Below are 57,671 nucleotides of genomic sequence, written 5' to 3'. Positions count from 1 at the left end.
CGCGTCCAACTGGTCGAACTGGGTCCAGATGTTCGCCGATCAGGGGCTGCTCACGGACATCTCCGTAACCCCCACCTACTACCAGGAGTTCGCGTTCTTCGGTGTCTTCGGCGACGCGGCCTACCAGAACACCGAGGTGGCGTGGGGCGGTTACAACGGCGGCGGGTGGCATCCCCTCACGTACGGCAGCGGCATGCGCAACGTCGCCGCGCAGCGGTGCGGCGGTGACGTGCTCCTCATCGGCGTCACTGACGACGGGAAGACCGAGATCGACGAGATCGGGGGCGGGTTCATCGGTGGTGATTACGGGTGGGAACCGATCAACGGTGCCACGGCGCGTGCCACCTGATCCGTGCCGAGACCGCGGCGAGCTGACGCACAGCCGAGCGGGCGGACGAAAACCCGAACTGACGTGAGAGGAAAGGGGGTTAACGTAGCCTCCAGCGCCCCGTCGAAACGGCCGGGGACCCTCGCGACGGGGCGGCTGCGCCCCCGCCGGGCGAGAGCGCCTGCCGCCGCTCGCCGATCACATGCCTTGGGGGCACGCATGGGCACATTCCGACGCACCAACCTGTTCTACGGCGTCGACCACGAGCAGGTGTACGCCGCGCTGGAGGAGTTCTGGCGCAGCGAGGACCACACACTCAAGCGGGATGACGTCAACGACGTCAACCGCGACGCCTACGCCCTGCACGAGCGGCGCGGCGACTGGACCGTGCTGGAATGGACCCGGGGTTGGGAGTGGGACCTGCGCCGACGCGCCCAACTCCACGTCTCGCGCGCCTACGACTGCCCCGGGCTGCTGGTCTTCATCTACGACGACGACTTCTGGGGCTGCGAGCTCTTCCACCACGGTACGGCGATCGACCAGTTCCAGCAGGAGAGCGGCAACATCGGCTCCTTCTTCGGCGACCTTCCGTGCCAGGGGCGCCCCGACCTCCTGCTGGCCCAATTCCCGGCTCTGGACCTGGACATCGAGCATGCCCGCGCCTACCTGACCCACTACAGCATCGACGACCCCGGGTACGAGGACATCGACTGGGAGGACGAGCGCGACCCTCGCAACAGCCCCGCCCGCCCGGGCGATGGGTACGGCCGCCTTGAAGGAGGCGTCTACTGGGACTTCCAGTACTTCCTCGGCGTCGACCGCCGTGCCCCGGTCTGGCGGAGATTCACCACCTTGCCACAGGCACCCACGAGAACGGACGACTGAACCGACCTCTCCGGACGACCGAAGGTGACGACACACACCCCTGGGTCCGCGACCACGCTTTCCGCCGTGTCAGGCGATCGTGCCCAGGTCGGCGCCGGTCCAGTGCTCCGGCCGCATCCGGACCACGACGTGGTCAGCGAGTTCGGCCTCGGCCCATACCGTGTACCGGTCCAGGTCCTCGCCGCGGAGGTACCGGGCGGCGAGGTCACGGTGAGCGGTGGGGCCGGGCTCGGCGATGTCCGCAACGGGACCTTCGACGGACACGTACCGAGGGGTTGGTTCGCTGCGCTCCACGAGGAGGCTGAACCGGCCGCTGGCTTTGATCAGGTTCAGTTTGCGCGAGTTCGCGCCGGTGAGGATCCACGGCAGGCCGCCGGGACGGTAGCCGTACCAGATCGGTACCAGTAGCGGCCCACGGCTGGGACCGGCAGCGACACCCAGCGCGGCAACGTGCGGCTGCGCCAGGAAGGCTTCGCGTTCTTCACGTGAGAGTGTCATGCACCCGACTCTAGGGTGCGGCACTCACAGCGGCTTCAGCCTCCAGCTCCAGCGGCGCGCTGGTGTCGTGCACCGGGTGGCTTTGTCGTGGACCTGCCTGTGCCAGGGGAGCAGATCGGCCTCGACGACAACTCGAATCCATCCCGGATATCACTGACCGAGTGAACGGCGGGGTCGTGATTGCGGGTGCTGCCGGGACGGTATACGCACCAGCTTCCCACCGTGCCGCCGGACGACACGTCGGGGTCGCAGCCCGCTAGGAAGCGTCTGCTCAGCCTCCGGCTGACAGTCCCCTGCGTGAACGAATGTCTCGCCTACATCAGGGCCCTGTCCGGCGCGGGGTGCCTGGGCGGTGTGACCACCCCGCCGGATGCTGCTCGGTGGTGCGCCGGCTGATGCCGACGCACCACCCCACTTGGGCCGCATTGCTGTGGCCGGGCGCCGATGTGGGCGAGATCGTCGCGGTGCGGTACCGGGGATCAAGCGAGCACCGCGAGGGCCGTTCGATGGGCACCCGGCCGGCACCGAGCCGCTCGGTGAACGCGCGCTTGGACAACACCCGTCCCCGCGCTTGAACCCGGCGGCCCCGCCGTGCTCACCCGGTCGCGTGCGCGGTGGGCATGCGCCGCGGTCAGCCGTTGATCAGGTCGAATTCCTCCCAGGGCCCGATCGCCGTGCGGTTGGCGATCAGCGGATCGGCGCCGGCGTTTTCGGCGGTGACGTAGTCGCCGTTGACCATGGACTTGAGGCTGACACTGCCGTCGCCGTTATGGATGAGCTGGAACTGTTCCCAGGTGCCCACCGCGTTCACCTTCGCCAGCAGCGGGTCGGCCCCGGCGTTGTCCGCGGTGACGTACTTGTTGTTGGCGTGAGCGCGGAGCGCGACGGAGCCGTTGCCCTGGTCGATCAGGTCGAACTGCTCCCAGGGGCCGATGGCGGTGCGGTTGGCGATCAGTGGGTCGGCGCCGGCATTGTCGGCGGTGACGTAGTCGCCGTTGGCGTGCGCTTTGAAGGAGACCACAGAGCCGTTGCCGGGCGTGCCGCCACTGCCGTCGATGCCGATCTGTACGGTGCCCAGGTGTCTGGCGGTGGTCGCCGGGGACCCGGAGACCTGTGCGTAGGGCAGCGCCGTGGTGGGGGCTGCGACCTGCTCGACCAGGTAGGACTGGCCGGAGACTACCGGCACGTTGAAGGTACCGGCAGTGGTGGAGGAGACCACCACCGCGTTGCTGGAGCCGTTCACGACCTGAACCGCCTTGCCGGGCCAGGGGGTGCGGACCTTCATCGTCTGTGACGAACCGGCCTGGATGGCCACGGTGACCGGACTGCCGCCCTGCACCTGCACGTTCACCTTGGTGTTGCCCTGCACCGCGACGGTGCCGCTGACGTCCCAGCCGGCCGGCCACGCCGGGGCGACCCGGAGGGTGCCGTCGTAGTCCTGCACGAGTGCCTCGTTGAGCGCGGTGGCCACTCCGGAGACCTGCTCGATGTAGCCCTCGGTGCCGACGGTGCTGCCCAGGTCGGACAGGCCGTTGATGTACACCTGGTGGGCCTGTGTGATGGCGACCAGCCGGGAAGCGACCTCACTGGCCATGCCGAGGCGGGCCGCATCGATCGCGTCCATGTTCCAGTCGTTGCCCGCGCCGTAGAACACCCGGTGGTTGTAGGTGCGCACCGCGAGGTCGTGCAGCGCGCCAGGGTCGTCTGTGATCAGGTTGTACGGCCACACCGGCTCCAGGTCGATGTTCTCGCCGTTCCTGACCGTCGCGGTCGGCTGATAGGACCAGGCGATGACGTCGTTGTTGGAGGAATCCGCCGACGGCGGCAGGACCTGGGTGTGACCGTAATCGGTGCGGGCCCATGGTGGGATCTGGCCGAGGGCCGTGGTGAGTTGCGACTGCAGGGAGGTGTCGGTGTTCAGCAGTTTCGCGGCGCTGACAACGGCGGGGAACAGCGCGGCATCGGCGGCCAGGTCGGTTGTAGGGTCCTGCACCGCCCACTGTGTCTCGTGCGCGTTCGCCACCGCGTGCAGCTTTCCGTCGGATCCCACTTTCTGGTAGGCCAGCAGGAAGGTCGCCGAGTCCCGCATCAGCGGGTAGTACGTGCGCAGGAAGTTCAAGTCGCCGGTGTCTTGGTACTGCTGCCACACGTAGAGACTGATCTCCGCGCCGGAGGTGACGTCGAGGGCGTTCCAATTGGGGCTCCCGGGCTGGCTGCAGGCCGCGTTGGCGCCGGGCGACGGGTCGCCGCCGTTGCCGTTGAACCGCATGACCTCCGGCACGCAGGCCCCGGCCAGGCCGCCCATCTGCTGCTTCGTCCAGGCCTCGATGGCCGGCAGATTGTTCTGGTAGAGGTTGAAGATCGGGATGTTGAGGGCGAAGTTGGCACTGCTCATGTTCGCCGAGATCTGCGTGCGCAGGTTCCACAGCCACGTCGCCGATGGCGTCCAGTTCTGATGGTCCTGGCCGAAGTTGAACATGTCGGCTACCCCGGCCTGGCTGCCGGGGATGGCGCCCCGCATGGACGCGGCCTCCATGAACAGGTAGATCGTGCGCAGCGACTCCATGTACTGGGCCTGGCCATCGGCCGAGTTCGCCTCCAGCATTCCGCTGTTGGCCCAGTAGTTCGCCCACCAGGACTGCTGGGTGGACAGCAGGGAGGATTCGGCGGCGCCGGCGTCCGAGCCCAGCAGCGCGGAGGCGGTGCTGCCGGCGCTGCCACCGGTCCAGGTGGGTGCGCCCGCGATCACCCGGAAGGACCCGTCGGCGTTGGGTGTGAAGTTCACCTTTACCTGCGCGCTGTTGACGACCTGCGCCGAGACGCTCCGGCCGCCCGCACTCAGTGCGGCCAGTGATCCGAAGGTCCGCCCGGAACTGCCGGCTTCCTGATTGTCCACCCATGTCTCGGCCAGCGTGCCGATCGCTCCCGAGGCCGCCGCCTGTGGGCTGCGCCCGGACCACAGACTGATCGAGGCGGACTGGGCGGCGTCGGGATCGGCGCCGGTGACGTCCACCACCAGTTCGTCTTTCGTGGCCGACACCCACGCCTTGAGCGTCATGCCGCCGCCGGACTCGTTCAGCACCCCGGTGTACAGGTCGAGGTAGCCCTTGAAATCCGCGGCGCCGGTCAGCTTCGACAGGCCGGGAATGTTCACCTGCCCGGGCGACTTGCGGCCCGGCAGTGTGTCGGAGCGGTTGAGCTGCGCGGTGAATCCGTTCGCCGCCCACACCGCGGTGCCGAGCGAGCCGTTGCCCAAGGGCAGCGACTGCGCACCAGCCGAGTTCGGCTTGCCGAGCACGATGTCGGAGCGGCGGACCACATTCGGTGTGTCCACGTGGAAACTGCCGTTCTGCCAGGCCGTGGTCGCGGTCGCAGCCGCGGCCGCGGCCGACCGCGCGGCTGCGGGGACGAGGAGCCCGGCCGTGAGAAACGCGGCAGCTACTCCAGCTAATGATCGGATCATTCTCAGACGCCGAGATGTGTGGTGCCGTTGCAGCATAATCGCTCCTAATGCGCGCGACACGCAACGCATGCCGGTAATTGAGCGGGAAAATGCACGAGTGGGCGAAGCACACAGTGGGCGTTCAGGCGAGAGCATGTCAAGAGACCAAACTCAAATACATCCGATGTGTGTGATGACCAGGCGAGACTGGAGATACGGGTGGCCGGCACGACGCGGCGCCGACGATCCCCACCCCAACTCACGGAGGCTCCCCGCTGCGGGTGCGCCGGTCTCACAACGGGGGACGGCTCGGAAGCTCTTCGACGAAGTGGGTGTCCTGCTCGGCGGACGCGTTGGAGGCGCCGAGGCCCTGACCGGGCGGTGCTGCCGGAGACCAGCAGTGCGACCAGGTTGCGCACGGCGCGCTGCTGGGTCTGCGGTGGGCCGGCCGCTCGCCCCGCATGGACACCTCCTGCCAGCCTGGATCGTGTTCCAGGCCGGCTTCACCGCGTCCGGCACCTCACACCCGAGAGCTGCGGACCGTACGGCGTCCTCCGGTAAGACGGGTCACCACCGAGCGCATCGCGTGGCGCAGGGCCAGGCGCGTCTCCTCGGTGGCGTCGCGGGTCTCGAAGCCGTGGTGGCCGTTCGGTACGTCGACCAGTTCCAGGTGTGTCCCGCAGTCCTCGGCCGCGGTCACGAACGCCTCCACGGTGGCGGCGACCTCGGGTGTCTCTTGCCCCGCGCGGAGCAGGACGATAGGCAGGGCGCCGGCTTGCGTGACGGCGCGGACCGGTTGGAACCGGCTGCCGGTCAGCCCCCAGTTGGGCGGTGGCGCCAGGATCGGGTACGAGGCGGCCAGGCAGCGCAGCCAGGCAGGGGGGTGCCTCAGCCAGTCCGCGGTGAGCAGGCCGCCGCCGGAGAAGAACCACAGGGCGATCCGGTCGGCGTCCACCCGGGGATCGGACCGGACCAGTTCCACGGCGGCGGTGACGTCCGCGGCGGCGCTTTCGAAGTCGCCGACATCGTGCAGCCGGTGGTCGAGGGTCACGCCGATCACGCCTGCGGCGGCCGCCAGGCGGGCGTGTCCCACCAGGGTCGGCCAGTCGCGCGGGGTCGGCCGGGCACCGGCGGGCACCGGACCGCCGTGCACGAGGACCACGGCCGGTAGCGGGCCCTTGGCGTCGGGGACGTACAGGTCGACATGTCCCCTGCGGTCGCGGGGCACCTCGGGCACCTCCAGCGGGAACGGCCGCAGATGGACGGGCGTCGCAGAGACGTCGGCCGGTCGCAGGCGGCGCCCCTCGCCGGCCGCAGCACGCAGCAGGACGTCCGCCAGTGCGGAGGAGCAGGACAGCATCGGCCAGTGACCGGTGGGCAGTTCGAAGAAGGTGACCTGGGGGTCGGTCAGGGTCGCCATCGTGGGGTCGCCGAGATCGACGCGCTGTTGCACCAGGTCGATGCCGACACCGTTACGGGTGCACAGCACCCCGGTGGTGGGCACCGCGGCCACCGCTCCGGTCAGTCGCAGCGGCTGCAGCAGAGTGCCCAGCGGCTGCGGCGCGGCAAGGGCCGTGAGCCGCTCCAGTGCCGCGACGGAGAGGCCGGCCGTACTGCCCCAGCGTTGCCACTCGTCACCGGACGGCGGCGCCAACTCACCTTCGAGGGAGTCGTATCGGGCCGAGTCGGACAGCTGTGCGCGCAGGGCGCGGTCCGGGACGGCGGCCAGGGCAGGAACGCCGTTCTGTGGCATTCCGCAGTCCAGGTACACGACGCGGGCGACGTGCTGAGGCCGCCGGTCGGCGGCACCGAGCACCGGATGGATGCCGTAGTCGTGGCCGACGAGCACGATCTCCCGTCCGGGCGCCGGGCCCACCGCGTCGATCACCGCGATCACGTCCGCGATGTGCGTCTCCAGATCGACGGGGGCCCGACGCGGCGGGGCGGTCCGCATCGACTCCGCTGAGCGGCCCGTATCGACTCCGGTGAGCGGGACCGCGTGCACCTCGCCGCCCGCCTCCGCCAGTCGCGCGGTTGTCTCCTGCCACACCCCGGCGCCGGTGAACACGCCCGCCACCATGATGAACACGGTCATGACTGTCTCCTCGGGTCCGACACCTGACGTCACGCCGGTCGCGTGCGTCCAGGTCCGCGGGCCCGGACGTAGCTCCGGGCCGCGTGCGCCAGTACCGTAGGAACTCCCCCAGAGGGAGGTTCAACTGTCGTCGCACGAGTTTGTGTGGAGCATCGGTGAGCTCGCCGAACGCGCGGGTGCCACCGTGAAGACCGTCCGCTTCTACTCCGACCGCGGTCTGCTGCCCGAGGCCTCCCGTAGCAGTGGCGGGCACCGCCGCTACGGCGCTGAGGCGTTGGAGCGACTGCGGCTGATCCGCTCCTTGCGGACTCTCGGCCTGCCGCTGCCCGAGGTGCGCCGGGTCCTCGAGGACGAGGGCGCGGCGGGCCGTGTGCTGGAGGACGCCGTCGCGGGTCGTCTGCGTGAACTGGGCAGTGAGGTGCGGGCGTTGCGCTGGCGGGAGGCCGCGCTGCGGCTGGTGCGCGAGTGCCCGCCGGCTGAGCGGGCGGACCGGCTGCGACTGCTCGGCGCGGTGAACGTCCCACCGAGCACGGCACCGCTGGCCCGGTTCTGGCGTGCCTGGCTGCCGCCGCGGATGCCGGCCCGGGCGACGTCGGCGTTCCTGGAGGAGGCCGTTCCGCAGCCGCCCGATGAGCCGGACCCGGCGCAGGTGCTCGCCTTCGCCCGGCTGCACGCGATGACGACGGCTCCCTGCTCGGGCGGCCGGCAGACCCAGCCAGAGGTGCACCGTGTGGGCGGGGCCCACGGGGCGGCCGCGCTGTACGCGGGTCTCGCCGAGGCGTACGAACTCGCGGGCCCCCAGCTGCGGCGGGCACGCGACCCGTACCCGGGTGAGGCGCTGGACGCCTATGTGGCGGCGTACGCGAGCGCCTACGACAGCCCCGACAGCCGGGAGTTCCGCCGCCTGCTGGCCCGGCGGCTCGCCGCCGATCCGCGTCTGGACCGGTACTGGGAACTGACGGCCGTGGTCCTCACGCCGCCGGGTGGCGCGCCGGAACCGACGCCGGGTTCCGCGGACGACTGGCTGCGCACGGCGCTGGAGCGGGACAACGCCGCCGCCGCGTAGACCACAAGACCGAGGAAACCTGTGCGGACCTTGCGGTGCCCCGCCCCGGCCGGGACGGACTGCCCGGCGCGCCTCCGCCGTCAGCGGCTGCTCGTGGTGCCGATGTCGACGATGTGGTTGTACCGCTCCACCAGCACGAAGAGCTTGGTCTTCTGCGTCGTCCCCCCGCTGCCGAAGGTCAGGGTGACGACGACCTCATGGCCGTTACCGACAGCGCCGTTGTCGGTCACCGTCCACTGGGCCGGGACGTTCTGGGCACGCAGGACGCCGTCCGCCCCGTTCGCGTCCTCCCAAACCCCCAGCCGCTGGGCGAATTCGGGCGTCAGGTAGTGCTCGCGAAGCACCGTGGCCAGCGTGACGTCCGGGTCCTCGTAGTCGCCCTTCGCGTCGATGTACGCGCCGTAGAAGTCGGCGACCCGGGTCACCGCTTGGCCGAACGTGCCACTGACCGACCGCGGCGCGACGGCGGACACCTTCGCGGGCGCCGGGGCGGACGCCTGTGCCGACCCGGTGAGCCCCAGCGGCAGGGTCACCGCGGCGACGAGGCCGGCGATCAGAGCGGTGCGGCGGACGGGCTTGCGGGCGGTCGTGTTGCTGTTCATCCGTGTGTCTCCCCGATTTCGGTGGGCTCCAAAGTGCGTCGCTGGGTGCGGGGCGGCCTCCTCGACCCTCGTGGTGTGGGGGCGGCTCCGGCGACAGCAAGAGCATCGGCGGCCCCGCGGTCCGGGCACAACGGACCGCGCCCGATCCGCAACGGTGGAACCGTCCCAGGCCATTTGACCTCTCTTTATCAGGAGTGCCTGGGATGCCGTCCTGGGACGCGAGGCGGGGGAACCGGTGTCGTCCCAGGACGAGGTGGAGGAGTTCGCGGCGCTGCTGCGGCGTCTGAAAGCCCGCACGGACCGCAGTTACGCGGCACTCGCGCGCCGCCTGAACATGAACGCCTCGACGCTGCACCGGTACTGCGCGGGGGACGCCGTGCCGCTCGGCTTCGCACCCGTGGAACGGTTCGCCGCGATGTGCGAGGCCAGTCCGGCCGAACGGATCGAGCTGCACCGGCGGTGGATCCTGGCAGTGGCGGCACGACAACGGTCCCGGACGGCGACCGAGCCCGCACCGGAAGGCGCGGGAGCCCGCCCGGCGTGCAGCGAGAACTCCCAGGCCGATGGGGCGGCTGAGCTCGCGTCCGCGGTGACCGCAGACCCCATCTCCACGACGGCCGCCGAGTTTGTGCCCGCGGCAGCGCCCGGCCCTCGCCCGGCCCCCGACAAACCCCCGCCAAGAGCGTCGCTTACTCGTCGCGCGAGCGCGACGCGGCATCGCACCCGCCTCGCGAAATCCCTGGTCCAGGCGCCGCGTGGCGTTCGCCGCGGCTGTCGTGACCGCACTGATCGCCACCCTGGGCAGCCTGTCCGCCCTGTCGTACGGGCACTTCTGGACCACCGGCGGCAACCAGGCGTCCGGCACGAAGACCGCGAAGACCGCAGACGCACGGCACGACTCCCCGACACAGTCCGCACCCGCCTCCACCGCGCTCCACCGGCCGCCCGGCGCGCCCTCGCCGAAGGCACCCGCAGCGGGCGACCGCTCGTCGAACCCGTCCATGAACCCGTCCGTCAAGGCCGTCCCCGCCGCGCCGCCCCTCGCCTGGACCGCGAACTCCCAGCTGTGGGAGCTCGGTTGCCATCACGACTACGTCATCGACAAGGCGCCCCGGCAGGTGCCGCCACCCCCGGCCCCCAGGACGCCGCCCCATGGGCGCGTACACAAGGCGCGGTGCACGGCGGCCAAACACTCGTGGGCATCTCCGTGCAGGGGCGAACGGACGCTGCCGTCGTCCTGGAAGCGCTGCGGGTCCGCGTCGTGGGAGGGGCCACCCCGGTGAAGGGCACCGTCTACGCCACAGGCCAAGGCTGCGGCAGCGACATGAATCCCCGCTCGTTCGCCGTGGATCTGGACATGGACCGACCGATCGCCCGCTCGGTCCAGGGCGGTGAGGGCGGAACGAGCACCCCGGCGATGCGGATGCCCTACCGGGTGTCCGCGAAGGATCCCGAGGTGCTGCTGGTCGACGCTCGAACCGCCGGCTGCGACTGCCGCTGGTACCTGGAGTTCGACTGGTCCTCGCAGGGCCGCACCGGCACCGAGCGCATCGACGACCACGGCCTCGCGTTCCGCACCAGCGCCATCAAGGGCCTGCCGCGCTACTGGTACGCACGCGACGGCTGGACCCCCCTCACAAGCTGAGCAGGGCCAACGGCACACCCGACCATCACCCCCGGATGATCAACGCGCTCACCCCCAGGGCCACGAGCCAATCGGCCTTCCTCGTGACCCAGTTGGGCCGTGGGCCGGCATCGCGGGAGGCGGTCACGAGACACAGTTCGCCGCCCCGGGTGTCGCGCACAGGCTTCACGTGAAGCCTGGTTCATCGGTCACTTTGCAGAACCTTTGACGCGCCTCCGGTGACTGCGCGTGAGTTCACCTGCCCGGTGAGGCCGGGCAGGCGGACGGACCGAGGGGCCGATCTGCCGAAGTCGGCCAGGTACGGCCCGTATTCGAGGCTGCCTGTCGTCTCTGGCAGCTCGATCAGCCGACGCGGTGGATGTCCCCCAAGGTTGCTCACCGTGAACTGCCGCACCAGAAAGTTCCGTTGGTCTCGTTGACACGCCGCAGGCGCACGCGTTCACTCGTCTCTCGTGAATGGCAACGTTGTCAGGCCGTCGGAGCGGCCGGCACCGTTGCCTCTCGTCGGCGTGCGCTCTTCGGCACGCCGACACCTCATGTGCGAAGTGGGACCCCGCTGTGGAGGCAACCGATGGCAAGACCCCGACGTTCAGCCGCTCCACGTAACCGCAAGAGATTCCGTCAACGCCTGGCCGTGGTGTCCGTCTTGGGCATCGCCGTCCTTCCGCTTCCCACGATCGGGAACGCCCAAGCGGCGAGCGCCGCGGCCCCGGGCTTCGTCAAGGACCCCGCGTCCCTGGTCAACCCCCTCATCGGCACCTCCGGTGCGGTGGACACCTTCCCCGGCCCCGACATGCCTGCCGGCATGGTGCAGTGGGGCCCCGACACGACGCCCGACCGACCCTCGGGCGGCGGCTACGAGTACAACGACAGCAAGATCTCCGGCTTCAGCCTCACCCATGTCTCCGGGCCCGGCTGCGGCGTCGCGGGTGACCTGCCCGTCCTGCCGGTCACCGGAGCGCTGTCCGGCAGCCTCGGCGGTACGTCCGTAGGCTTCGGCCACGATGACGAGAAGACCGGCATCGGCTCCTACAAAGTGACCGACGCGAACGGGGTCACGACCCAGCTGACCGACACCACCCGCGCCGGTCTGGGCGCCTTCACCTTCCCCGCGGGCCGGCAGGCCAACCTGCTCTTCAAGCTCAGCGGTGGCGCCACGCAGGTGGACGGGACCCGTGTCCAGGTGGTGAACAAGAAGGAGATCAGCGGCTCGATCGACAGTGGTCACTTCTGCGGCGCGAGCAACAGGTACACGCTGCACTTCGACGTCAAGTTCGACCAGCCGTTCACTGCCAGTGGCACCTGGGTCGGCAGCACGATCAACCCGAGCGCGACCTCGCTGAAGGCGGGCAAGGCCCGGCAGGACCTGCGGACGCACCCGTCGAAGCCGCTGAAGGAGAAGCACTTCACCGTTCCGGCCGCCCCGTCCCCGACGGTGCACAACGCCGGCGGTGGCACCCGTTCCGCCCCCTCGTCCCCGGCGGCGAGCGCGAGCAGCGCACCCGGCAAGTCGGCCACAGGCAAGGCCCGGTCGAGCGCCGAGCCGCCGACGACGGGTGCGAACGGGATGTACCTGACCTTCGACACCTCCACCAACCCCACAGTGCGCGCGAAGGTCGGCATCTCGTACACGAGTGACGCCGGTGCCGCGGACAACCTCTCCCGCGAGATCAAGAACTGGAACCTCGGCACCGTCGAGCAGGCCAACCACGACGCCTGGAACGCGGTACTGAACAAGGTCCAGGTCGGCGGCGGGTCCACGGACCAGCAAGTGCAGTTCTACACCGCGCTCTACCACGCGCTGCTGCACCCGAACGTCTTCTCGGACGCCGACGGGCAGTACATGGGCATGGACAACCAGGTCCACAAGCTGGCCAAGGGACAACAGGCCCAGTACGCCAACTACTCGGGCTGGGACACCTACCGCTCCCAGACCCAGCTGATGGCGATGGTCGAGCCCAAGGTCACCAGCGATGTCGTCACCTCGATGCTCAACGGGTACGACCAGACGGGCCTGCTCCCCAAGTGGGCGTCGAACAACGGCGAGAGCTACGTCATGGTCGGCGACCCGGCCGCCGGCATCATCGCCGACGCGTACGCCTTCGGAGCCCGGAGCTTCGACACGGACAAGGCGCTCGCCGCCCTGCAGCACGAGGGCACAACGCCGAACAACGACCGCCCCGGCGAATCCGTGCGGGACGCGAAGGGCTACCTCCCGCTCGACGAGAACGACTACAGCTGCTGCAACTTCTACGGGCCGGTCTCCACACAGTTGGAGTACGACTCCGCGGACTACGCTGTCGCCGCCTTCGCCAAGGCACTGGGTAAGACGTCCGTCTACACGAAGTTCGCCACCCGCACACAGGACTGGATGAACGTCTTCAACCCGCAGACCGGGTACATGCAGGGCAAGAACAAGGACGGCCAGTTCGCGGGCGGATTCACCCCGGGCACCTCCAACGGCTTCGTCGAGGGTACGTCGGCGCAGTACACGCCGATGGTCCCGTTCAACCTGCGGCAGCTCATCCAGGCGCGGGGCGGCACGCAGGCGTACTCGTCCTACCTGGACAGCCTGCTGGACAACGTTGCCCACCCCGGTGGCACCGACGCCGACCTGAGCAATGAGCCCAGCGTCGAGATCCCGTGGGAGTACGCCTACACGGGCGAGCCGTGGAAGGCCCAGGCGGCCGTCCGCGACGCCCAGCAGAAGCTGTACTTCAACGCCCCGGTCGGTTCCTTCGGCAACGACGACCTCGGCGCGATGAGTTCCTGGTACGTCTGGTCCGCGCTCGGCATGTATCCCGAGACCCCGGGCGCGGACACCCTGGTGCTCGGCAGTCCGGCCTTCCCGGTGGCCAAGGTGACCCTGGGAAGCGGCAAGGCGGTCCAGATCAAGGCGCCCCAGGCCGCGCCCGACGCGCCGTACGTGCAGTCGCTGGACGTCAAGGGCAAGCCGTGGAAGACCTCCTGGTTGACCTATCAGCAGTTCACGGGAGCCGGCACGCTCGACTTCACGCTCGGCACCCAGCCCGACAAGTCGTGGGCGTCCGACCCGTCCGCGGTGCCGCCGTCGGACACCACGGGCGGCGACCGGGTGCTGGCGGCGACCGGCCCCACCAGCGACGGCCTCGTCCTCCAGCCGGGTGCGTCCGGTGACGGGACGCTGAAGCTGACCAACCTCGGCAGCAACGCCGTCACGGTCGACTGGAAGGCCACGGCACCCTCGGGAGTCACGCTCGACACGGCATCCGGCTCATTGCCGGTGGCAGCGTCCGGCAGCGCCGAGACCAAGGTCCATGTGACGGCGGGCTCGAACGAAGGCACGTTCCCGGTGACCTTCGCGCTGACCGACCACGCCACCGGTACGGCAGTGGGCAGTGCCGTCCTCCGCGTGGCCGTTGCGAAGGCGGGTGCGCTGTGGCCCTACGACACCAATGAGGGCGTCTTCCCCGACGGGGCCACTTTCTCGGTCGGGTTCGACGGCGGTGGCTGGGCGTTCTCGCAGAACGCGCTGTCGGCGGCCGGAGTCACCAACGGCTCCGCCATCACGGCCGACGGCGTCTCCTACACCTGGCCGACGGTGACGTCGGGTCAGCCGGACAACCTGGAGATGGCCGGCCAGAACATCCCCATGCCGACCGGCACCGCAGGTGGGTCCCTGGGCCTGCTGGGCGCTGCGACCAACGCGCCGGTCGACGGCAGCGGGGTCTCGGGCACGCTGACCGTCAACTACACCGACGGCACCACTTCCCGGGCGACAGTCGGCTTCTCGGACTGGACGCTCAACGGAGGCGGCAGCAAGCCGATTCCGGGGGACACGACGGCCGTCGCGACGGGTTACCGGAACACGGCGAACGGAGGTCGGGACGGAGTGAAGACGTACGTCTTCGCGACGAAGGTCCCCCTCGACGTGTCCAAGCAGGTGGCGTCGATCACCCTTCCTGTGACGGGCTCCACCGGCACTGTCCACCTGTTCGCCTACGGTTTCGGGCAGTGAGGCGCGGCAGGCGCTGACGACACAGGGCTGGTTCCGGTCACGACCTCCGGAACCAGCCCTCTGTGCGCGGGAGGCACGTCTTCGTGGGCTAGCGGGCGTGGGCAGCAGGCCGCGCCGAGACCAACCCGGCCCCTGTGACGGGATGCGCGAGGCATCCCGTCACAGGGGCCGGACGGTCCGGGACCGCTCGGCTACTGCGTGACGCGCACGTAGTCGACCAGCATCTTCTGCGGGAAGACGGTGGTGGCGTTCGGGGCGCCCGGCCAGTCGCCGCCCACCGCGTTGTTGAGGATCATGTAGAAGGGATGGTCGTACACCCACGGACCCTTCGTCGTCTCCAGTGTGGAGCGGGCGACGGTGAAGAAGGCGTTGTTGTCGACCGTGAACGTCATGTGGCTGGAGTCCCAGTCCAGCGCGTAGGTGTGGAAGGCGGACGAGAAGTCACTGCCCGCGACCTGGTACGGCGAGCCGAAGCCACCGCCGCCGTTGTAGGCCGGCGCGTGGAGGGTCGAGTAGACGGTGTCGGGCACCTTGCCGATGTGCTCCATGATGTCGATCTCACCGCAGGCCGGCCACGGGGTGCCGGTCTTGAAGTTGGAGCCCAGCAGCCAGAACGCGGGCCACAGTCCCTGTGTGCCGGTCACCTTGATCCGCGACTCGACGTGTCCGTAGGTGAAGTTGAAGTGGTCTGAGGTGTTGATACGGCCCGAGGTGTACTGGCAGGTGGTGGAGCCGGTCAGCGGATCGGTGGGGCAACTGGAGCCCGGGGTGGCCTCCTTGCGGGCCTCTATGACGAGGTTCCCGGCGCCGTCCATCGTGGTGTTCCTGCCGTTGGTGTAGTACTCCAGCTCACCGTTGACACCGGGGCCGGTGTCCTGCGTCCACTTCGAGGCGTCCGGTGTGGTACCGGCCGGTGTGTTGAAGTCGTCCTGGAATACGACGTGTTGGGGGTTGCCGGGGTCGGGCGGGTTGGACGGCGGGGCCGTCGGGCTGCCCCCGGTGCCGAACACGTCGAAGGTCCACAGGGAGTAGCCGTACGCCGTGCCGCGCGCGGTGCCGTACATCCGCACGTACCGGCCGGTGCCGTCGACGTTCAGGGTCTGCTTGAATCCCGTGCTGGTGGTCGTCGAGTAGACGTCGGTCCAGTTCGTGTTGTCGGCCGAGACCTGGACCCTGTAGGCGCTGGCATAGGCCGGGTCCCATTGCAGGACGACCTGGGTGACGTGCGCGCTCGCACCGAGGTCGACGCTGATCCACTGCGGGTCGGTCCAGCCGCTGCCCGCGGCCGTGGCCCAGCGGGTGGCCGGGTCGTGGTCGAAGGCCTTGGCGGGGGTGCAGCCGCCGCACTGCGCGTCGTCCTGTGCGCTGGAGGCGGTGGCGGGCTTCTTGTAGGAGAGCAGCACCGCGTTGCCGCCGCCCGGTGGGGTGGTCCCGGTGGTGAACACCTGGAACTCCCAGAGCGAGAAGCCGTACTGGGTGGCCCGGGTCGTCCCGTTCATGCGGACGTAGCGGCCGGAGCCGGTCACGGTGAGAAGTTCGGTGGCGCCGACGCCGGTGGACGTCTGGTACACGGTGGTCCAGGTGGTGCCGTTGTCGGAGACCTGGATCTGGTACGCCTTCCCGTAGGCGGCCTCCCAGCTGAGCTGAACCCCGCAGATGCTCTGCGTGGCGCCGAGGTCGACCTGGATCCACTGCGGTTCGGCGGCGGTGCTCGACCAGCGGGTGTCGTTCCTGCCGTCGACGGCGGCCGACGCGGGGGTGCCGGCGTTCTCGGTGGACGAGGCCGTGGCGGGCTTGTTCAGCGCCGCGTTGGTGGTGGAGCATCCGGTGCCGCCGTTGCCGCTGGTTCCGTAGACCTGGAACTCCCAGAGGGAGAAGCCGTATGGGGTGGCACGCGCGGTGCCGTACATGCGGACGTAGCGGCCGGTGCCGCTGACGGTCAGCGTCTGGGTGCCGCCGGTGGCCGTGGTGGTGGAGTAGATGTCGGTCCAGGAACTGCCGTCCGCCGACGTCTGGATCTTGTACGCCGTGGCGTAGGCGCTCTCCCAGTTCAGGACGACCTGGTCGACCGTGGAGGTCGAGCCCAGGTCGACCTGCAGCCACTGCGGGTCGGTGGCGGCGCTGGACCAGCGCGTACCGGCGTCGCCGTCCACCGCGGCGGAGGCGGGGGTGCCGACGTTCTCGGTGGACGAGGCGGTGACGGGCTTGCCTTGCGACAACAGCGTTCCGGCTGCCTGGGCGGGCGCCTGTACCAGGGCCAGCAGGCAGGTCGCCAGCAGAGCGGTGACGACGGTGAACAGCACGGTTCGGGGCGAACGTGCGGTGGCACGGCGGAATAAGCGGTACGGGGGTCTTCCACTCACGGCGTCTCCTGTGGGTTGGTCGCCGAATGAGAGAGCGCTCTCCGGATGACTGATGGTTACGGCCTTGTTGCTGACACGTCAAGGCTGTGAACGAAATCGGGCAGCAGGCTTTCCGTGGTCGCGGTATGCCTTCAGAAAGTGAAGACGCCTGAGCTGCACGGACCCGGAGTGCCCGTTATGTCCCGCAAGGTCGGTGAACCGCTGAACGCGGCGCGCCGGCTAGCCCCGACAGCGGGATCGGGGCCCTCCGAGGGACCACTGCTCACCGTTGCGATTCCGACGGCGGTGTCATGACCGGCGACCGTGGCCCCGCATGCTGCCCGCAGCGGCCCCGGGTAGCGGCGGTTCCGCGAGGCGCGGCGTACCGCAGCTCCTCGGCTGCTGCGTAGGCGGCAATTCCCCGGTCGGGTCGTGCCGGGCCGGTAGACCGGCCAGCTGGTCCCCGACCGTTGACCGAGGTGCCGTCCCGGGTGCGGAGCAGTGTGATTCCTTCCGTGGGCGGCCATGTCGTCCCGGTACGTGGGAGCGCCCGGACCGCCGCCGAAGACCCGGGCGTGCCCGGGGATGCTTGGGCGGCGGATACCGCGCTTGGACCTGCTTGAGGTCCCCCGTCGGTCGTTGGGATGCCCGTACTTCATGACCGGGTAGTTCGCGTCCTCACCCTCGGTCGGGCAGGCGCTGTGGGCGGACATGCTGATCACGTCCCAGTGCAACCTACCGACGTCGATGCCGAACTCGGCAATCGCCCCCGCCTCGACCGTGCCCGCGATCCGCTGCAGCTCCGGGGCGATCGCGTCCAGAGCCCAGGCAGGGTGGTCGCCGTTCAGCAGACCCGGATCGACGCCGAGCCCTTCCTCCACCACCCCGGTATGAACCCTGTCACCCATCCGCACCAGCGGAGCGGCCGAGGTGAGCCGGTTGGACACCATGGCCTCGATGACCTGGCCGTGCGTCAGAAACGGGCTCGCGCCGACCGGACACACTTCGTCGATGATCCCGGCCAATTGCGAATCGTCGACGGTCCTGGCATGCCGACCGATTCCTTTCGGAGCTGACCCAAGTCTTGATTCCAGAAGGCCGGAATGGCCGGCCTTGAGGACGGAGACCAACATGCCCAAGCTCATCGCGGGAGCATTCGTCACGCTCGACAACGTGGTCCAGGACCCGGGCGGCTTCGGCGAGATCGAACACGGCGGCTGGGCACTGGAGTACTTCGACGACCTCTCGCGCCAACGGGCCACTGACGCTCTGTTGGCGAGCGACACCTTCCTGCTGGGACGGGTGACCTATGAGATCCTCGAGAAGGCCTGGTCGAGCAACACCGGACCGTATGCCGAGGCGATGAACAACCTTCCCAAGGCCGTCGTCACGAGCACGCTGAGCGGTCCGTTGCCCTGGAACGCCACCGCCCTCACCGGTGAAGCGGCGCAGACGGTCGCGAAGCTCAAGCAGGAGCGCGGCGGCAACATCGTCATGTACGGCAGCTTCACCTTGATGCGAACGCTGCTGCAGCACGGCCTGATCGACGAGCTGAACCTCGGCGTCCACCCCGTTGTCGTCGGCGCGGGAAGGCGGCTCTTCGACACCGTGCTGCCGCGCTCGCTGCGATTCGTGGCCGCAACACCGAGTGCGACGGGCGTCGTCACACTCACCTACGCCCCGTGACGGCGAGCGGGATGGCCGATTTCGCAACGGACACGGAACCCTACCGGCGGGAACTGCTGGCGCACTGCTATCGCATCCTCGGATCGGTGGACGACGCCGAGGACGTGGTCCAGGAGACCTATCTGCGTGCCTGGCGTTCGTTCGAGTCGTTCGAAGGCAGATCGTCGGTGCGTAACTGGCTCTACCGGATCGCCACGAACGCGTGCCTCTCCGCGTTGTCCCACCGCAGTAGGCGTTTCCTGCCGTCGGGCCTCGGCGGCCCCGCCGACGACCCCTTGACCCCGCTCGCGGCTGCGGAAGCACCATGGCTGCAACCCGTTCCCGACTCGATGCTCGACCCGGCAGCGATCGTCACGGCGCGCGACAGCCTGCGGATCGCGCTGATCGCCGCCCTCCAGAAGTTGCCCGGCCGCCAACGGGCGGTCTTCATCCTGCGGGACGTCCTGGCGTGGCCGGCGTCGGACGTCGCGCAGGTGATGGGCACCAGCACGGCAGCCGTCAAGAGCACACTGCAGCGTGCTCGTGCGCGACTGGAACATGCGCCCCCCGATGTCGAGAGAGCGGTCGAGCCCGGCGACCTGAGCGCCGTCCTCGCCCAGTACATCGCGGCGGTCGAAGAGGCCGACGGAGCCGCCCTCGAGCAGCTGCTGCGCGTTGATGCCAGGGTCGAGGCGACGCCTTGGCGCACATGGTTCTCCGGGCGTGCCACCTGCGTGCCCTACCTCGTGCAGCAGGTCCTGGGCTCGCCGGGCGACTGGCGATTGCTGCCGACCAGTGCGAACGGCCAGCCCGCGGCCGTCGGCTACCACCGTGGTCGGCCCTACGGCATCCTCGTACTCACCGTGACCTCGACAGGCATCGCGACAATCAACGCGTTCGGGGATCCGGCGCTCGTCAAGCGGTTCGGATTCCCTGCGCACGTGTGACCGCGAAGACCCACTGAGGTTGATTCCCGGGAGTGGACACCGGGTTTCATGTGACGAGTGACAGCGTATGTGACGTGATCAGTTGTTGTTCGAACTCGGCTGGTGTGAGGTGGCCGAGTGCGGAACTGACACAGCCACGCTCCGCCTCCTTCCCTTCCTGCCCCGAGGCAGGCCTGTCGCGGGCAGCGAGCGCGGAGGCCGCTACCGACGCGCAACCGGACCCGACGGCGTCCGATCCCCCGAAGCGCTTCCGCACCATCCGCTCTCCCTCTTTCCTGGAAGGTGGATGCGGGAGCGCAGAGGGGATGCCGAACCCCACACCAGGCCCGCTCATACGCCGTCCTCAGCCGTTTCCTTGCGTCAAGGTGGAAGCATCGGCAACGCCGCGTGCAGGGCTCTGCGCAACAGGTGACGGGGCTGCCCTTGCCGGTCAGACTCCGAGCTTCACCGCGGGGGCCGGCCATGCACGCCGGAGCGAGCAGCGGCTCGACAGCGGGCAGCCCCACCGACGTAGGAGGGGGTAGGACTGGCGCCTGCTCCCCCGAGGCGCTCCCGTACACCTCCCCGCCCCGCCTTTCTCTTTTACAGGCCACAGCGCGATGGTGGTGCGCAGAGGCAAATCCCGCTGCCGTTCAGGGCAGGTACTCGATCAGCCGGTCGACCAGCTCGACTGGGCGCGACAGCGCAACCAGGTGACCGCCGGGAACCTGGTCGATGTCGATCCCGAGGCGGTCGCGGGTCACTCGGCGCTGGAACTCCAAAGGGAAGAACCGGTCCCCGGCCGCGGCAAGTACACGTGTAGCCACGTCCGGCCACCGCTCGATGTCACACGGCTGGCTGAACGCGACGTCGGCCTCAGGCCGCTCGTGCGCCGCGCCGGCAGCAACGACCTCGTCCGGCACGTCGTGAAGGAAGTAGGTGGCCAGGTCGAACTCCGCGGTATACCCGCCTGCTTCGGCTGCCGCGACGCGGGCCTTTGTCGATCCGGTGTTGTCCCACCACTGTCCAGCCGTCTCGCCCGGCAGGGGGATCATCGCGTTGACCAGCACCAGCAGATCCACTTGCACGCGAGCGCAGACCATCGGAGCGGTGAAGCCGCCCATCGACTGGGCCACCAACACGACGTCATCATCGTTGCCGATCGAGGCAACCACCGCGTCGGCGTATTCAGGCAGCCCGACGCACTCGTCGGCGCCGGGCAGGTCGACAGCGACCGCGTCGTGTCCTCTGTCCTGCAACTCGGGCACCACACGATGCCAGTACCAGGCCGCGCCGCCAGCCCCGGGAATCAAGACGAACTTGCTCATCTTTCGCACTCCTCGCTTCGCGCTCAAAGCATGGACCGTCGGGAACGCGGAAAGTCATCGGTGGCGACGTGCCGACAAAGGCTTCATCGACCAGTAAGCGGGGACCAGGACGCGGACGGGGCCATCCCCAGCCGGCCGAGGAAACCTGCGCCGGCCGGCGGTTGACCGGACCTGCATCGCGTGGGTCCGGTCAGCCGCGCCGTTCCGGAGGCGGGCTGTCGAAAAGACCCAGCTCGTCATCGTCGGGCGCCTGGAAGAACTTCACATACTCGTCGAGCAACTCGCGGCTGACTGGAACGGTCCCCGGCCCACCCTCCCGGCTGCGGGCTTCGAGGCGGCGGCACAACTCATCGACCGACGCAGCAAGGTAGTGCAGCTCAACGGGAACCCCGAGTGCACGCGCCGACAGTCGCTTCTCATCCCGCTCGGCGCGCCCCCAGAAGCCGAACTCCAAGATCACAGTCTGCCCGAGCCTCAGCAGATCCTGGGCATGAGTCCAAAACCGCTCCTCAAGCCGGCCACGCATCGGCTCATCGAACAGATCGACACCAAGATCCGCCAGCCACTCGTCCGGACACAGCCGCACCGCTGGAATCTCTCTCGCCAGGCACTTCGCCAGCGTCGTCTTCCCAGAACCGGGCAGCCCGCACAGCAAAATCAGCCTGGGCTCGGGACTCACATCCATCAGGCGCCTCCACAGCACCGCGGCAAGGTCATTCCGGCATGCTTCGACCGCCGCCGGCGGGCCACCCGTCAGGGACTGCGGATCGCGACCTCGACCGAGCGAACCTACCACCGACGCCGCCGACAAGCCTCCATCGGCCGGGTCACCCCCCATGGAATTCGAAACCGTCATAACCACACCGGCCTTCCGGGGTACGTGACCGAACCTGTCACCCGAGTCTGCAACAGACTCGAACTTGGCCTGGCTGAAATGAACTCTTCCAAGCCATGCCAGACACGGCCCCCAGTCCCCAAGTGCGAGAGGATATCCGCAGTTTGCCCCGATAGGGGAGTCAAGACTCGCCTGATGCGACGTCGTATCACTACACCAGGGACAGGCCGGGAATCAGCTTTCAGGCCACGGTAATGATCAATAGCCTGTAAAGATCGACCAGTTGATGCTTCAAGGAGAGCAGCCATGGCCACCGCCCCGGACATCCCCGACATCCTCTCCCCCGCCTTCGCCGAAAACCCATACCCCGCATACACGGTCATGCGAGAACAAGCGCCCCTGATCTGGCACGAGCCTACCCAGAGCTACATAGTTTCGCGCTACGAGGACGTGCAGCGCATCTTCAAGGACCGCGCGGGGCAGTTCACCACCGACAACTACAGCTGGCAGATCGAACCAGTGCACGGCAAGACCATCCTGCAACTGAGCGGCCGTGAGCATGCGGTGCGCCGGGCACTCGTGGCCCCCGCCTTCCGCGGAAGCGACCTACAGCAGAAGTTCCTTCCGGTGATCGAGCGGAACGCACGGGAACTCATCGACAAATTCCGGGACACGGGAAGCGCCGATATCGTCTCAGACTTCGCGACGCGGCTCCCGGTCAACGTCATCGCCGACATGCTCGGCTTGGACAAGGCCGACCACAATCGTTTTCACCGCTGGTACACAACGGTGATCGCCTTCCTCGGCAACCTTTCCGGCGACGCGGAAGTCACCGCGGCCGGCGAGCGCACCCGCGTCGAATTCGCCGAGTATATGATTCCGATCATTCAGCACCGCAGGGAGCATCTGGGCGACGACCTGCTGTCCACACTGTGCGCCGCGGAGGTCGACGGTGTCCGCATGAGCGACGAGGACATCAAGGCCTTCTGCAGCCTGCTGCTCGCGGCCGGGGGTGAGACGACCGACAAGGCGATAGCAAGTATCTTCGCCAACCTCCTGGAAAACCACGAGCAATTGGCAGCGGTGCGGGAGGACCGCTCGCTCATCGACAAGGCTTTCGCCGAGTCCCTGCGGTTCACCCCTCCCGTCCACATGATCATGCGCCAGAGCGCGGTGGACGTCACGCTGTCGGGTGGCACCGTTCCCGCCGGAGCCACCGTGACCTGCCTGATCGGGGCAGCCAACCGCGATCCCGACCGGTACCACGACCCGGACCGCTTCGACATCTTCCGGGACGACCTCACGACGACCACCGCGTTCACCGCCGCGGCCGACCATCTCGCGTTCGCGCTGGGCCGCCACTTCTGCGTCGGGGCACTGCTGGCCCGCGCAGAAGTGGAGATCGGCGTGAACCAACTCCTGGACGCTATGCCCGATGTGCGGGTTGCGGACGGGGCCCGCCCCACCGAACGGGGTGTCTTCACCCGCGGACCCCAGACCCTCCCGGTCCGGTTCACACCCCTCCCAGCGCCGGAACACCAGGGAAGCAGTACCTGAGGTCATACTGCAGGACCGCGGTGAACTCCACTGGCGGGCCGACCAGACCACGCATCCAGATGGACGGGCGCCACTGGAGGGCTTCCGGCTCGGCTCCCCGCACGACGTCGAGCAGTCTCTCCAGCGGCGTCTTGCGGGGTGATGCGGATCTCCTCGGCGGTGCGGTGGAACTGCTCCAGTTGGGCGGGAGCAGGCGCCACCGTCACCGGAGGCGTCTTGCGCATCGTCAACTAGCGTGTTGAGTCGAGCACATGACGATGTGAGCCGTCCGGGAGAGTCGGTCGGTGCACGATGGGACCATGACGGGACGCGCAAGGGTCGTGCTTGGTGCGGTGGCCTTGGTCTGCGGCCTGGCGGCCGTCTGGCTGATCCTGCTGGTCGTCCTCGGAGACCTGGACAGCGCCACTCAGGCAGAGAGCATCATCGGGGTCCTGCTCGGCCTGGCCGGATTCGTGGTGTCCGTGTACGCGCTGTTCCGTCCCTCCGGTGACCAGGCACCGGGCGCGATGGTCGAAGCGCGGGGGTCGCGCTCGATCGCCGCGGGAGGGCACATCGGCCGTGCCGTGACCGGTGACGGCCTCAGCCGGACTACTGCATCCTCCCCGCCGTACCGCCCATCGACCCAGCCCCGCCCGGCCCCGCCTCCGCCGTGCGCGCCTCGGGCGAGCGGGGGATCGCGGCGGGCGGCAGCATCGATGAAGCGGTCACCGGCGACGAAGGGCAGTCATGACATTCAGGTGGGGCGGAAGAGGAACTGGCCCACTCGGCGGACGCGGCTCCTCGTGGGTCCCCGGCGCGGTGGCCTCCGGAAATCGGTCGGTGGCTGCCGGGGGTCACATCGGCGGTGTGACGACGGGCGACAACAGCCCCCTCCATGTGACGATCAACCAGCACCACTACGGCGCCCCGACGCGCTGCTGGAGGTCGCCGACCAACTCGCGCTGGCTATCGGGGCGGAGGGGGAGGCCGAGGCGCAGTTCCGCAGGGTCAACGACTAAAACACCTTGCCGGTGCCGTGGGTGGCGCCGGACGCCTCGCTCTTCGAGGACTGGACGTACGCGGTCTCCGCGTGCGGCGACGGACCCGCCGGGGTGGGGTGCGGGGCCGAGGACTGGGCGGACGACCCCGAGGACCTCGCCGCCACGGACGGCGGAATGCTCCAGCTTCTCGACCGCGTGCCCAGCGGACGGCTGGTGGTGCTCGGCGAGGCCGGCTCCGGCAAGACGGTCCTGCTGGTACGGCTGATGCTCGACGTGCTCGCCCGCCGTCGTACCACCGGACGCGGCCCGGTGCCCGCGCTGCTCTCCCTGGCTTCTTGGAACCCGGCTGCGGAGGACCTCCGGACGTGGTTCCTGGGGCAACTCGCCATCAGCCACCCGGGTCTGTCGGCCAGAGTGCCGGGAGCGAGCGCCGACATGAGCCTGGGACAGGCGCTGCCGGCCCGGCACTTGCTGATGCCGGTACTCGACGGGCTCGACGAGATCCCGCAGTCGGTGCGCGGCCGAGCACTCGACCGCCTCAACGAAGGTCTGCACAGCGGGGACCGGTTGGTGGTGGCGGCTCGGACGGACGACTACCGTCGCGCCGTCCACCCGACGGGAGCCTTGTCGGTCAAGCTCTGTGCCGCGGCCGGTGTCACGCTGGGTGAGCCCAGCCCCGAAGCGGTCAGGCGGTATCTGGAACGTGAGGCGGGCGGCCCGTCGGCGGCGGCCGACCGGTGGGCGCCGGTGCTGGCCCAGCTCGGCCACGCCTCGCCCGTCGGGCGGGCGCTGCGTACGCCGCTGGCAGCCGCCATGGCCAGCGACACCTACAACCCCCGCCCGGGTGAGGGCCTGGGAGCGCTGCCCGATCCCACCGAACTGTGCGACGGGCGCCGCTTTCCCACGCCGGAGGCGGTGACGGCCCACCTGCTGGACGCCACGGTTCTCGTCGGTTACCGGCCGCACCCCGATCGGGCACGACACAGCCGCTGGACGGCGGACGAGGCGAGGCGGTACTTGACGGAGCTGGCGAAGCACCTCGAACAGAACGTGGACGGCAGCACCGACTTCGCCTGGTGGCAGTTGCGTCGCGCGGCCCCGCGCCGACTCTTCGTCTCGGTGTTCGCCGGCACACTGGGCGCGGACTTCGCGGTGGCGGGTTGGCTCTGCACCGGCAGTTGGACGAGTCTGGCGAGCGGCGCCGCCCTGGGTCTGTTCACCGGCTTCGTCGCCGGTGAAGCGGCCGCCGCGGACGCTCGTTCCGGCGCGGCGGTACGTCCCCCCATGGGTCGCCTGCGGTGGCCCGCCGCTCTCACGGTCGGCGGGATCGCTCTGACGGCGATGGCGGCGGGGATCGGGTTCGCGATCGCGGGCTTTACCGGGGTGCTGATGGGCTGCGTGGCGGTCAGCGCGCTGGCGACAGTGGCCGTCTGGCGCGCCTGGGAGTCCGGGGCCGTCGCCGGGGTTCCGGCCGATCTGACCACCGCTGCCGCGCCGGGGGCGTTCCTGGTCCGCGACCGCCGGGTCCTCTGGGCGATGTCCGCGGCGATGGGACTCGGCTGGCTGCTCGCCTTCGGGCTGGCCGGTCTGGCGGTCGGTTCCACCGTTGGGCTAGGTGTCGGGCTGATCTTCGCCGTGCTGTTCGCCAGCGCGGGACTCGCCGAGAGCGCCTGGGGGATGTACGCCGTCACCAAGGGCTGGTTGTGCCTCGCCGGGCGACTGCCCTGGCGCTTCGTGGGCTTCCTGGTGGACGCGCACGAGCACAGGGGGGTGCTGAGGCGGGTGGGCGGCGTCTACCAGTTCCGCCACGCCCAGTTGCAGAAACATCTCGCCACCCACCGCTGAGCGCTGGTCGACTAGCAGGACTCCGTTAAGTTGTTGTGGCTCTTGGGCTCTGGCTGGTGGGGGATGTTCTGGGCAGGGGGCGGTGGCAGGTGGTGCAGGTGCCGGTCCAGCAGTTCAGCAGGTCTTGGATGGCGTCGAGGATCTGGTAGAGGGTGAGTCCCCTGTGCTGCTCATTGCCGTCCGGCAGCCGCTCCGCCATCGGCTGGATCGACTTACGCCGCCCGTCCAGCATCAGCCCCCGCAGAGAGCAGTCACCCTTCGCCCGCTGATCCTTACGCGGCACCGCCGCGAACACATCCGCCACAAATAACGCCAACTGCGCCCGAGCCCGCTCTACTTCATGTGCGTCCACACCCCCACCATGCCCCCGAACAGGGCCGCGACACAGACCTAACGGAGCCCTACTAGCGCTTCAGTTGGAGGCTCGCCGGCTACGCGATCTCCAGGACCACAGCGGGAAGCGCGGCCTCCAGGACTTGCCTGCGTGGCAGGGAAAGGCCGAAGTATCGTTCGATGATCTCCAGTGTGGTGCGGTGCACTTCGCGGCGAGGCATGTTGGCGTCTGGCAGGCCGGCAGCAGCCAGCATCTCCTCGACGCCTACCGCCACCTCACGGTCACCGTTCACGCCGTCGTATCCCCATGAACGGTCCAGGTGGAGATTGAAAGCACACATGAGACGATCATCATGGAGATAGGAGAACTGAGGCGGTACCGGCTTGCCGTTCTCCTCTTCGAATTCCAGCTGGAAGACGTGTGCACCATCCCGAGAAACAGGCGGCTGCGGGCCGAACTCCGCCTGCCAGCCACCGTACTTGACCACGAAGACCCATTCGCCGATCTCTCCATAACGCAGACCTATCACGGGGTAGGGGTCCCAGGGGCCGTCCTCCACGACATCGATCAGGTCCTTGCTGGTGAGATGGGCCAGACTACGCGCCGTGCGCGTCGGCCCGAACACTGTCGCGGTCAGCCGAGACACCAGCTCTTCGGCGTCCAACCCTCGACCGAGCACCACGCTGTAGCCACCGAAGGCGATCGACTGGGGAGCAGCAAGCCATGCAATTCCGTCGGTCATAGTGATCATCGTGACGCACTTTTGCCGGGCGTGTCACGAGGCCCCACAGCCACCCTCCTCCGGTCAAGCTATTGCGACCCGACGCGCTCACTCGCCAACTGAAGTACGTCGCCATATCCGAAACGGACATGAACTCGCGAACCGCCCTCCGAGCAGGGCGGCTTCAAGTTCCCGGTAGGAGCGGGCTGTCGGTGATGCCCCAGATCCAGAGGGCGTGTTCGGGTGCGTCCCGGATCGCTCGGGTGGTCTTGGCGATGTTGTCGGCTCCCAGCAGTCGCAGCCTGCCGATGGCCAGGTTCCGCAAGGCGGCCATCGCCCGCGGCGCGTTGCCGGTGTGGACGGTGGAGGCGTCCTCGGCGAAGACCACATCTCTGACGTGGTGGCTGGAATTTTCGATTCCCCAGTGCCCGCGCACGTATCCGCCCAGGTCAGCGGGGCTGGCCTGGTGGGTATCGAGGCTGGTGACGGCGTAGACCGTCTCTCTGGTCTGCCGCCTGCCGCTCTCCTGGCGGCGCCGGTGGATGCGCAAGGCCAGCCGCGCTTCCGGGAAGGCGATCCCGCCCAGGTTCGCCGCGATGGCCATGGTCTTGACCGAGCGGGACTCCCGCCGCCCGTGCCCGGATTCGGAAACGGTGTGCGCCACGGGTACCTGCTCCCATGGCAGGGCCTTGACCTGGGCCGACGCGGTCGGCTGGTTTCCCTTGATCACCGCGATGTAGTGGGCTTTCTTCTCCTGCACCAGCCAGCGCACCTGATCCTTGACGCTGTGCAGGGCGTCGAAGGTGACCACGGCGCCGGCCAGATTGAGTGGTTCCAGCAGCGGGCGGAAGGCGGCGGTCTCGTTGGTCTTGGCCCCCACCTCCCGCTGGGCCAGGGTGACGGTGGGGGCGTGGGTGACGGCGGACAGCAGGTGCCGGTGGCGCTGCTGTCGGTGCGCGGAGCCGGACAGCGCCTTGCCGTCCACCGCGATCGCCGGCCGCGGCGCCGAGCCGGTGACGTCGACGGCGGTGTGGTCGTGTTCGGCCAGGTAGGCGCCGATCGCGGCGTCCAGGGCATCGCCGTCGAGGGCGGCCAGGAGCCGGGTGAGGGTGGCGTGGGACGGGGCGCGGCGACGTCCGGGCAGGTGGCGGCGGATGCCGAGCAGCTCCAGCACCGTGGTGGTGGCGCGCTGTCCCCACTCGGTGATCTCGGTGATGGTTCGGGCGCCGGAGACGACTGCGCAGGCACAGATCAGCAGCAAGCCGACCAGGGGATACCACCGCCCGCGACGCGAACGCGGGTCCGGTACGCGCCGGAGGTGGACGCGCAGGCGGCCGGTGTCGTGCTGGTGAAGAGGCCTCAGTTTCGCCAGGGCGGCAGGGATCGGGGAAGATGGAGCAGCAGGCACGGGACCTCGATGTGATCAGCTGGCGTAGACACCCTGATGATCACCGGTCTCGTGCCTGTGCTGTTGCCACGTCAACTCCCGCTGGGCGCGGACGATCTACACGATCCCGGAACTTGCAACCGCCCTGCCCTCCGAGGGGGCGGTAAGTGACTCGATGCCCGTTTCGGGGGTTGCGTTGGGTGAGGCGAGCTGGTCGCGGAGGCGGGGGCCCTATGGCTGGTCCTGAGTGAACAATCCGGGTTCGGTCTCGGTGAGGATGCCGCGGGCGACGAGGCGCTTGAGCTTGGAGTGGGCGCCTTCGACGTTCTTCGGCAGTAGTCCGAGTTAAAGGGCTTCACACAGGTCACGGGCTCGCAGGGACGGTTTCCTGTCTGCGACGACCGCCAGGCGCTGGAGGTAGAGGGGTGCCCATGCAAGGCCGGTTCAAATTTGCCCGGGGAGTCGTCGCCGTCGAGATCGTCGGCCACGGCGGTGGCGGTCGCGAGGGTGATGCGGACGTGGTCGAGTTCCCGTCTAAAAGACCGTCAATTTGTTCCGTCTCTATGGAACGATCACCGGCATGGAGATCCTTCGGTATGTGTTCCTTGTCTTCCACCTCTTCGGGTTCGCCGCACTCCTGGGTGGCCTCTTCTTCCAGCTGCGAGGGAAGGACCCGGTGACTGGCAGCTACATGCTGAGCAGCGCGGTCGTCCAGCTGGTCACCGGTGCGGGACTCATCTGGACCCGAATATCCCTGGACCTGCCGGTGGTTCACGCGAAGATGGGGGTGAAACTGGCATTGGACGTCCTGGTGGCGGTGACCGCGCTGGTGGGCATGCGCAACAAGCAACCGTGGGCCTTCTATGCTGTGGGGGCGTTCACGGCGGCCGCAGCCATCGTGGCCGTCGCGTGGAATTAGTTCCCCAACGGGCCCGGGTGGCTACGGCCGTGGCTGGGTGAACAATCCCTGCTCGGGCTCGATCAGGATCCCGCGTTCGACCAGCCGCTGGAGCTTCGTCCGGACGTTGTTGACGTTGCTGGGCTGCGATCTCCAGGTCCATCGCCTCGCAGACCGCCCGGGCCCGCAGCGGGGCGTCGGCCGCGGCGAGCACCGCCATGATCTGCCGGTAGGCCAGATGGTCCGGCAGCTTCGCGGCCGGCGGCGTCGGCGGGGACGGATCAGGCAGCGCTAGCAGGGTCTTGCGGGTGATGCGGATCTCCTGGGCGACCTGGTGGAACTCCTCCAATTGCGCGGTGAGTTCCGCGATGCGTCTCCGCGCGGCCTCGGACCGCGCGGCGATCTCGTGTTCTTGGTCCTCCAACTGTGCCAGCACCGCTCCCAAGGTCAGCTCGTTGCCGCTCACGCGCCGCGCCAGGTAGGGGTGGAGGTCGCGGTGAGCATCCGGGCCATCCGGTCGCTTATGGCCCAGTACGCCCTCGACTCGGCGGAGGCGGGCCGGTGCTCGTAGTCCCGTACCAGCCTGCGGTGCAGCATCATGATCCCGTTCACTTGCTCCACCACCCACCTCTTGGGCTGCGGGACGAACCCGCTGGTTCCCGGGTTGCGGTCGACGACTTCGACGTCGATGTCCAGGTTGGCGCCGTCCAGGACCACCTGGTTCTTGAAGCCCTGGTCGACCAGTGCCTTGCGGACGCTGTCGCCGGCGTGCTCGGCGACCTGGTCCGGCAGCATGATGCCCGCGGTGTTGTCGTGCGTGCTCGCGGCGAGGACGACGACCGCGATCACCAGACCGAGAACATCAACTGCCAGGCCGCGCCGGCGGCCTGGGACTTTTCTTGCCGCGTCCCTGCCGGTGGCGCCGGCGGGCACCCCGACGGCCGCGTGCAGGCTCTGGGGGTCGAGCACCACCAGGCTCGGGTCAGCCTTGTGCCCCCGGCTCTCGCGAACCTGCCAGCGCAGCAGGTCGTGGATGGTCTGGCCGGTGCCCTCATCGCGCCACTTGCAGAAGTAGTACTTCACCGCGCCGACCGGGGGCAGGTAGGTTCAGCATCACTCCGTCAGCGGCCACCAGGGCGCCTATGAGATGCGGGAGATCGTCGACGCCCTGCTCTACCAGTCCCGTACCGGCTGCCAGTGGGACTACCTCCCCCCACGATAAGTCCGTCTTGTAGGGCTGGCGGTCGCTCACGAAGAACACTCCAGCACGACAGGACTCCCCGATCAGTCCCGATACCCCTGAGCCACACGTTTCAGCGACAACCAACATGACATCACGTCACATACCACCCTCTGAAGCCCTAGTGTCCTGCGCCGGAGATCCGTCGGCAGATGCGGGCGAGGGAGTCGAGGATTTCCTCGGCGGTCTTGGTCCAGATGAACGGCTTGGGGTCTTCGTTCCAGTCTTTGACCCACGCTCGGATGTCGGCTTCAAGGGCCTGGATGTTCTTGTGTGCGCCACGGCGGATCATCTGGTGGGCCAGGTAGCCGAACCACCGCTCGACCTGGTTGATCCAGGAGGAGCCGGTCGGAGTGAAGTGCAGCTCGAACCGCGGGTGTTTAGCCAGCCAGGCCTTGATCGCCGGTGTTTTGTGGGTGCCGTAGTTGTCTACGATCAGGTGGACCTGCAGGTGCGCCGGCACCACTTTGTCGATGCGGATCAGGAACTTCTTGAACTCCGCGGCCCGGTGCCGGCGGTGCAGAGCGGTGATGACTTGACCGGTTGCGACGTCGAAGGCGGCGAACAAGGTGGTCAGGCCGTTACGGACGTAGTCGTGGGTGCGCCGCTCGGGCATGCCCGGCATTATCGGCAGCACGGGCTGGGAGCGGTCCAGGGCCTGGATCTGCGACTTCTCGTCCACCGAGAGCACCACTGCGCCCTCGGGCGGGTTGAAATAGAGGCCGACGACGTCGTAGACCTTCTCGATGAACAACGGGTCTGTCGACAGCTTGAAGGTGTCGCTCAGGTGCGGTTTGAGCTGGAACTGCCGCCAGATCCGGCCGACCGTGGACTTCGACAGACCACTGTGCTCCGCCATCGATTTCCTAGACCAGTGGGTGGCGTTCTTCGGCAGTTGTTCCAGCGTGGTGACCACGACCTCTTCCACCTGATCGACGCTGATGGTGGGCGGCCGGCCCGGCCTCGGCTCGTCGGCCAGCCCCTCCAGCCGTTCGGCGAGGAAGCGGCGCCGCCACTTGCGGACGGTGTCCGCTGTCACCCGCAGATCCCGGGCGACCGCGACAATCGGCGGCACTCCCGGCCCCGCGCACGCCAGCACGATCCGCGCCCGCAAGGCCAGGGCCTGGGCAGATGTCGCCCGACGCGTCCACCGCTCCAACACCGCCCGCTCGTCATCAGACAGCAGCAACGGTTCGAGTTTTGGGCCACGACGAGGAACTGACACACCAGCAGCAGAGGTCATGCACTTTCTAACGATCAACTACTGGCGCAGGACACTAGTCGACCAGCCGCTGGAGGACACGTACAGACGCACCGACGGGGTCCCCGCCCTCGGCCGCGTCCGGTGAAATCCGCAGGTCCTGAACCAGGATGTCGGTGTCGTCGTTGTGGGTGTCCATGCCGACCATTTCCACCACGGCCCGCACAGCCAGCGGGTGGGCGTACACGTTCATCAGCTCCGCCTCGCCACTGCCCGTGAACGCGTCGATGAGGTGGTCGGCGGTGCGCCGGCAGTTGATGGCCGGACTGCAGCACACAGACGGTGGCCAGTTGGGCCGACGAGAGACCCGGACGCCCGTCACACGGATACCAGCCGGCGAAAGTCCTCGTCGTGCCACAACCCGTCGAGGCGGTTTCTTACCCACATCGCCGTCGTATCACCCGGGTTGCTCGCCCACGTGACCTGCGCGTTCAAAGACGTGACTCGCTCACCGGAACGAGGATGGAGCGACAACGAACACCTCGGCATGCATCGATCTTCGGAACGGCCCGAGCATGCCCGTTGAGCATGCTGCCGCACCGGAAAACTCCAAGATCCTCGACAGAGTCGAGCCAGTGCCGCGGACCGTCAGACCCTGACGGGGCTCCCGGGTCCGGGTTCCCGGGAGCCCCGTCGGGTCGTGCCCATACGGTCGGCTGCGGGCCGACCGGCCGTCCGCGGTCAGTGCCTGCCGGTCACCTTCATCGTGGCGGCGAGCGTCGGGACGGCGTACGGCGAGTCGGTGCCGATGGTCAGCCCGCTCGTGTAGGTGCCGGCCTGGTCGACCTCGCCCGCGTTCAGGGTGACCCGTACCTTTACCGCGGCGCCCGGGGCGACGTTGATGGTGTGCGGCGCCGACAGCCAGGTGGCGGCGCCCGAGCTGCCGCAGTCGCCGTATCCGGGCAGCTGCTCGACGCCGCTGACCGGACCGTTGCCGGCATACGCCCCGCCGACGACGTACAGCCCGCAGGCGCCGCTGCCGCGGTAGACCAGCGCGTTGGCCGCCGGCAGGGTCGACCAGGAGTCGGTCGCCGGGTCGTACTCCTCGGCCTGGTCGGTCAGTTGTCCGTTGGCGACGCCGCCGACCAGCTGGAGCCGTCCGCCGGAGGAGGCGGAGGCCATCGCCCAGTTCGGATACGGCAGGTCGGCCCGAGCAGTCCACGCGCCGGTGACCGGGTCGAAGGCGTATGTCGCCTTCGTCTCCTCGCCGCTGACCGGATCGGTCCCGCCGGCGCAGACGACCTGGCCGTCGATTCCGGCGCAGGAGAGCCAGGAGTCGGTGATCGGGTAGTTCGCCACCTGGCTCCAGGCGTCGGCCTGCGGGTCGTAGACATAGGTCGCCTGCGAGGCCGGGAAGCAGTTGCCGCCGCATCCGGCGACCACGTAGAGCCGGCCGCCGAGGACCGCCGTACCGCCGGCAACGGCGCCCGCGGGGAGGGGCGCCGCTGAGGACCACGAGTCGCGCTTCGGGTCGTAGCGGTACGCCGCGGTCGAGGCGTTGCCGGTACTGTCCCAGCCGCCGACGACGTAGATCTCGCCGCCGACCGCCTCCACGCCGGGCTTCTCCAGCGCCTCCGGCACGTTCGCCAGCCGCTGCCACCCACGGGTGGCCGGGTCGTGAACGTAGGCCTTGAACAGCCGGTTCGCCCCGTCGTTCCCGCCGAAGGCGTAGACCTTCCCGTCGAGCGTCACCGAGCCGCTGTCCATCACCGGCGTCGGCAGGGCGTCGCCGGTCGTCCACGCGGTGGCGCCCGTCGCGGTGGTCGCGTCGGTCGAGCTCGTCGATGCTGCGGCCCGGTGCGTGCTACCAGTAGTCAGCGACCCACGGGTGAAGTCGCCACCCACGTGCCGGATCGGTGCTCCGGTGCCGGACTTGCCCGGATTTCCTGGGTGCGAGTCCGGCGTGTAGGAGCCGTCCAGGGGGTTGAGGACGACGTGGACGGGTGCCGTGCCGGTGTTGCGGAACGTCACGGTCCGGGTCGTCGACCGGCCCAGTGGCTGGGTGGCGCGCAGGCCGCCGGAGACGCTGATCCGGCCGGCGCCCAGGTGCCAGTCCTTCTGCGTGACCCGGTCGCGGGCGACGGGGGTTTTGGCGGTCGAGGCCGTGTAGGCGCCGTCGACGACCCCGAGGGTGGTGCGGCCGGTGCTGTCGGCCGCCGACGCGGGCGCGAAGACCTCGTAGGCGCCGCCGGTCGTCGTGGCCGTCGGGGTGCCGTTCACGCTGACGGTCGCGCCGGAGAGTGCCTTGCCGGTGTTGGCGTCGTCGACGGTGCCGGCCACGAGCCCGCCGGCGGCGGAATCGCAGGAGCGGTTGCCGATGAAGACGTTGTCGACCTTCCAGTACCACGAGTGGACCGCGTCGTACCGGAACCGGACCCGCACGTCGCTCTTGCCTGCGGCTTGCGGGATCGCGACGGCCTCGGGGCCGTAGGAGATCGTGCGGGCCATGTGCCAGACGGAGGTCCAGGTCCGGCCCCCGTCGACGCTGACCTCGACGGAGGCGTTGGAGTTGTAGCGGGGTGACGTGAAGGAGTTGTCGAAGGAGACGATCGGCGTGGCATCGTCGCTGAGGTCGAGCACCGGCGAGACCAGGCTGGTCGTCTCCTCGGTGTCGATCCCGCCGTCAAAGGAGTCGACCTCGGCGAACTGGCCGGTGCCGCCTGTGTCGTTGCCGGAGCCACTCGGGTCGTCGAAGCGCCAGGTGACTCCGGAGCCGCTGTCGTCGGTGACCGTCCAGCCGTCCTTGGGCGTGGCGCCGGTCCAGCCCTCGAAGTCGGTTGTGGTGCCCTTGTATCCGTAGCGGTAACCGAACGCGGTGCAGGCGCTCGCGTCCACGGACAGCGCCACGTCGTGGCGTATGTCGCGGGTGCCGACGGCGACAGTGTCGTCCGCCGTCTTGTAGCCAGGCAGGGTCGCCGAGACGTGCAGTCTGTAGTTCCCGTCGTCCGGCAGCCGGACGGCGTACCGGCCGGTGACCGGGTCGGTGGTGATCGCGGCGCCGGGGTAGCCGTCGACGGTGATCGTCGCCGCGAGGGGCCAGCCGTGGCCCGACGTGTCGGTGACGGTGCCGGAGACGGAGTGGGTGGGCAGGGCCCGCAGGGTGAAGGACTCCTTCGCCGTGCGGCCTTCGGCGACCTTCGCCTTGGCGGTGACCTTCGTGTAGCCGAACTGCGCGACGGTCAGGGTGTAGGCGCCCGGTGCCGGGGCGAGTGTGAAGCCGCCTGACGCGTCGGTCCTGGCGGTGTAGCTGCGGCCGTCCACGTCGGTCGCGGTGACGGAGGCGCCCGCGATCGGCCCGGAGGCCGTCCCAGAGCCGGTGCCGTGCGCGGTGCCGGTCACCAGCCCGTGGGGGCCTTGGCGAAGCGCGCCGATGCCGGCGGGCGTACCGAGCCCGGTCGGGCCGTCCCAGCCCTCGCGGGCATTGCAGAGCTGGTTGCCGCAGTAGCCGTCGGAGCCGGCAGTGACGTCGGTGACGTCGCCGGCGTTCGTGTCGGCGTACGGGTAGGTCACCGGGTAGGTACCGGGCGTCGGGGTGCCCGCGAGGGCGTACATCGCTGCGACGAGCGGCGAGGAGAGCGACGTGCCGCCGACCCGGAGCCAGCCGGCGGCCGCGGTCGAGTTGTAGATGCCGAGGCCGGTGGCGGGGTCGGCGTCCGCGGATATGTCGGCGGTGGCACGGTTGCGGCAGCCGGTGTCAATGCCCTGCTGGTACGCCGGCTTGGGCTCGAAGCCCGAGCAGCCCGAGCCACCGGAGGCCCAGGCCGCCTCGGTCCAGCCGCGGGCGTTGGTGTCGTCGCGGGTCAGCGTCGTGCCGCCGACGGCGACGACGTTTCCGCTCGACGAGGGCCATTCGATGACGTTGCCGTAGTCGCCGGTGGATGCGGTGACCGCGATCCCGGGGTGGTCGTAGTCGTGGTCGTACGCCGCCACGAAGCTTCCCCCCTCGCGGGGGATGCCGTAGGAGTTGGAGATGGCCACGGGGTGGTGGGCGGCGGCGGTGTTCTCAGCCTGGCCGAGGTCGTCGATACCGGCCGAGTCGGCCTCGACGAGCAGGATGTGGCAGGCCGGGCAGGCGGCGGAGACGGCGTCGAGGTCGAGCGCGGTCTCCACGGACCAGTCGGCGTCCTCGGGCGGGAGGTTGTGCCCGCCGTTCTGGTCGAGCTTGGTGAAGCAGCCGTTCGCCGCCGTGCACCCGGGAAGGCCGTAGGTGCCGCGGAAGACGGCCAGATCGGCCTCGGCGGTCGCGTAGCCGCCGGCGTCGACGATGGCGACCGTCTCGCCCGAGCCGCCCGTGGGCAGGTCGTACGCCGCCCTGAGGTCGTTCGGGGTGAGCGCGTCGGCGGACGGGGCGGACGAGCCCGCGGCCATCCTGCCGTGACTGTTGGTCACGACCATCAAGTCACAGGTCGCATAGGGCGCGCCACCCTTCCGCTCGGAGGGGGGTACGGGGACGGCGCATCCGGCGGGCTTGTAGCCCACCGTGCTCTGCGGTGTGCCGGTCGCGGTGGGCGCCGCTTGCGCCGGGGCGCCGCCCGACAGGCCGAACGCCACGGCGCAAGCGACCGCCACCCCGGCGGCCCACATGCGTGGTCGTATGTGCATCGTTCTCCTCAGGAGGGTGTGTCGGCCGCGCCGACTCGAGTGGGGTGCTGGTCAGACCGGCCAGTACTCCACGCCGGGCTTCCGTCGGCTCTTACGCGGCCGGTCCGCGCTCTCCGCCGGGGCCGGATCGACGGTGCTGTCCTCCCCGTCGACGGAATCCTTGGTGCGCCCCCTCGATGAACGGTCGTTGGGGCCGACCGCCGGCTCCTCGTCGGACCGTTCGGCGGCCGCCGGCTCCTCGCCGGGCTGTTCGGCGCCGTTGCCAGAAGTCATCGCGGCTGCTCCGTTCTGTCCCAGAGCAAGCAGTGAACGCCGCACGCCGAGAGGCCGACAATGCGCAGAACTACCCGGGAAACTCCCGTGGCTTCACTGCGGCTACTCCGTGAACGGCCGCGGCACGCTCACCGGCGGCAGTGCGACACCGGACTCCACTGCGGCGACGGCGAGCGCGGTGCGCGAGGGCACGTCCCGTTTACGCATCGCGGAGTGGACGTGCTTCTCGACAGTGCGGGGCGAGAGCCCGAGGACGCGGGCGATCTGTGCGCTGGTCCGCCCCTCGACGAGCAGGCGCACCACGTCGAGCTCGCGCGGCGAGAGCTGGTCGCCGTAGCCGGGCCGGCCCGCCCGCGCTCCGACCCGTACCCCCGCGTCCGCGAGGGTACGCCGCACCCGGTCCGCGTCCCCGGTCGCACCGAGGGCTGTGAGGTCGCCGAAGACCTCGCGGAGCACGCCGACGGCCCGCACCCGCTCACCGGCTGCGAGGCGACAGCCGGCCGCCGCCTCGCGGGCCAGCAAGGCGTCGTACGGTCTCGGAAGGGCGGCCCAGGCGGCGCCCGCCTCCTCGAAGAGCCCGGCGGCACCGGTGAGGTCACCGCCGGCACGGGCGAGCAGGGCCGCTGTGAACCAGCGGGCTGCCGCAGCCACCGGCGCATTCAGACCGCGCGTACCCGCTGCGAAGGCCTCGGCCGCGCCGGCGGCATCCCCGACACGCCCGTCTTCGAGCAGGGCGCGGACCCGCAGCGGGGCGATCTCTGCAGCCCAGAGCCAGAGTTCCTTGGCCTCGACGAGGTGCCAGGCTGCATCGGTGGCGGCCAGTGCCTCCCCGGGGCGGCCTGCGGCGATCGCCAGCCGCGCGAGCACCGCGGACGGGTCGCGAGACCCGTCGGCGGGGCCGCGCGGACGCCCGACCGCGATCGCGGCGCGGACCCGCTCCTGTGCCCGCGGGTGGTCGCCGCGAGCGGCGTCGAGCAGACCGGCCAGCAGCAGTGCGTCGGCGCGCAACACAGGTTCGTCAGCGTCAAGGGCCATGGCCTCCAACTCCGTTGGTCCCGTCCAACTGCCGGTGAGCCAGTCGAGGTGGGCGAGGGTCGCCCCGAGGAGGTCGCGCAGGCGCACGTGCTGGTGAGCCTCGGCCAGGGCGGCGGCCGCGTCGAGCCAGCGCCGGGCGTCGTCGTAGCAGCCCCACAGCATCGCCGCCTCACCGAGGTTGGCGAATCCCCGAGCGCGCTGCAGCACCTCGCCGGGGCTCTCCCCCTCGGCCGGCAAGTCGCGCACCACCGCCCAGCCGGCGGGGTCGCCGAGTACCAGAAGCGTGGCGGCACGGTCCATGAGAAAGGAGAGCCGCACGTCGGGCGACGGACCGGGCGAGGCCTCGATGAGACGCCCGGCGTGCTCCAGCCAGGCGCGGTGATGCGCCGCTGGGCGCGCGGTACCGAGCGGGCGAGCGAGCATCATCATCGCGTGGACCGCGGCGACTGGCCGATCCTGGACCAGCCCCGGCACGGCCCGTTCCATCTCGACCGAGGCCGCCTCCACGTCACCGACGTGGAACATCAGCCGAGCCAGCTGCCAAATGGCCTCGGTCCGCTCCTCCCGCGTGAGCTCACCGGTGGCGGCCTCGCGCAGCACGGTGACGAGCTCGCGCAGCGGCCCGTTCCCGGGTGCGGCGTACAACGGCATGCGCTGCACCAGACGAGACACCGCCGCGCCGCGGACGGCACCGCCGGCGAGAAGATCAAGGAGTAGTCCGAACGCCGTTCGCGGGTCGCCCGACGAGATCGCATGGTCCGCCGCCTGCTCGGCGTACGCCGCCCAGCGACCCGGGTCGCCCGCCTCCCGGAAGTGGCGGGCCAGTTCGGCGACGCTGCGTACTGGCTCCCGCTCGAGGGCTTCTCCGGCGCGGCGATGGAGGCGACTGCGCTCCTTGGCGCCGAGGGCGTGGTAGACGCTGCGCGCGGCCAGCACATGACGGAACCCCGCCCGGCCGTCGCGGTCCTCGTGCAGTAGCCCGCCGGCAAGTGCCTCGATCAGACCGTTCTCCGCCTCCTGCGGGGATACCCCGGCGACCTCGGCGATCAGTGCCGGCGCCCGCTCCCCCTCGAGCACGGCGAGCGCCGCCAGCACTGCGCCGGCTGCTCGCCCGAGGCGGGAGGTCCTCTCGAGTACGGCCTCGCGGATGCTGGGCGGTACGTCGAGCTCCGCGACGTCGCGCCGCAGCCAGGCGCCGTCCTCGCGAACCAGGTCTGCGCGGTCGTAAAGCAGACGGACGGACTCCTCAATAGCGAGCGGCAGCCCGTCCGTGTGGCCGCGGAGGAGCTCGGCGAACTCCTCCGAGACCGGCTCCCCGCCGAGCATCGAGGACACCAACTGGGCTGTGGCAGCCGTGTCCAGGGGCCGCGGTTCCAGGCGGGTGACGCCGGCCTGTGCGAGCAGCCGGCGTAGCAGCGACTCCGGGCGGACGTCCTCGGGCCGGTAGGTGAGGATGAGACGCGGGCCCCGCTCCCACCGGGCCCGCAGGAACAGCAGGAGCTCAAGCGTGGTCTCGTCAGCCCAGTGGGCGTCCTCCAGTACGAGCAGCCCGACGTCGAGGACGTCGATGAGCTCGATGAGCGCGCGGAGCAGACGGTGCCGGGCGGCTGCGGCGTCGGCTAGCGGCTCGGGCGCAGGCGGCAGCTGATCGACCCACTCCGGGAAGACCGGCCGCAGTGCCCCCGCCAGCCCGGTGAGCGGCAGGCCGGCGACACACTCGGCCAGCCGGCGTACCGCGTCGACGACGGGGCCGAGCGTGTACGGCTCCCGGAACGGCGGGCACACCGCGACCAGCGCCGTCTCCCCGCGCCGCCGCAGAAGCTCGAGGACCAGCCGGGTCTTCCCGATCCCCGCCTCACCCGCGACCACGACGAGCCCCGGCCGCCCGTTGAGCGCCTGGTCCAGCAACGAAAGGTCGCGATCGCGGCCGACCATGCCGGGTACGGCCAGGTCGGGTCGGCGTGACGGCACGCCCGTCCTCCCTGGTGTACTCATCTCCACGTCCAATCCGCCCAGCCGGCCGTGTCTTCCGGAGCATCCGGCCGTCAGCATCGTCAGAGCGTACGGCCCCGGCCCTCGGCCCGGCGCGGGCCCTCGGTCAGTGCCGTCCGGCCCGAGCAGTGGGGTCGATCGAGCCGCGGACCGTCCCGGACAGGCCGGCGCCTTCACTGACCTGGCTGCCCTGGTTGTTGGTCGACGCCGTACGGCCGTCGATGCTGCCCGGGTCGTACGACAGGGACACCGAAGGAGCCGGGCCCGCTGCCGCGGGCGGCACCGACATGCCGTAGGACCAGGTGAAAGCTCCCGACGATCCGCCTGTCTCCCAAGTCGACGCGGGAGAGAGAGGGTTCGCGGTGCAGTTGCAGTCACCCGGAGCCTGGCGCCGAGGCGGTCCTGCTTGGCGTGTGGGTCTCGAACACCAAATCGTGACGGGACAAACTCAGCCAGGAACAGTGCGACGCGCGCGTGCGATGCCTGGGAATGGGCCTGCTATTCCAGCCTGCATTTGACCACGCCGGCGAAGCGCTGCACAATCCCGGCCACAACTCCTCACTGCCGTGGGGTAGTTGCGGGCACACCCGGGTCGGGGCCGCCATTCACCTCGGTCGGCGCCGCCGGGATCCGGCTGAAATTCGGGAACGGGTAATCCTGCGACCGGACGGTGCCAGGCCGGGTGGCGCGCCACGTCAGCGGCCGGTATGGGTGCCGTGGTTTTGGGATTGCCGTCCTGCCGGCCAGAGCACCACGCCGGCGAGGCGTCCGGCGGTGCGGAGCACACGCACGTGGCTCGGACCAGGTCGGATGAGGTGACCGGCCAGAAGAGGGTGATGGCGCGGATCACTTCGGTGAGCGGGTCGAGGCCGGCCCCACAGGTGGCTCCTTCGGGACGGGACACACGCAATTCCTGACGGTCCACGTCGCGCTGGCAGTGTCACGGCGGCGTGCGGGCGACGCGTGTCGCCAATGAGACATGTCGCATCTGCGACACCCAGTACTAGTGACGATTCAGGCTCTATTAGCCAATCCTTTCGGAGGGTTTTACCTCTGGCTGTGCGCATGGTGTTCTGCAGCGCGGTAATCGCCTGCACAGCGGCCGCATATGGCCTATCCACGCCGTCAGTTCCAACCGGACAGGGCCCAACGCCCCCCTGCCCAGGCTGTTCGCCGGCCGCCATCCAGTGGCGCCGCAGAAGGAGTCCGAGTGAGACGATCCCCTCGCAAGTCGGTCGCAGGCGCGCTGATAGCCGGCGCCACGGTGCTCGCTGTCACCGCGTCGTCCGGCACCGCGATGGCCGATACGCCCCAGACACACGCCCGTGCCGTCCGGGTCCAGCCCCGGGCAGGCGCACTGCCCGTCCAGCTCTCGGCCGCGGAGCAGGCGAGGCTCCTCGGATCGGCTCTGGCGGGCCGAGCGGCCACCGCCCGGTCCCTGCACCTGGGGACGCAGGAGCAGCTGGTCCCCAAGTCGGTCGTCAAGGACGCCGACGGCTCCGTGCACACCCGCTACGAGCGCACCTTCGCGGGACTGCCGGTCCTCGGCGGCGACTTGGTCGTGCACACGGCCGCCGACGGGACCTCGAAAGGGGCCGACAAGGCCACCGACACGCGCATCAGTGTGCCGAGCACCACCGCGACCCGTTCCGCCGCTTCGGCGAAAACCCTCGCGATCGGCCGTGCCAAGGCCAAAGGGGCCACCAGCCCGACGGTGACCAGCTCCCGCAAGGTGGTCTGGGCGGCCTCCGGAGCCCCGGTCCTGGCCTGGGAGTCCGTTGTCGGCGGTCTGCAGGACGACGGCACCCCGAGCCGGCTGCACGTCATCTCGGATGCCAAGACCGGTGCCAAGCTGTTCGAGTTTCAGGGGATCGAGACCGGCGTCGGCAACAGTGAGTACAGCGGCAAGGTCACCTTGGGGACCACGTTGTCGGGCTCGACGTACAGCATGACCGACACCACCCGTGGCGGCCACAAGACGTACGACCTGAGCCACGGCGACTCGGGTACCGGCACGCTGTTCACCAACTCCACCGACACCTGGGGCGACGGCTCGCCGTCCAACGCCGAGACCGCCGGTGTGGACGCCGCCTACGGCGCCCAGGTCACCTGGGACTTCTACAAGAACGTGATGGGCCGCAACGGAATCCGCAACGACGGTGCCGCTGCCTACTCCCGCACCCACTACGGCGTCGCCTACAACAACGCCTTCTGGGACGACGAGTGCTTCTGCATGACGTACGGTGACGGCGACGGCGACAAGCACCCGCTGACCTCGCTCGACGTAGCCGGCCACGAGATGAGTCACGGCGTCACCGCCGCCACCGCGGGTCTGGTGTACGGGGATGAGTCCGGCGGTCTCAACGAGGCGACCTCGGACATCTTCGGCACGTCGGTCGAGTTCTACGCCGGCAACGCGAACGATGTCGGCGACTACCTCATCGGCGAGAGGATCGACCTCTACGGTGACGGCACCCCGCTGCGCTACCAGGACAAGCCCTCGCGGGACGGCGTTTCGCCGGACAACTGGTCCCCCGGCCTCGGCAACTTGGACGTGCACTACTCGTCCGGCCCGGCGAACCACTTCTTCTACCTGCTGTCCGAGGGAAGCGGCGCGAAGGTGATCAACGGCGTCAGCTACAACAGCCCCACCTCCGACGGTGTGGCGGTGCCCGGCATCGGCCGGGAGAACGCCGCCAAGCTCTGGTACAAGGCCCTGACCGAGCGCTTCACCTCCACCACCGACTACTCGGGCGCCCGTACCCAGACCCTCCAGGCCGCCGCCGACCTGTGGGGGGCCGGCAGCGCCACCTACAACACGGTCGCCGACACCTGGGCCGCCATCGGCGTCGCCGCCCGCGTCACGGTCACCAAGCCCGCGGACCAGAACACCGTCGTCAAGACCCCCGTGAGCCTGCAGGTGCAGGCCGGCAGCAACAACCCGGGAGCACTGACATACTCCGCCACCGGCCTGCCGACGGGCCTGTCGATCAACGCGACCACGGGCCTGATCTCCGGCACCCCGACCGCCGTCGGCCTCAGCACCGTGACGGTCAAGGCCAAGGACTCCTCCAAGGTCACCGGCTCGGCGACCTTCGGCTGGGGGGTCTCCACCGCCGGCGGCAACGTCTTCACGAACACCACCGACGTGCCGGTGCCGGACGCCGGCGCGGCCGTGTACTCCGCCATCAAGGTCTCCGGTCGGGCGGGTAACGCGCCGAGCACCCTGGCGGTCGGCGTCAACATCGTGCACCCCTACCGCGGTGACCTGGTCGTCGACCTGGTCGCCCCGGACGGCAGCCTCTACCACCTGAAGAAGTCCAACGGTTTCGACTCGGCGGCCAATGTCATCGCCACCTACACCGTCAATGCCTCCGGTGAGACCGCCAGCGGGACTTGGAAGCTGAAGGTCCAGGACGCTTACCACCTGGACAGCGGCCACATCAACAGCTGGAAGCTCACCTTCTAGACGGTGCCCCTCCCCCAGCCGGACAGTGCCCGTGATCGCGGCCCGATCACCCCAGCCATACGAGAGGTATCTGACTGATGTCCACAACCCGCCCGGCGGCGGCGATAGCAACGGGATTGATGCTGGTCGCCGTAGCCGTGCCGGCAGCGTTCGCGGCGCAGCCGGACCGCGCCAAGACCGCCACGCCGTCCACCGCCCCGCCCGCCGCCGCACCGACGGCCCACTCCGCGACCGTGCGGCTGGTGACCGGTGATCAGGTCACGGTGACGACGCTGCCCGGCGGCCGGCACACCGCGTCGGTGCAGCCCGGACCCGGGCGCGAGCACATTCCCTTCCGAACGCTGGAGGGGGACGACAAGGCACTGACCGTGATGCCGTTCGACGCCCAGGGTCTGGTGTCCGCGGGCACCCTGGACCGGCGGCTGTTCGATGTGACGGCCCTGATCGCCGATGGCTATGACGAGGCCCACTCCACCGCGTTGCCGCTGATCGTCTCCTCGCGGCCGGTGCCGTCACGGGTCGGAGCCAGGGTCACCGCGCAGGCGTCGAAGGCCGCCACCGCCACTGCCGACCGGCTCGTGGCGCTCAAGGCGGCCGCGGCGCCCTTCCGCAAGCTGGAGAGCATCCACGCGCAATCGATGCGTGTCGCCGACCACGACCTGGGGAAGTTCTGGAAGACGCTGAACCCCGGCGGATCGTCGGACGCCGCCCGTGCGGCGGTCACCCCGCGGATCTCGCTCGACGGCAAGGTGAAGGCGCTGCTGGACCGCAGCACCGCGCAGATCAACGCCCCCACCGCGTGGAAGGCGGGCTACGAGGGCCAGGGCGTCAAGGTGGCCGTGTTGGACACCGGTGCCGACGCGAGCCATCCCGACCTCGCCGGGCGCATCGCGGAGGCCAAGGACTTCTCCGGCAGTGGGAACACCGGTGACCACTTCGGGCACGGCACGCACGTCGCCTCGATCGTCGGCGGCAGCGGCGCGGCGTCCGGCGGGACCCGCAAGGGTGTCGCGCCCAAGGCCGACCTGCTGATCGGCAAGGTGCTGGACGACAGCGGATCCGGCGACGAGTCGGGCATCATCGCCGGCATGGAGTGGGCGACCGCCGAGCACGCCAAGGTCGTCAACATGAGCCTCGGCGCGTCCATCGAGACCGACGGCACCGACCCGCTGAGCGAGGCCGTCAACACCCTGACCGACTCCACCGGCACGCTGTTCGTCGTCGCGGCGGGCAACGACGGCCCAGGGGCGTCCACCGTCGGCACGCCGGGAGCGGCCGACTCCGCGCTGACCGTGGGGGCCGTCGACCGCGACGACTCGCTCGCTCCGTTCTCCAGCCGCGGCCCGCGCTTCGGCGACGGGGCGGTCAAGCCCGACGTGACCGCCCCCGGGGTCGGCATCGTCGCCGCCCGCGCGGCCGGTACCACCCTGGGCGACCCGGTCGACGCCAACTACATCGCGCTGTCCGGGACCTCCATGGCCACCCCGCACGTCGCCGGCGCTGCCGCCCTTTTGGCCCAGCAGCACCCCGACTGGCAGGCGCAGCAGCTCAAGGACGCCCTGACCAGCACCGCTCACACGGTTCCTGGCACCAAGGTGAGCGAGCAGGGCGGCGGTCGCATCGACCTGGCGGCGGCCATCGGTCCGGTCACGGCCACCGGCTCCGTCACTCTCGCCCCGCTCCAGATCGGCGGCGCCGCGGGACAGCAGCAGGCGGCCACCCTTCACTACACCAACACAGGTGACCACCCGATCATCCTCTCCCTGGCGGCCGACCTGGCCACCGAATCCGGGAAGGCGCTCCCTGCCGGAGTGGTCAGCCTGGGCTCCGACACCGTGCAACTCGCCGCCGGCGCCACCGCCGACGTGCCGCTGCGCACCGACGCGGCGCACGCCATCCGCGGCGGCTTCTACGGCTACGTCACCGCGAAGTCCGCGACCGGCGAAGTGGTGGCGCACACCACGGTCTCCCTCGTGGTGCACGCCCCGCAACACCGGCTGACCGTGGTCGTCCGGGACCGTAACGGCAAGGTCGTGCCCGGCGCGCTGCCGAACATCTGGAGCCCCGCCGGCTGGGCGCAGTACACCGACAGGGACGCGGCGGTCGCCGTCCTGGAAGAAGGCACGTACTACCTCAACTCCGGCTTCTACGACACGACGTCGGACGGCGACCAGGTGGGCGACATCGTCGTCCCCGAAGTGAAGGTCACCAAGGACATGACGGTGACGCTGAACGCCGCCGATGTCACCGAAGTGAAGATCCGCACACCCCGGCCCGCCGAGCAGCACGGCGTCATCAGCACCATGCTGCACCGCGAGATCGACGGTCACGGCCTGCTCCAGGGCGCCCTGTACTTCGACACCGTCAATCACCTCTACATCAGCCCCACCGCTCCGGTCACCGACGGCGCCTTCGAGTACCACTCGCGCTGGCAGATGGTGGCCCCGCAGCTGCGGGCGAAAATTTCCGGCAGCTCGCAGGGATTCACCCCGTACTACGAGCCGCTCTCCCCGGTCTTCGGGGACCGGGGCGCACGGCTGACCGCCGTGGACGCCGGGTCCGTGACGGCGCCCAAACTCGGCAACGTGCGCGGCAAGTTGGCCGTGGCCCGGTACGTGTGGCCCACGGGCGACTACGCCGGCTTCTCACGGCTCGCGGCGGCGGCCGGGGCCAAGGCGGTGCTTTTCGCCTGGGACCCGGCCGGGGGCGCCGCCTGGACCAGGTGGCAGCCGGACGGTGACCGGTTGGAGCTGCCCTCGATGCGGACCAACTGGAAGAACGGGGGCGCCCTGCTGGATCGCATCAAGAAGGGCACCACGACGCTGGAGTTCTCCGGCACGGTGAACAGCCCGTATCTGTACGACGTGATGCCGGTCTCGAAGGGCTCCATCCCCCAGCAGATGGTCTACACCGTCTCGGATCGAAACACCGCGCAGGTCAGCGCCACGTACACCCGCACCGGCGACTCGGCCTGGGCGAGTGAGCAGCGGTTCGCATGGCGGCCGTACGAGGACACGGCGTGGAACCAGTACAGCCGCTACGTGCCGGTGGGCCAGACCCGCGTCGAGTACGTGAGCAGCGCCGAGGACACGCTGTGGAACCACATGGTGCACCACAACGTCGTCTGGATCCCCGACTTCGCCTTGCAGGCCGGGTCGCACGACTCCCCGCACACCTACCGGCCCGGCCAGCACGCCACGGAGCGATGGTTCGGAGCGGTGGTCCGACCGTCGATCCCGCGCGGCTTCGCCATGAAGTCGGTGCGCAACGGCGACACCCTGTCGGTGTACGTGCCGGAGTTCAACGACTCCGGCACTGGTCACTGGTCGTTCTCCGAGCTGCCGTCCTTCGGCGGCGGTGTCGGTGACGCCACCGTGAACGACAGCGGGCCCTTCCCGGTGCCCGACACGGCCACAGCGGTGCTGTACCGCAATGGGAAGCAGATCGCCACGTCCGACAACGGCGCCTGGGGCAACATGGAGGTGCCCCCGGGCAAGGCCACATACGCTCTGGACCTGACGACGGCCCGCGAATCGGACGACTGGCACTTCGCCACCGACGCGCACACGTCGTGGACGTTCCACTCGGACACCACGGCAGGCGCGACCATGCTGCCGCTGCTCCAGCTCGACTACAACGTACCGGTCAACGCCCAGAACGCGGTGAGCCGGGCGCGCATGCACACGCTCGGTGTCAACGTCCGTATGCAGGACGGCATGTCCGCTCCGCGGGGGGTGAAGCTGAAGGTCGAGGCGTCCTTCGAGGACGGGAAGAACTGGACGACGGTGCACACGGCGCGGCGCGGCAGCGACGGGCAGTTCATCGCCAACCTGCAGCGGCCGTCGTACATTCACGGCGACGCGTACGTGACCCTGCGGGTGACCGCAACGGACGCGGCCGGCAACAGTGTCCAGCAGACCGTGGTCCGCGCGTTCCTGCAGCCCGGCCCCAAGTGATCCACCGACAAACACCGGTGACGTGCATCGTCCCGGCCTGAGCGAGGCGGGTGCCAGGGTCTTCGGACCCTGGCACCCGCCGCGTCGTCCGGCGACGCCCAGGATGCTCGGCGAGACCACTCCGGCGCGTCGAAAGTCTGGGCGGAGGCACGGGCCAGGGGTTTCCAATTGGTGAGCTGTCTTCCGGCCGTCTGGCCACCACGTAGTCGTGAAACTCGTCCTGGACCAGGTCGGCGTTGACCCACCGTCCGCGTGCCGCTCCACTGATGTCTTCGGCGGCTGCGAGGGCGGCAAGCGGGTCGTCGAGAGTCGCGACGAGGCGACCGAACTCCTCTTCCTCGTCGTCGGTGCAGGTCCCAGCTCGACGAGTTCGAGAACGACGACCGGAGCCGCGGAGTCAGCCGTACGACGTTCCTCCGACTCACGGAGGTGCTGAGCCTCAGTGGCTCCCCACGCGATGATCTGGGCCGACTGCTGATCAGGACCGGCTCGGAGGAATACGCTGCACCCCTATGGCGAATCGTGTGAGGGACGACCAGGTGCCTCCTACCGCCGCTGATCTGCCCGACCCGCGATGGACACTCACCCAGACCAACTGGGCAGCCCTGAACCATGCCTATGGACTGGCGACGGACGCACCCAAGATGCTGGTAGCGCTGCTGGACACAGATCAGACCGCGCGGACGAAGGCCCTTGGCTACGTTCACGGCATCCTGCACCACCAGAACACGATCTATGAGGCAACAGTCCCCACGGCGCTCTACGCGGCCGCGATCCTGACCGACCCGCGAGCGACACTCCCGGTCGACAAGTACCGCCGAGACGCCCCCGGCTGTATGCGGGCCGAACTACTGGCCTGGATCGGCTCGGTCGCCGGCGAGGTCACCGACGCGGTCGATACCGCGAGCCGCCGACACGGGTTCCCTCTCGACGACTATCCGCCGGCCGTCGCCATACGACAGACCCGACAGCAGTTGTTCTCAGCCGCGTTCGCCTTCGTCGACGACGTCGACCGGCATGTGAGCGAAGCGGCGATCGCAGCATGCATCCCGCTCCTGGATGACGCGGAGTTGCTGCCCTACCGAGCGACGTTGGTACCCCCGCTCTGCGAGGTACTCGGAACCAGCGAGCGCTGGCAGCGCCGCGAACGGGCCATCGACGCACTCGACGCATGGGGTGAGGACTCCTGTGGACTGGAAGGCCAGCGGAATCCCTTCCTCTTCTGCGACAGCGACCCGTCGACGGACAGCTCCCCCTGGCTCACAGAGGACGTAGGCATCGACATCGTCCGGTGAGACGTTGCGCAGCTGCACTGGCTCCTCCTCGGTTTCAAGGGGATGGTTCCACGGTCCGGAAGCACATCACCAGCGGCCAGGTCGGCGCGGGTTGGCAGTCGGACTCGCTGACGTACTGCGGGCCGGTGCCCCATCCGCGGCCCGCCGCGGGTGGTCTCTCAACAGTCGTAGCGGTGGGTGTACGGGGTGTCCGGGCAGGCGCGGCAGACGAAGAAGTACATACCGCCGAGGTCGCCCAGGTCCATGCCGTGACCGAACACATCGAGGACATCTGGATCGGCCTCGGCCTGCCAGGACGGTACCGCGGGCCCGCCTTGGCGCGCCCGGTCGTCCAGGGGAAGCCAACGGCCCCTGCCTGGCTCGCTCGCCGTGACGCTGAGCAGGTGATCCATGTGGGTACCGCAGCCCGTGCAGTCGGGCCAGTCGGGTGGTTGGGTCCACCCCGGGTAGCCGCCGACCTTGCTCTGCCGTGTGGTGGCCACCTCGCAGTAGTCGTAGCCCCGTTCCTCCTCCATCACCTCGAACCGCTCCCTGAGCAGCTCGCTTAGCTCGTCCGGCAGGTCCCAGTTCGGGTACTCCACGGCCGGTGTGGGGGACACCGTGCACGGGCGGGGCAGGTAGTCCTCCTCGACGGTGTGCGGGCGGGGTGGGTCCTCTGCAACGGCGCCTTCGGCTGTCAGCACTGTGCTGCGCCAGTGCAGTCGGGGGTTGGCCGCGTACTGCCCGTCGTGATGGACGAGCGGGCACCACAGGATCTGCAACAGGTCGGTGCCGAGGGGAAAGACAAGGCCGGGCACATCGCGGGCGTAGAGCTGGAGCACCGGGAGCATCGCAACCGGCTCGGGCCCGACAGGCGCGGCGAGCGGCTTGTAGTGGTCCGCTTCGGTGCACATCGGCCAGGGCTCGTCGGCTGGCCACAGCAACGGACCGCCGATGGAGCTGTCATGTGGACCCGGCTGTCCGGCCCGGGGATACAGGAGAGTGACCTCGCGAGCGGTACCGGTCAGCTCCGGAAAGGTGGCCTCGACGTCGAACGGCATCGGCGCCAGCGCCCGGGGTCCGGCCGGCCGGCCGTACTCGGTGTCCTGCTGCGTATGTCCTGACGGCATGAGTCCCCCGGTTGCCGAGTAGTCGTCCGGCGCCGACCCTAGCCCCCGCCTCCGACAGCCGACGGATCCGGCCCCGCCTCCCGCTGCACGACGCGGGTCCTCCCCGCACACGCCGATCAGACCCGGGCTGTCGGCGCAGGTGGGGAGCACGCCGAGCCGAGGTCGCATCCCCATCCAGGTGCTTCGGGACGAAGAAGTCCCCTCGCCAAGGAGTGGCGGGAGGGGGCGGTGCACTGGCGCGGCCGCCCTACGACGATGCCGGCGTAGTTCGCATGCGTGTGCATGCTGCCCGCATGGTAGGTGAGCAGATCGTGCGGGGCTCGCTGTCAGTCGTGCCCTGTACGGTCCCGCCCATGGCTGAGAGACCAACCACAAGCTGGCGTCACGGCATAGCTCACGAAGCCGAGGAGCTTGCCGCCGGCACGCTTGATCCCGACTGCGCGTGCATGGCAGGACTGTTCCCTGAGGAGCTACTCGCCGCGATCGATGCCGTCCTCGACACCTTCGAGGGCGACTTTCCTGGACTTGCCGAAGCCAGTGACACGCAGATCCTTGCCATGGTGGAACGCGTCGTCCTGGCCCTGAACACGGTGAACGAAGCCCACAACGGTGGCGCCTTCGAGACCGACGAGCGTGAGCAGTTGTGCGACTACATCGACACGTCGCTCACCGAGCACGGTGTCGACGTAGTCGCGCTGACAGCTCGCCACGGGCTGGGGCGGTACCAGCTCGCGGACAAGTGGCGGAAGTGGTAGATCCGTTCTCCAACGCGTGCCACTGAACATCGCACCGCTCCGCACCACAAGCGCACCAGATCTGGCGGGGAACAGCGGGGAATCACGGTGAAACCACGCTGGCCCAACGAGGCCGTGTCACAGCCGCCCGAACAGGCCAGCGCCCGGATCGGCCACAAAGGCCCGCGGCTTCCCAAGCTGCGGTTCCCGATCTACCGGCGCTGACAGTCCCGTGCGCTTCAGCGTGCCGGGGTCATTGCCGGGAGTCCGCGGTCCGACGCGGACCGCACACTCCCGGACGGCGAGAGCTCCAGGGAACGCGGGGCGGTCAGCCTGTCGTCCGCGCCTCCAGCATTTTCCTGGCCTCGGCGACCGTCGCCGCGTCGGTGACGAAGTGGGTGTCCTGCTCGGCGGACGCGCTGGAGGCGCCGAGGGGGATCCACGCGCCACCGCGTCGGGGTTCGGCGCGGCGCTTCGCCGAGAGGTGGACGGCGGCCACGCCGGCGGCGGTCAACGCCGGGATGTCGGCGGGGCGTACACCGCCGCCAGCCATCACCTGCACACCGGGCGCGATGTCGACCATGGCGGTGAGCCGGGTCAGCCCCTGCCCGGCAGCCGGGGCGCCGCCGGAGGTGAGCACCCTGGTGAGCCCCAGGGCGGGCAGCAGCGCGGCGGTGGCGACCGGATCCGCGGACACGTCGATCGCGCGGTGCAGCGTCACCTCGACAGGGCGCCCCGTGCCGTGAGCCGCCGCGGCGAGGCGGGCGACGGCAGCGGTGTCGAGGCTGCCGTCGGCGGTGAGCGCCCCGACCACCACGCCGGAGGCTCCGGAGGCGATCACGGTCCGCACCTCGGCGACCATCAGGGCGGTCTCCTCGGCGTCGTAGACGAAGTCGCCCGGTCGGCAGCGGACCAGCACCTGAACCGGCAGGCCTACGGCGGCGACCGCCTCGACCAGGGCGGCGGACGGGGTCAGACCGCCCAGTTCCAGACCGGTGCAGAGTTCGACGCGATCGGCTCCGTGGTCGAGGGCGACACGGGCGCCGGCCGGTGAGGTGACGGCGATCTCCAGTGCGGGCCGCGGTGCCCGTCCCGCCGGGTCGCGCTGCCCGCGTCCGGGAACCTCGACAGTGGCCGCCGGTGCGGGGACCGGGCCCGCACCACCGATCCGGGACGGGGTGAGAGGCCGGCTGGTGCGCTCGCTCACTCGTCGTCCCCGGTCAGCGGCTGCTCGGAAGCCGGGATGATACGGGCCGTCAGGTCCGGGGCGGCCATGTCACGGTCGAAGGGGAACATCGGGCGGCGGATACGACGGTGACCGAGGCGCACCAGGTCCTGGTCGACGCCACCGGGGGTGAGGGCCATCTTCCAGCCGACCGACATGTCGAACAGCTCGGGCTCCAGGTAACCGATCTTGACGATCACGATGTCGGCGGAACGCGGCGCGAGGTCGAGGTCGGTGAAGTCGTGCTCGTGGTGGTACGGCTTGCGCAGCCTGGTGAGGATCGCGTACACGCCGCCGACGCGGATGACGACCTCGGTCTCGGCGTCCCGGTCACCGTGCCGGATCGCGTGGACCACGCCGGTGAGGGTGACGGGACCGGCGTGCCGGTCGTCGACCTCCGCGCCGGCGGTGACGGTGACGGTGGCGCCGATGCCCGCAGCGACGGCGGTCTCGATCGCGGCGGGAGCGGGCACCGAGGCGTAGATGACGGTCGGCCCGTCCTCCTTCTGGAACTCGGGACGTTCCAGCAGTCGGGTCAGGCCCCAGGTGACGTCGCCGGCGCCTCCCGCGGTGGGGTTGTCGCCTGTGTCGCTGATGAAGTAGGGCCGCTGGTCGGAGGCCAGGGCCTCGTCGAGGAGTTCGTCATAGGTGCCGGTCGGGGCGACGAAGTCGAAGTCGTGGCGGGCCTCCCAGAAGCCCCGGGCGAGGCGTTCGGCCCCGGCCGAGACCGCCGCCGTGTCGTCGCCGGTGACGACCACGACGGCGCGGTTGCGGGGCTCGTCCGCCCATGCGTACCCGACCCAGATGGCGGCGTCCGTCACGCCGTCGGTGGCCTCGACCTCGTCGACCGCCGCGTACACGCTCTTCGCGGGTTCGATCCGGGTGGAGGTCTGCTCGCCGGCCAGCAGCACGGGGACCGGCACCCACGCCTTGACCGGGCGAGGGCTGCCGGAGACCAGCAGTTCGACCAGGTTGCGCACGGCGCGCTCCTTGGTCTCCATGTGGTCCTCGTGCGGGGCCATCCGGTAGCAGGTGATCAGGTCGCTGCGGTGGGCGAGTTCGCGGGAGACGTTGCCGTGCAGGTCCATCGAGGTGGAGACGATCACGTCCGGGCCGAGGGTGGCGCGAATGCGCTCCAGTAGTGCGGCCTCGGCGTCGTCGATCCCCTCCACGGTCATGGCGCCGTGGATGTCGTACCAGAGACCGCCCAGCCGGGGCAGCGCGGCGAGACGTTCGATGAGTTCGTCGGTGAGCGCGGTCCAGGCGGCGGCGGTGACGGTGCCGCCGGGCAGCGACTTGCCGACCAGGGCGCCGTGCCATTCGGCGGCTTCGCGCAGTTCCTCGCCCGGGGCGAGGAAGGGGTATCGGTCGAACACCCCGGCACCGCGCGAGGGATGGAAGGCGGGCGCGTCGGTGCGGGCGGGAGAGAAGGTCGAGGACTCGATGCCGAGGCCGGCGACGGCGATGACGGGGCGGGCGACGGCGGTGCGGGTGTGCGTCATGGCTCCTCGTGCGGGGTGATGCGGAGTGGGTGGTGCGGGTGGTGCGGGAGATTTTTTCCGTGAGGCTCGGACTGCTGCCCGGGATCCGGTCTCCGGCCACGGGCGGGTCCCTGGCCCCGGGCCCCGGACTTTCTTCGCTTCCTTCAGGACTTCGTTTCCGGCACGGGGCAAGTTGCCGGACGGCTCCGGTTGTCGGACGGCTTCGGCGTCGTCGGACGTTGTCCGGGACGGGAGTTCGCCCGGGGCGGGACGTGGTGAGCGGCGTCAGCCGCTTCTTGGGGGCGTGAGGGTGTGGAACCGGTCCGCGCCGGTGCCGCCGGCATCGCCCAGAGCGCGGGCCAGGGCGCGCTGCAGGGCGAAGAGCCCGACTCCGGCCAGTCCCGCGTCGGCGCCGAGTACGGCCCGCTCGATGGTGAGGTGTTCGGTCACCAGCGGGTGGCAGCTGTCGTAGAGCCGGCTGCGCACCGCGGCGACGAACGGTTCGAGGGTGGAGAGGATGCCGCCGAGATAGACGGCGTCCGGGTTGAAGAAGTTGACGTTGGCGGCGAGCACTTGGCCGAGGTGCTCGCCGGCCCGGCGGACGGCGCGGGTGGCTTCCGGGTCCGCGTCGGTGGCGAGCTGGACGACGTCCTCGGTGCTGGTGACGTCCAGACCGCGTTCGCGCAGGATGCGGACGAGCGCGGCGCCGGACGCCACGGTCTCCAGGCAGCCGGTGTTGCCGCAGGAGCAGGGGATGTCGGCGCCGCTGTCGATACGGATGTGGGTGATGTCACCGGCGGCGCCGGTGGCACCCCGGTAGAGGTGGCCGTCGATGATGACGCCGGCGCCGATCGCCGAGCCGATCTTCACCGTGATCGTCCGTCGGTGCTCGGCGGGCCTGACGCTCTGCTCGCCGACCGCCATGCAGTTGGCGTCGTTGTCGACGACGGCCGGGACCCCGAAGCGCTCCTCCAGCCAGGAAGCGACCGGGAAGCGGTTCCAGCCGGGCATCCGGGACGGCAGGACGACGGCGCCTGCGGCCACGTCCACCGGCCCCGGCAGGGAGAGTCCGACGCCCCGGAGCCGGTCGCGTCCACGCTGCTCGGCGAGGGACTCCAAGTGCTCGGCGAGTCTCGGCAGGGCGGCCTCGGGACCGTCGGCGATCTCGAAGGAGACGTTGGCGACGTCGCGGACACCGTTGCCCGGGAGCACCACACCGATCCGGGCGTGGCGGCCGCCGACGTCGGCGGCGACGGCGTACTCGTCGGTGCTGCCTGCCCTGAGCACCCTGCGGGGGCGGCCTCCGGTCGAGGACTGGGTGCCCTCCTCGGCGATGAGCCCGCGCTCGACCAGCTCGGCCACGGTGAGGGAGATGGTGGAGGGGGCCGTGCCGAGGAGTTGCGCGAGTTCGGCGCGGGACGACGCCTGTCCTGATGCGACGAGTTCGAGGACCCGCGTGGCGAGGGTCGCGCTCTTCGACGCGGTGCCCTTCGGGGAGACGCCCTTGGTGCCCTTGCGGTCCCGTGCACTTATTTCAGTCATGTACGAAGTAACTTCCGCGGTGTTGGGTGTGCCGGAGACAGTACGCCCGATACTGCCGCCGGGGAACGGTTTCGCGAAGAAAGGCGAAGAAACGCGAAGGAAGGCGAAGGAAGGGGAGAGCGTCAATGCAGAGTCAATTCCACTCAAACCATGACATAGCAACCACTTGAGATACCTGGAGCGGACGCATCAGACTTTCTTCGAGATCGCAGTAACTTATTTGTTACTAAATCTTGTTTGTTTGTTCGGCGGGTCCGTCGTTGACTGTCGCCATACACAGCGCCGATCCCGCGGCGCCGGTTTTGGGTCCTCCCATGACGTTTGCGGGTCCTTTCAGTCTGAGGAGAGTCATGTTCCTTGATCACACGGTCGCCGGCCGCCGCTGGGCCCTCGTCGCGGGTGCCGCCGTCATCACCGGCGCGCTGGTCACCGGCTGTTCCGGCGGCGGTACCTCGTCCTCCGGTTCGGCGTCGTCGGACACGATCAACTACGCCCTCCCTGCGAACTTCACGCCGAACTGGATCCTCCCGATCGGCACCGCCTCGCACCTGAACACCAACAACTCCTCCATATCCCAGGCCGCCTGGGAGCCGCTGATCGCGTACGACGGCTCCACCGGCAAGGTCGGCTGGAACAAGGACAACTCCCTCGCCACCGAAGCGCAGTTCGCCCCGGACAGCAAGAGCGTGACGATCACCCTCGACCAGCGGCACTGGAGCGACGGCAAGCCGATCACCTCACGCGACGTGGAGTTCTGGTTCAACCTGGTCAAGGCCGACAAGGCGGACTGGGCCAGCTACAGCCCGGGCAAGGCGCCGGACAACTGGACCACCTTCAAGACGGTCGACGACACGCACTTCACGATCACCTTCGACAAGGCCTACAACCAGGAGTGGATGCTCGCCAACGAGCTGAGCATGATCCGCCCGATCCCGCAGCACGTCTGGGACAAGACCAGCGACTCGGGCGCCGTCTCCGACCTCGACCGCACCGCCGCCGGCGCCAAGCAGGTCTGGACGTACCTCAACAACGCCGCCAAGAAGATCTCCGGCTACGCGACCGACCCGCTGTGGAAGACGGTCAGCGGCCCGTACACCATCAAGTCGTTCTCCACCGCGGGCACGGTCGAGCTGACCGCCAACGCGAAGTACGACGGCGGCGGCAAGGCCAACATCAAGAACGTCAATCTGCTGCCGTTCACCACCACCGACGCCGAGGAGAACGCCCTCCGCGCCGGCACCGTCGACTACGGCTACATCAACGCCACGGACCTGGGCCAGGAGTCGGCCTTCAAGGCCAAGGGCTACTCGGTGAAGCCGTGGAGCGGCTGGGCGATCACCTACATGCCGTACAACTTCAACAACCCCGCCATGGGCCCGGTGTTCAAGCAGCTGTACGCCCGCCAGGCGATCCAGATGTCGGTGGACCAGACCACCCTCTCCAAGGTGGTCTTCAACGGCAGCGCCGTCTCCACCTACGGCCCGATTCCGCAGGGCCAGGAGTCGTCCTTCGTCTCCTCCGAGCAGAAGAACAACCCGTACCCCTTCGACGCCGTCAAGGCCAAGAAGCTGCTCACCGACCACGGATGGACCGAGCAGGGCGGCACCATGGTGTGCAACGACCCCGGTACCGGAGCCAACCAGTGTGGCGCGGGCGTCGACAAGGGCACCAAGTTCGAGATGCAGGTGCTGTCCCAGTCCGGCTCGACCGTGACCGACAACATGATGAGTGCGCTGCAGTCGTCGTTCGCGAAGACCGGCATCAAGTTCGGCATCAAGACCGCCCCGGTCAACTCCGTCCTGTCGCAGGCCGGACAGTGCACCCCCGACAAGTCGGGCTGCAAGTGGCAGCTGTCCTTCTTCGGCACCGCGGGCAGCTGGTACTTCCCCGCCTACCCGAGCGGTGACTCGCTCTTCGCCACCGGCGGTGGCTCCAACTTCGGCAGCTACTCCAACCCCGAGGTCGACAAGCTGATCACCGAGACCACCACGTCCTCCTCGAACGAGGCGGTGCAGAAGTACAGCACCGCACTCGCCAAGGACCTCCCCGTGATCTGGCTGCCGGAGCCCGACTACCAGATCTCCGTGGTCAAGAACGGCCTCGGCGGCTTCGCCCAGGACTCGCTCGCCAACTTCCACCCCGCCATGTGGAAGTGGACCAAGTAAGCCCGGTCGGTGCCCGCGCGGGCCGACGACGTCCGGCCCCCCGGCCGGCCGTCCAAAGCCCGCGCGCACCCCTCGCGCACCCGCGTCACACCGACACCCGCGTCGCTGTGACGCCCCTGTCCAGGTGACGCCCGTGCGCGCCACAGAGACGAAGCGACCGGAAACCACATGAGCACTTCCTCGTATCTGATCAGACGCGTCCTCCAGGCCGTCGCGGTGATCGTCATCGTGACGATCGTCGTCTTCGGCCTGCTGCACGCCCTTCCCGGAGGCCCCGCACGCGGGATCCTCGGACCCCAGGCCACCGCACAGCAGATCGCCCGCTTCAACCACGAACAGGGCCTGGACAAGTCCCTGCCCGTGCAGTACTTCCACTACCTCGGCCAGCTGGTGCAGGGGGACCTCGGGACCTCGTACACCCTCAACGAGCCGGTCTCCCAGCTCATCGCCGAACGGCTGCCGAAGACTCTGGTCCTCACCCTGCTGTCGGCTCTCGTCGGCCTCGTCCTCGCGATACCGCTGGGCATGTGGCAGGCCGTGCGCCGCAACAAGGCGACTGACTACATCATCACCACGCTGAGCTTCATCGCCTACTCCACGCCCGTGTACTTCCTCGGGCTGATCCTGGTGCTGGTCTTCAGCCAGGAACTGGCGTGGTTCCCCTCGCAGGCTCCGCAGGGCGAGACCCTGGGCCAGGTGTTCTCCGACCCGCAGGCCCTGGTGCTGCCGGTCGTCGCGGGCGCGGCCTCCATGGTCGCGGTGTTCAGCCGGTACATGCGCGCGGCCACCCTGGAGAACCTCTCCGAGGACTACGTCCGCACCGCCAGGGCCGGCGGCTCCCGTTCCCGCGCCATCCTGGGGCGGCACGTGTTCCGTAACTCGCTGACGCCCGTGGTGGCCATGCTCGGCTACTACA

The 57,671-nt window shown here is 69.4% G+C and carries 39 protein-coding genes and 3 pseudogenes (2 of these 42 only partly in view); 19 read left to right on the top strand and 23 right to left on the bottom strand.

Annotated features, from left to right (window positions below):
- Both HEP85_RS41255 and HEP85_RS41250 read left to right on the top strand, forming a co-directional pair.
- Positions 1-349: the final stretch of a tectonin domain-containing protein gene (locus HEP85_RS41255; RefSeq protein ID WP_168532393.1), read on the top strand. Its footprint begins 1,940 nt before the window's first position; only the last 349 of its 2,289 coding nucleotides appear in the window; the start codon falls outside the window, past its left edge; its stop codon occupies positions 347-349.
- 198 nt (positions 350-547) lie between these two features.
- Entirely contained in the window at positions 548-1,213 is a 666-nt protein-coding gene (locus HEP85_RS41250; RefSeq protein ID WP_168532391.1) for a hypothetical protein, read from the top strand.
- Between the two features lie 69 nt (positions 1,214-1,282).
- Here HEP85_RS41250 and HEP85_RS41245 read toward each other — a convergent pair whose 3' ends face one another.
- From HEP85_RS41245 to HEP85_RS41235, 3 genes are all read right to left on the bottom strand, one after another.
- A complete protein-coding gene (locus tag HEP85_RS41245; protein ID WP_168532389.1) occupies positions 1,283-1,711 on the bottom strand; it encodes a pyridoxamine 5'-phosphate oxidase family protein in 429 nt (142 codons plus the stop codon).
- A gap of 631 nt (positions 1,712-2,342) precedes the next feature.
- Positions 2,343-5,045, bottom strand: a complete 2,703-nt coding sequence (locus tag HEP85_RS41240; RefSeq protein WP_369658058.1) for a hypothetical protein — start codon at positions 5,043-5,045, stop codon at positions 2,343-2,345.
- A gap of 628 nt (positions 5,046-5,673) precedes the next feature.
- Positions 5,674-7,248 (bottom strand): alpha/beta hydrolase, encoded by a 1,575-nt coding sequence (locus tag HEP85_RS41235; protein ID WP_168532383.1) that lies wholly within the window; start codon positions 7,246-7,248, stop codon positions 5,674-5,676.
- A 142-nt stretch (positions 7,249-7,390) separates the two neighbouring features.
- Here HEP85_RS41235 and HEP85_RS41230 point away from each other — a divergent pair, with 142 nt between their 5' ends.
- Positions 7,391-8,314 (top strand): MerR family transcriptional regulator, encoded by a 924-nt coding sequence (locus tag HEP85_RS41230; RefSeq protein WP_365221840.1) that lies wholly within the window; start codon positions 7,391-7,393, stop codon positions 8,312-8,314.
- Positions 8,315-8,394: 80 nt separating this feature from the next.
- Here HEP85_RS41230 and HEP85_RS41225 read toward each other — a convergent pair whose 3' ends face one another.
- Positions 8,395-8,916, bottom strand: a complete 522-nt coding sequence (locus HEP85_RS41225) for a hypothetical protein (protein ID WP_168532381.1) — start codon at positions 8,914-8,916, stop codon at positions 8,395-8,397.
- 235 nt (positions 8,917-9,151) lie between these two features.
- Here HEP85_RS41225 and HEP85_RS41220 point away from each other — a divergent pair.
- From HEP85_RS41220 to HEP85_RS41205, 4 genes and pseudogenes are all read left to right on the top strand, one after another.
- Positions 9,152-9,304, top strand: a pseudogene (locus HEP85_RS41220) (helix-turn-helix domain-containing protein); the annotation flags it as partial.
- Positions 9,305-9,692: 388 nt separating this feature from the next.
- On the top strand, positions 9,693-10,199 hold the full coding sequence (locus HEP85_RS41215) for a hypothetical protein (RefSeq protein ID WP_369658171.1): 507 nt from the start codon (positions 9,693-9,695) through the stop codon (positions 10,197-10,199).
- 74 nt (positions 10,200-10,273) lie between these two features.
- On the top strand, positions 10,274-10,561 hold the full coding sequence (locus HEP85_RS41210; RefSeq protein WP_369658170.1) for a hypothetical protein: 288 nt from the start codon (positions 10,274-10,276) through the stop codon (positions 10,559-10,561).
- A 634-nt stretch (positions 10,562-11,195) separates the two neighbouring features.
- The gene (locus tag HEP85_RS41205; protein WP_248002370.1) at positions 11,196-14,558 is read left to right on the top strand and encodes a lectin; all 3,363 of its coding nucleotides are present in this window, start codon (positions 11,196-11,198) and stop codon (positions 14,556-14,558) included.
- A gap of 191 nt (positions 14,559-14,749) precedes the next feature.
- Here HEP85_RS41205 and HEP85_RS41200 read toward each other — a convergent pair whose 3' ends face one another.
- Positions 14,750-16,861 (bottom strand): discoidin domain-containing protein, encoded by a 2,112-nt coding sequence (locus tag HEP85_RS41200; RefSeq protein WP_348772479.1) that lies wholly within the window; start codon positions 16,859-16,861, stop codon positions 14,750-14,752.
- A gap of 191 nt (positions 16,862-17,052) precedes the next feature.
- Complete coding sequence (locus HEP85_RS41195) at positions 17,053-18,033, bottom strand: hypothetical protein (protein ID WP_369658057.1); 981 nt, start codon at positions 18,031-18,033, stop codon at positions 17,053-17,055.
- On the opposite strand from HEP85_RS41195, the gene HEP85_RS41190 reads away from it, so the two are divergent.
- Together HEP85_RS41190 and HEP85_RS41185 are read left to right on the top strand one after the other, a co-directional pair.
- Positions 18,032-18,586, top strand: coding sequence for a dihydrofolate reductase family protein (locus HEP85_RS41190; protein ID WP_168532375.1), 555 nt, complete (start codon positions 18,032-18,034; stop codon positions 18,584-18,586). The genes HEP85_RS41195 and HEP85_RS41190 overlap by 2 nt on opposite strands.
- Positions 18,583-19,512 (top strand): RNA polymerase subunit sigma-70, encoded by a 930-nt coding sequence (locus HEP85_RS41185; RefSeq protein ID WP_248002369.1) that lies wholly within the window; start codon positions 18,583-18,585, stop codon positions 19,510-19,512. Before HEP85_RS41190 ends, HEP85_RS41185 begins: the two co-directional genes overlap by 4 nt.
- Before the next feature lie 632 nt (positions 19,513-20,144).
- Here the strand turns inward: HEP85_RS41185 and HEP85_RS41180 are convergent.
- Both HEP85_RS41180 and HEP85_RS41175 read right to left on the bottom strand, forming a co-directional pair.
- Positions 20,145-20,819 (bottom strand): alpha/beta fold hydrolase, encoded by a 675-nt coding sequence (locus HEP85_RS41180; protein WP_168532373.1) that lies wholly within the window; start codon positions 20,817-20,819, stop codon positions 20,145-20,147.
- A 190-nt stretch (positions 20,820-21,009) separates the two neighbouring features.
- On the bottom strand, positions 21,010-21,504 hold the full coding sequence (locus HEP85_RS41175) for an AAA family ATPase (RefSeq protein WP_369658163.1): 495 nt from the start codon (positions 21,502-21,504) through the stop codon (positions 21,010-21,012).
- Between the two features lie 456 nt (positions 21,505-21,960).
- On the opposite strand from HEP85_RS41175, the gene HEP85_RS41170 reads away from it, so the two are divergent.
- Both HEP85_RS41170 and HEP85_RS41165 read left to right on the top strand, forming a co-directional pair.
- Positions 21,961-23,211 carry a cytochrome P450 gene (locus tag HEP85_RS41170; RefSeq protein ID WP_168532371.1) on the top strand — a complete coding sequence of 417 codons (1,251 nt, stop codon included), beginning with the start codon at positions 21,961-21,963 and terminating at the stop codon, positions 23,209-23,211.
- 1,010 nt (positions 23,212-24,221) lie between these two features.
- Positions 24,222-26,036 (top strand): NACHT domain-containing protein, encoded by a 1,815-nt coding sequence (locus tag HEP85_RS41165; protein ID WP_168532369.1) that lies wholly within the window; start codon positions 24,222-24,224, stop codon positions 26,034-26,036.
- A 163-nt stretch (positions 26,037-26,199) separates the two neighbouring features.
- Here the strand turns inward: HEP85_RS41165 and HEP85_RS41160 are convergent.
- The 3 genes and pseudogenes from HEP85_RS41160 to HEP85_RS41150 form a co-directional block, all read right to left on the bottom strand.
- A pseudogene (locus HEP85_RS41160) lies at positions 26,200-26,388 on the bottom strand (transposase); the annotation flags it as partial.
- A 79-nt stretch (positions 26,389-26,467) separates the two neighbouring features.
- On the bottom strand, positions 26,468-27,112 hold the full coding sequence (locus HEP85_RS41155) for a hypothetical protein (protein WP_168532367.1): 645 nt from the start codon (positions 27,110-27,112) through the stop codon (positions 26,468-26,470).
- 163 nt (positions 27,113-27,275) lie between these two features.
- Positions 27,276-28,421 carry an ISAs1 family transposase gene (locus tag HEP85_RS41150; RefSeq protein ID WP_282189925.1) on the bottom strand — a complete coding sequence of 382 codons (1,146 nt, stop codon included), beginning with the start codon at positions 28,419-28,421 and terminating at the stop codon, positions 27,276-27,278.
- Positions 28,422-29,058: 637 nt separating this feature from the next.
- Between HEP85_RS41150 and HEP85_RS41145 the strand changes: the two genes are divergently transcribed.
- Complete coding sequence (locus tag HEP85_RS41145; protein ID WP_168532365.1) at positions 29,059-29,397, top strand: hypothetical protein; 339 nt, start codon at positions 29,059-29,061, stop codon at positions 29,395-29,397.
- Here HEP85_RS41145 and HEP85_RS41140 read toward each other — a convergent pair.
- On the bottom strand, positions 29,357-29,842 hold the full coding sequence (locus HEP85_RS41140; protein ID WP_248002366.1) for a hypothetical protein: 486 nt from the start codon (positions 29,840-29,842) through the stop codon (positions 29,357-29,359). The two genes, HEP85_RS41145 and HEP85_RS41140, sit on opposite strands and share 41 nt — an antisense overlap.
- Entirely contained in the window at positions 29,839-30,459 is a 621-nt protein-coding gene (locus HEP85_RS41135; RefSeq protein ID WP_168532363.1) for a transposase, read from the bottom strand. The genes HEP85_RS41140 and HEP85_RS41135 overlap by 4 nt, the downstream gene beginning before the upstream one ends.
- Before the next feature lie 25 nt (positions 30,460-30,484).
- On the opposite strand from HEP85_RS41135, the pseudogene HEP85_RS41130 reads away from it, so the two are divergent.
- Positions 30,485-30,589: pseudogene (locus tag HEP85_RS41130) on the top strand (transposase); the annotation flags it as partial.
- Positions 30,590-30,737: 148 nt separating this feature from the next.
- Here the strand turns inward: HEP85_RS41130 and HEP85_RS41125 are convergent.
- The 6 genes from HEP85_RS41125 to HEP85_RS41100 form a co-directional block, all read right to left on the bottom strand.
- The gene (locus HEP85_RS41125; protein WP_168532218.1) at positions 30,738-31,859 is read right to left on the bottom strand and encodes an IS630 family transposase; all 1,122 of its coding nucleotides are present in this window, start codon (positions 31,857-31,859) and stop codon (positions 30,738-30,740) included.
- A 34-nt stretch (positions 31,860-31,893) separates the two neighbouring features.
- Positions 31,894-32,154 carry a hypothetical protein gene (locus tag HEP85_RS41120; protein WP_168532359.1) on the bottom strand — a complete coding sequence of 87 codons (261 nt, stop codon included), beginning with the start codon at positions 32,152-32,154 and terminating at the stop codon, positions 31,894-31,896.
- Positions 32,155-32,558: 404 nt separating this feature from the next.
- Positions 32,559-36,479: a kelch repeat-containing protein gene (locus HEP85_RS41115; RefSeq protein WP_168532357.1), complete on the bottom strand. Its 3,921-nt coding sequence runs from the start codon at positions 36,477-36,479 to the stop codon at positions 32,559-32,561.
- Positions 36,480-36,530: 51 nt separating this feature from the next.
- Positions 36,531-36,752 (bottom strand): hypothetical protein, encoded by a 222-nt coding sequence (locus HEP85_RS41110; protein WP_168532355.1) that lies wholly within the window; start codon positions 36,750-36,752, stop codon positions 36,531-36,533.
- A 102-nt stretch (positions 36,753-36,854) separates the two neighbouring features.
- On the bottom strand, positions 36,855-39,758 hold the full coding sequence (locus tag HEP85_RS41105) for a helix-turn-helix transcriptional regulator (protein ID WP_369658056.1): 2,904 nt from the start codon (positions 39,756-39,758) through the stop codon (positions 36,855-36,857).
- Positions 39,759-39,885: 127 nt separating this feature from the next.
- On the bottom strand, positions 39,886-40,068 hold the full coding sequence (locus HEP85_RS41100) for a hypothetical protein (RefSeq protein ID WP_168532351.1): 183 nt from the start codon (positions 40,066-40,068) through the stop codon (positions 39,886-39,888).
- Positions 40,069-40,989: 921 nt separating this feature from the next.
- Here HEP85_RS41100 and HEP85_RS41095 point away from each other — a divergent pair.
- From HEP85_RS41095 to HEP85_RS41085, 3 genes are all read left to right on the top strand, one after another.
- Positions 40,990-43,248, top strand: a complete 2,259-nt coding sequence (locus HEP85_RS41095; protein WP_329525145.1) for a M4 family metallopeptidase — start codon at positions 40,990-40,992, stop codon at positions 43,246-43,248.
- Between the two features lie 77 nt (positions 43,249-43,325).
- A complete protein-coding gene (locus HEP85_RS41090; RefSeq protein ID WP_211118164.1) occupies positions 43,326-47,204 on the top strand; it encodes a S8 family serine peptidase in 3,879 nt (1,292 codons plus the stop codon).
- Between the two features lie 524 nt (positions 47,205-47,728).
- On the top strand, positions 47,729-48,499 hold the full coding sequence (locus HEP85_RS41085; protein ID WP_248002365.1) for a hypothetical protein: 771 nt from the start codon (positions 47,729-47,731) through the stop codon (positions 48,497-48,499).
- 158 nt (positions 48,500-48,657) lie between these two features.
- Here HEP85_RS41085 and HEP85_RS41080 read toward each other — a convergent pair whose 3' ends face one another.
- The gene (locus tag HEP85_RS41080) at positions 48,658-49,608 is read right to left on the bottom strand and encodes a hypothetical protein (protein ID WP_248002364.1); all 951 of its coding nucleotides are present in this window, start codon (positions 49,606-49,608) and stop codon (positions 48,658-48,660) included.
- Positions 49,609-49,961: 353 nt separating this feature from the next.
- On the opposite strand from HEP85_RS41080, the gene HEP85_RS41075 reads away from it, so the two are divergent.
- Complete coding sequence (locus HEP85_RS41075; RefSeq protein WP_168532349.1) at positions 49,962-50,363, top strand: hypothetical protein; 402 nt, start codon at positions 49,962-49,964, stop codon at positions 50,361-50,363.
- A gap of 307 nt (positions 50,364-50,670) precedes the next feature.
- Here the strand turns inward: HEP85_RS41075 and HEP85_RS41070 are convergent, their stop codons facing one another.
- The 3 genes from HEP85_RS41070 to HEP85_RS41060 all read right to left on the bottom strand — a co-directional run bounded on the left by HEP85_RS41070 (position 50,671) and on the right by HEP85_RS41060 (position 54,590).
- A complete protein-coding gene (locus tag HEP85_RS41070; RefSeq protein ID WP_248002569.1) occupies positions 50,671-51,414 on the bottom strand; it encodes a copper homeostasis protein CutC in 744 nt (247 codons plus the stop codon).
- A gap of 131 nt (positions 51,415-51,545) precedes the next feature.
- Positions 51,546-53,069 (bottom strand): M81 family metallopeptidase, encoded by a 1,524-nt coding sequence (locus HEP85_RS41065; RefSeq protein ID WP_168532347.1) that lies wholly within the window; start codon positions 53,067-53,069, stop codon positions 51,546-51,548.
- 264 nt (positions 53,070-53,333) lie between these two features.
- Positions 53,334-54,590 (bottom strand): ROK family transcriptional regulator, encoded by a 1,257-nt coding sequence (locus tag HEP85_RS41060; RefSeq protein ID WP_168532345.1) that lies wholly within the window; start codon positions 54,588-54,590, stop codon positions 53,334-53,336.
- Between the two features lie 350 nt (positions 54,591-54,940).
- On the opposite strand from HEP85_RS41060, the gene HEP85_RS41055 reads away from it, so the two are divergent.
- Both HEP85_RS41055 and HEP85_RS41050 read left to right on the top strand, forming a co-directional pair.
- Positions 54,941-56,755 carry a peptide ABC transporter substrate-binding protein gene (locus HEP85_RS41055; RefSeq protein ID WP_168532343.1) on the top strand — a complete coding sequence of 605 codons (1,815 nt, stop codon included), beginning with the start codon at positions 54,941-54,943 and terminating at the stop codon, positions 56,753-56,755.
- 168 nt (positions 56,756-56,923) lie between these two features.
- Positions 56,924-57,671, top strand: partial view of an ABC transporter permease gene (locus tag HEP85_RS41050; RefSeq protein ID WP_168532341.1) — the 5' portion only. 212 nt of this gene lie beyond the right edge of the window; the window shows 748 of its 960 coding nt (coding positions 1-748); the start codon lies at positions 56,924-56,926; the stop codon falls past the right edge of the window.

The organism is Streptomyces sp. RPA4-2 (genome assembly GCF_012273515.2).
GTDB lineage: Bacteria > Actinomycetota > Actinomycetes > Streptomycetales > Streptomycetaceae > Streptomyces > Streptomyces kaempferi.
Note: the sequence above shows the minus strand (reverse complement) of the source record. Positions and strands in the feature narration are given on the sequence as shown.

Bases quoted from the DNA above. Each gene is read 5' to 3' on its own strand.
- HEP85_RS41110 (WP_168532355.1), bottom strand. From the start codon at position 36,752: ATGACTTCTGGCAACGGCGCCGAACAGCCCGGCGAGGAGCCGGCGGCC.
- HEP85_RS41125 (WP_168532218.1), bottom strand. From the start codon at position 31,859: ATGACCTCTGCTGCTGGTGTGTCAGTTCCTCGTCGTGGCCCAAAACTC.
- HEP85_RS41245 (WP_168532389.1), bottom strand. From the start codon at position 1,711: ATGACACTCTCACGTGAAGAACGCGAAGCCTTCCTGGCGCAGCCGCAC.
- HEP85_RS41210 (WP_369658170.1), top strand. From the start codon at position 10,274: ATGGACCGACCGATCGCCCGCTCGGTCCAGGGCGGTGAGGGCGGAACG.
- HEP85_RS41115 (WP_168532357.1), bottom strand. From the start codon at position 36,479: ATGCACATACGACCACGCATGTGGGCCGCCGGGGTGGCGGTCGCTTGC.
- HEP85_RS41100 (WP_168532351.1), bottom strand. From the start codon at position 40,068: ATGTCGGTGCCGCCCGCGGCAGCGGGCCCGGCTCCTTCGGTGTCCCTG.
- HEP85_RS41145 (WP_168532365.1), top strand. From the start codon at position 29,059: ATGGAGATCCTTCGGTATGTGTTCCTTGTCTTCCACCTCTTCGGGTTC.
- HEP85_RS41170 (WP_168532371.1), top strand. From the start codon at position 21,961: ATGGCCACCGCCCCGGACATCCCCGACATCCTCTCCCCCGCCTTCGCC.
- HEP85_RS41250 (WP_168532391.1), top strand. From the start codon at position 548: ATGGGCACATTCCGACGCACCAACCTGTTCTACGGCGTCGACCACGAG.
- HEP85_RS41090 (WP_211118164.1), top strand. From the start codon at position 43,326: ATGTCCACAACCCGCCCGGCGGCGGCGATAGCAACGGGATTGATGCTG.
- HEP85_RS41180 (WP_168532373.1), bottom strand. From the start codon at position 20,819: ATGAGCAAGTTCGTCTTGATTCCCGGGGCTGGCGGCGCGGCCTGGTAC.
- HEP85_RS41235 (WP_168532383.1), bottom strand. From the start codon at position 7,248: ATGACCGTGTTCATCATGGTGGCGGGCGTGTTCACCGGCGCCGGGGTG.
- HEP85_RS41195 (WP_369658057.1), bottom strand. From the start codon at position 18,033: ATGTTGGTCTCCGTCCTCAAGGCCGGCCATTCCGGCCTTCTGGAATCA.
- HEP85_RS41155 (WP_168532367.1), bottom strand. From the start codon at position 27,112: ATGACCGACGGAATTGCATGGCTTGCTGCTCCCCAGTCGATCGCCTTC.
- HEP85_RS41190 (WP_168532375.1), top strand. From the start codon at position 18,032: ATGCCCAAGCTCATCGCGGGAGCATTCGTCACGCTCGACAACGTGGTC.
- HEP85_RS41175 (WP_369658163.1), bottom strand. From the start codon at position 21,504: ATGGATGTGAGTCCCGAGCCCAGGCTGATTTTGCTGTGCGGGCTGCCC.
- HEP85_RS41055 (WP_168532343.1), top strand. From the start codon at position 54,941: ATGTTCCTTGATCACACGGTCGCCGGCCGCCGCTGGGCCCTCGTCGCG.
- HEP85_RS41065 (WP_168532347.1), bottom strand. From the start codon at position 53,069: ATGACGCACACCCGCACCGCCGTCGCCCGCCCCGTCATCGCCGTCGCC.
- HEP85_RS41225 (WP_168532381.1), bottom strand. From the start codon at position 8,916: ATGAACAGCAACACGACCGCCCGCAAGCCCGTCCGCCGCACCGCTCTG.
- HEP85_RS41080 (WP_248002364.1), bottom strand. From the start codon at position 49,608: ATGCCGTCAGGACATACGCAGCAGGACACCGAGTACGGCCGGCCGGCC.
- HEP85_RS41075 (WP_168532349.1), top strand. From the start codon at position 49,962: ATGGCTGAGAGACCAACCACAAGCTGGCGTCACGGCATAGCTCACGAA.
- HEP85_RS41060 (WP_168532345.1), bottom strand. From the start codon at position 54,590: ATGACTGAAATAAGTGCACGGGACCGCAAGGGCACCAAGGGCGTCTCC.